A 57,671-nucleotide genomic window follows, 5' to 3' on the forward strand; every position below is an offset into this window, starting at 1 on the left:
ATGGACTTCGTCCACCCTTGACTTTGGAGCCTCTGCGGCCCCTGAGGCAGCGCTTTAGGGGCAGGCTCCGCCTGCCCCGCCTGGTCGCGCCACCCCACCGCCCCCGAACCAGCGGACCAAGAGACGGCCGGGCGGAACGCCGAGGGCTGACCAGGCAACGGTGGGGCTGCGAGTGCGGGCGTCCGGTGGAGCGGCGGAGGGCCGGGGGCGGTGTGGGCATGCCGGTTCGCCCGAGATCCGAGATGGATTCGGGCGAACCGATGGAGTGGGGTGGGGCGGGTTACGCGGCCCAGTTGGCGGTGGTGTCGGGTGGGCCGATCGTGCCCGGTGGCCCGCTACCCGTCCGGGATCTTGATCGGGCGCCCGGCGGTGGCAGCAACCGGTAGACGTACCGCCCGTCGGAATCTTTACTGATCCCGATCTGGTTCGGGCTGGTGTGTTTGAACCGGTTGTGCCACCCGCAGGTCAGCGCGAGCTGATCGATGTCGGTGGGTGAGTGTCCGAGGGCCCAGCCGTTGACGTGGTCGACCTCGCACAACGTCCCGGGGATCTCGCATTCCCGTACCGCGCAGGTCGGGTACAGCGTCTCCAGCACCTGCCGTTGGGCGGCGCTGGCGAACCGCTCCCGGTAGCCGAGATACAGCGGCGTGTGCCCTCGCCCGAGGATCAGCGGTGACACTCCTGCCGATAGGGCGATGCGGCGGGCCTGGGCGGCGGGGATCGGTGTCCCGTCGGTGAGACGAGCCGGGGCGTTGCCGCCGGTGAGGGTGTCCAGGTCGCAGATGACGGTGACCCTGGTGGCCTTGTGCCCGCCGGACAGGACGCTGGACAGGGCGGCGGCGGTGCGTTCGGCGACGTCGCGGGTGTCCCCGGGCCCGGCCGGCTTGGCCAAGGGCGCGAGCGTGCCGTCCCAGATGGCGGCGTCTTCGGCGTTCAACCATCCCTTGATGTACCGGCCACCATCCAGCGACCCGGTGCTAGTGATCCAGGATTTGGCGTAGCCGCGCTTGGCGTCCTCGCCGGGTGCGGTGTCGGTGCCGTCGCGTTCGGCGATCACGTCGCAGATGCGGCGGCCGAACACCCCCACCTTCGCCGCCGAGAAGCCTTGGTCGACCAATCCCAGCAGAGTGGTCTCGGCCTCGGCGCAGTCGGTGTCCTCCAAGCGGGCCACACTCTGCGCGACCGTGGCCGCATACCCGTAGGACAGGTCCCCGGTGGCGAGGCGTTCGGTGACTTGGGGGAGGCGGTGCCGCTGGCGGGCGAGGACCAGGCGTTCGGTGGTGCGGTTCTCCCGCATCCCCAACCGCGACCGCAACCACGCCCGCGTCGAGGGATATCCCCACCGTTTCTGTTCACCGGTGGCATCGACTCGGCGAATGAAACCGGCGAGTGCGCTTTCCTGAATATCAGCCGCAGCGGCCAAGGTCTCGGTGAGTTCCAGACACGCCGCCGCCGACTCCGGGGCTTCTCGCTGGGCGAGTTCAGCAGCGATCACCGAGACCGCGTCCACCAATTGCATGATAGACGCGGTCTCCAGGTCGACCGTCACTGATTGCATAGGTAAAGCATACCCTACGTGGCCGACAAAAGTCGGCTCGACGGACCCTTATTTCGATGCTCCGAGAAAAGGTATGGCTAGGTATACCCGCGGCATACTGATCATCCTCTACGGGGCCCCGGGAACGCCATTTTGTGGGGATTTGCGAGCACGCGTGCGGAAGGGGGTGGTGGGGTGGCGCGTCCGGGCGGGGCAGGCGGAGCCTGCCCCTAAAGCGCTGCCTTAGGGGCCGCAGAGGCTCGAAAGTCAAGGGTGGACGAAGTCCATCGCGAAGCGACGCCGAAGGCGCCCTTGACTTTTGAGAGGCGGCCCCGTACGCAGCGCCACCCCACCACCCGAACACCGTTCCGCCTCTCGCTCAATGCCCTTTGCCCAGCGACGCCCCTCTTCCCCGCCCCGAATGCCCGCCTGCGGTTGCCGGCCCGAAGACCGCCACCCCCTAAGGCATCAGGCCCAACGCACCACTGCCTACACTGGCAGCACATCAATAGCCGATCCACCAGTGTCCGGGACGCTGCCACGCTCCGCTGTGTGGGCTCACCGATGACGCAAGGAAGAGAACGCTCCACGACTCGGCACCTCTAACCCCAGAGCGCGGCGCGTCAGGGCTTTCGGACTACGGCACCATATCCAGGGACTTCGGCGACCCCTGGGTGCTCCGGGCGCCAGCGGGACATTGAGACGATTCCAGGCGGCAGGAGTTCCAAGCCGTCGAACAATTGCCCGATGGCATCCCGACTACGCGGCACCATTGGATTGGCCGACTTATCGTTCCAGTCCGCTTGGGCCTCGGCCTGTGCGGTGTGGCCCTTGTCGAAGTCGAGGGTTGCGTGGGTGATGGCCAGGTGGCTGCCGGAGGGGACTGCACCCAGCAGGCGGGTGAGAATGCGTCGGACCTCGTCGTCGTCATCGATGAAATGGACGACGCCCAGCAGCATGACGGCGACGGGACGGGTGAAGTCGATGGTCGCCGCGGCCCTTTCGAGAATGGCCTCGGGTTGCCGCAGGTCGCCGTGGACGTAGTCGCAGGCGCCTTCGGCGCTGCTTGTCAGCAGCCGCCCCGCGTGCACCAGGACGAGGGGGTCGTTGTCGACGTAGACGATGCGCGCGTCAGGTGCTGTCCGCTGCGCGACCTCGTGGGTGTTGTCCATGGTCGGGAGGCCTGCGCCGATGTCGAGGAACTGCCGGATTCCGGCCTCGCCGGCGAGGTGGCGGACGGCCCGGCGGAGGAAGGCGCGGTCCGCCCGGGCGATGTCGACGATCTGGGGGAACATGGCGCGGAACTGCTCGGCAGCCTGCCGGTCGACCTCGTAGTTGTCCTTTCCGCCGAGCAGGTGGTTCCACACCCGCGCCGAATGCGGAACCGAGGTGTCGATGGGGGGATTCTCGGTCACGGGCCATCTCCCGGAGCGCTGGTTTTCAGGCCAATTTAGCGTCCGGGTCGCCGACGCGAGCGTAGGCGTGGGGCCGGGCCAGGCCAGGCGCTGGTAGGCGGCGGGGGGTGACGGCGAGCAGCACCGCGAGGACCGCGTACGGCAGTGGGATGCCGACGACGCCGGTGACGGCGAAGGAGGTCGGCAGGCCGGCGGCGGCGACGGTCAGCGGCGCGGATGCGGCGACGACGAAGAACCCGGTCTCGGGGACGCCGATGCGGCGGCGTCCGGTGCCGGTGCGGTCCCGCCGGCAGAAGGTCGTTTGGCCCGCACGAATTCGCTCGACATGGGTCGTACGGGCTCAAACGACACCGGGCGAGGGTAGATTTCGCAGTCGGCCCGCACGGAGGCGCCGGGCCGCATCCGGGAGGACGCACGTGACCGGCCACCACACACTGCAAGAGACCGAGCAGGCGATCCAGCGACGGCTCGGCGACGCGCCGCTGCGGCACGACGCGATGATGGCGGTCTCCAACATCTACCGGGCCGCCGCCGCGATCCGGCAGCACTTCGAGGGCTCGGTGCTGCGCGGCGCGGACCTGACGTGGACCGCGTTCGTCGTGCTGTGGGTCGTGTGGATCTGGGACGAGATGGAGACCCGGCACGTCGCCGAAGAGGCCGGCATCTCCAAGGGCACGCTCACCGGCGTGGCCAAGACGCTGCAGGGGCGCGGCCTGATCGAGCGCGGCTCGCACGCGACGGACGGGCGGCTCGTCCTGCTGCGGCTGACCAGCAAGGGGCAGGACCTGATGCGGGGGCTGTTCCCGGCGTTCAACGCCGAGGAGGCGTTCGTGGTGGAGCGGCTCAGCGGCGACGAGAACCGGACGCTCGCGCAGACGCTGCGCTCCGTGGTCGAGCACCTGGAGGAGGCTGGCGACGAGCGGCGGGAGGCGCTGCGGGCCGAGTCGCCGTTCCCCCCGCGCCGCTCGGGACGCCGCCCGCGCTCCTGACCACCGGCCGCGGCCTGCCCGTGCTCGGCCACGACGCGGGCGAGGGCGGCGTGATGGGCAATCCCCGCCACCCGCTTGCGTTCGCCCGCGACATCGGCACGCTGGACCTACCTGTCGGAGGGGCGTCCAGCCGACGGTCAGTTGGAGCCGGGGCGAGTACGCGGCGCTCGGCGTCCCGTTCACCGAGTGGGGGACGATCCTCGACGAGCAGTTGGTGATCTGGGACCTGCTGTGTACTTCGAGCCCCGCGTCCACCGTCCGGACGGCCTGCGCATGTGGTTCGGCGGGCAGCACCTGCACGGACTTCTCGACAGCCTCGTCCGCCGGGCGGGACCGGCCGGCCTGGGGATAAATCGGCGGCTGCCGTTCGGTGTTCCCCGACGACTCGGTCTCCCCGCTGGAACCGGCGCTGGAGAGCATCCCGGCAGTTCGCCTAGGGGTTCACGACGTTCTGCGTCAAGCCGTCGCAGTTCACCGACGATCCGGACGGCGTGGGCGTGTTCTGCCGCCAGGTCGTCAGGCGCACCGGAGCGCTGCTCTCCTAAGGGAACGTCCGGGCCTACGCGCGGCGCAGGCCCGGCCCCCCGGATTCAGCGACGCGGCTTACGGGTCCTGCGGAACTATCAGGGGATCGCGTCCCTGGCCGCCGCCCTCGTCCCCACCGCCGACGGCGCCGTTGAGGCCGCCGAGCGGCACCCGGAGGGCACTGCCGCGTCCGAGCCGTCCCGGCAGGCCCTCTTCACCGCCCTGGTCCGGGACTCCGCCCGCCCCGGGCCGCCCAGCGGGTCTTTCCGCCCGGCTTGAACACTGACAGCACGACCGCGACCCACAGCAGCGCCGCATAGAGGACCATGCAGAGCACGAGCGCGAGCCCCAGCCCGCCGGGGTCTCCCGCAGGGTCGGCGGTGCGGGTCCGCAACTCCTCGATCCAGCCGCTCTCGATCATCGCGATCACCGGGATGACCAGCGCGATGACGAACTTGAGCAGCACCCACCAGTGCCTGAGCAGCCCCCACTGCGTGCCCAGCGAGACGACCAGGCCCGTGGCGATCGCCATGACCACGCTCGGGATCACGATCGCCAGGTCGAACACGTGCATCAGCTCGTACGCGCCGTGCCGGACGGCGTGGCCGTCCGCTGTCGCGCCCGCGACCGCGAGAGTGGTCATCCCCGCCGACAGCCCGAGCCAGCCGACGCTGACGCCGACGTGCAGTGACAGCCAGACGCGGCGCGCGCGGCGTTTCAGCGGCGGGAAACGAGGGCGCATCAGCGCGACGATCACCGCGGAGGCCGCCATGCCGGCCAGCGGCGCGACACCGTCCCCGAAGCTGACGACGAACTGCGCCGGGACGCACGCGAGATGCAACGCGATCAGCGGGCGCCGGGCCCCCGCCCGCGCCGCGATTCCGACGGCAACGGCGGCCACGGCGTATCCCGCCGCGCCGCAGGCCTTGATGACCGGATAGGACGTCTCGTCACTGGTGTGGACGAGTACCGCGGCGACGACGCAGAAGACGGCGAAGGCGGCCTGCGCGCTGCGCCTGACATCACGAGACGGAGCGGCTCCGGCGGCCGGGCCGGCCTTCACCGGCATTCCTGTGGACATGCGGCCAGAGTGGTCGCCCGCATCCGCCCGGCACATCGGCCGTTCCCCGCCTTCCCGCTCGGCGATCCGCCGGACGCCGCCTACAACTTTCTATGGATGCCCGCCGCCCGCGCGCCGGGTTAGCGTGCTCGCATGGACCGGCGAAGGGCGGCGGACGCGGCGCTCGCCGCCGCCGTCGCCGCGAGCACCGCGACCGGTGACCTGGGCGCCGGACGGTCGATCGGCGACCAGCGGATCGCCTTCCTGGACTGGGCCGCGCCGCTGTGGTTCTCGATCCCGGTCGGCGCGGCGGCCGGGGCCGCGGTGCTGTACCGGCGCCGTCCCGGGCCCCTGCTCGCGGTCGCGCTGGCGGCCTGGCTGACGCTCGGCGCGTTCGTCGTGGTCGTCGTCGCGCAGTACGCGTTCGCCGAACACGTCCGCGCGCGGCTCCGGACGGCGGCGGCCACGCTCGCCGCCGCGGTGGCGGTCGGCGCCCCGATCTGGCGCCTCGGCGGCCCGGACGCCGCCGTGCCGCTCACCGCCGCGATCTGCCTGGCCCCGGCGCTGCTCGGGCTGTACGTCGGCGCGCACCGCGAACTGATCGCGGGCATCCGGGAGCGCGCCGAACGGGCCGAACGCGAGCAGCACGAACGCGTCCTGCGGGCGCGCAGCGACGAGCGCGCGCAGATCGCCCAGGACATGCACGACGTCGTGACGCACCGGGTGTCGCTGATGGTGCTGCACGCCACCGCCCTGGAGGCGGCCGAGGGACGCGACGCGCTCGCGATCGGCCGGCGGATCGGCGCCATCGGGCGCGAGGCCCTGACCGAACTCCGCTCGCTCGTCCAGGTCCTGCGCGCGGACGGCGACGCGCCGCTGGCCCCGCAGCCGGGCCTCGCCGACCTCGCCGCCCTCGTGGAGGACTCCCGCCGGACCGGCATGCGGGTCGCGCTCACGATGGCGGAGGAGCCGGGCTCCCCCGCCCCGGCGCTCGCGGGGCACGCCGTCTACCGGGTCGTCCAGGAGGCGTTGACGAACGTCCGCAAGCACGCCGGAGACGCCGAGAGCAGCGTCGTCGTGCGGCGGACGCCGAAGGCCCTGTGCCTGTCGGTGACCAACGGCCCCGGCCGCGCCCCCGTCCCGGCGCTGCCGGGCGGCGGTCACGGCCTGCTCGGCATCGCCGAGCGGATCAGGCTGCTGGGCGGGAAGCTGGACGCCCGCGCGACGCCCGACGGCGGCTACCGCGTCACCGCGCGGGTGTCGCTGTGATCCGCGTCCTGATCGTCGACGACGAGTGGATGGTGCGCGCGATGCTCCGCACCATCATGGGGACGGCGCCGGACATCACCGTCGTCGGCGAGGCGGCCGACGGGCACGCGGCCGTCCGGGAGGCGGCGGCGCACCGTCCGGACGTCGTCCTCATGGACATCCGGATGCCCCGCGCCGACGGCCTGACCGCCACGCAGCGGCTGGCCGGAGCCCACCGTGTCGTGGTGCTGACCACGTTCGATCTGGACGAGTACGTGCACACGGCTCTGCGGTACGGCGCCGTCGGCTTCCTGTTGAAGGACGCGTCGGCGCCGGAGATGCTGGCCGCCGTCCGCAGCGCGGCGCGCGGCGACGCGATGCTCTCCCCCAAAGTGACCCGCCGGCTCCTCCGACGCTTCGCGGACGCGGGACGCTCGGAGGCCGAGGCCCGGTTGCGCCCCCTGACGCCCAGGGAGCGCGAGGTCCTCGCCGCGGTCGGCGGGGGGCTGTCCAACACCGACATCGCCGGCGCGCTCCACATGAGCGAGGCGACCGTGAAGACGCATGTGAGCCGCATTCTGGCGAAGCTGGCGCTCGCCAACCGGGTGCAGGCGGCGATCCTCGCCCACCGGGCCGGGCTCCTGGACCCGCCGGATCCCGCTGTGTGACGCTTCGCACGCCGGGCCTCTGTAAGGGTTCACACCGATGCGCAGCGTGGTCGTCTCATGACATGCTGTGGCCAAAGAGGGCGTCAGGGGGATCCCTCAGGACAGGAAAGCGATCGACATGCCGGACAACACCGAGCCCGGCCGCCCGGCCGCCCCGAACCCGGTCTCCGCCCGGAGGTGCCGGGCCGAACGGGCCGCCACGTGGGCCCTCGCCGCAATCGCCGCCGTGGCCGCGCTGGGGGCGCTGGCCGTGGTCCTCGCCTCGTCCATCCCGCGCCGCCGGGGCACCCGCCACCTGCCGCGCACGCGCGTCCGCCGCCGCCGGACGGGCGGTCAGGCGGTGGCGACGCGATCGAGGTAGGCGTCGAGGAGCGTACAGGCGGGGGCGGTCTCGACGGCATCGCGTGTGCTCAGACGACATGGGGTCAGCGGGACGGCCGGTACCGGGCCTGGCGGGTCGCGGCCGTGCCCGCGACCAGTCCGGACAGTTCCCGCTCGATCGCGGCGGCGGCGCGCCGGCAGAACTCCTCCGGCTCCTCGGCGGCGTCGGGACGCTCGTCGACCAGCGCGTCCACCAGGCCGTCGCGCAGCAGGTCGGCGGAGCGGACGCCCTGGGACGCGGCCATCTCGGCGGCGCGCGACGGCGTCCGGTGCACGATCACCGACGCGCCCTCGGGCGGCAGCGGCGCCAGCCACGCGTGCCGCGCCGCCAGCACCCGGTCGGCGGGCAGCAGCGCCAGCGCGGCGCCGCCCGTCCCCTCGCCCATCAGCAGGCACAGCGTCGGGGCCGGCAGGGTGACGAGGTCGGCGAGGCAGCGGGCGATCTCGCCGGCGAGCCCGCCCTCCTCCGCCTCGGCGGACAGCACCGCGCCCGGCGTGTCCACCACGGTGACCAGCGGGAGCCCGAGTTCGTCGGCCAGCCGCATGCCGCGCCGCGCCACCCGCAGGCCGGCGGGGCCGAGCGGATGCCCGTCGCGCTGGCTGCGCCGGTCCTGGCCGACGAGCACGCACGGCGCGCCGCCGAACCGGGCCAGCGCGAGCGTCAGCCCGCGCCCCGCCTCCCCCTGCTCGGTGCCCGACAGCGGCGTCACGTCGGCGGCGCCGTACCGGAGCAGTTCCCGGACGCCCGGACGGTCCGGACGGCGCGACCGCTCGATCGAGTCCCAGGCGTCGTCGCCGGCGGGCGCGGCGCCGGGCGCCGGCCCGCCCTCGCGGGGCGGGCGCGCGCACAGGACCGACAGCGCCCGTGACGCCACCTCCGCGAGGTCGTCCAGCCCTACGACCGCGTCCACGAGCCCCTTGGCCGCCAGGTTCTCGGCGACCTGGACGCCGGACGGGAACGGCTCCCCGTACAGGCCCTCGTAGACGCGCGGCCCCAGGAACCCGATGAGCGCGCCGGGTTCGGCGGCCGTCACATGGCCGAGGGACCCCCACGACGCGAACACCCCGCCCGTCGTCGGATGCCGCAGGTAGACCAGGTAGGGCAGGCCGGCCGCGCGGTGCGCCATGACGGCGGCGGTGATCCGGGCCATCTGGACGAACGCGGCGGTCCCCTCCTGCATCCGCGTCCCGCCCGAGGACGGCGCGGCGAGCAGCGGCAGGCCCTCGGCGGTGGCGCGCTCGACCGCCGCGACGATCCGGTCCGCGGTGGCCAGCCCGATCGAACCGGCGAGGAACCGGAACTCCGACACGACGAACGCGACACGCCGGCCGCGCAGCAGCCCCTCCCCGGTGATGACCGCCTCGTCGGTCCCGGCGCGGTCGCGGGCGGCGGCGAGATCGTCCGCGTACGGCGTCCCCGGCTCCGGCTGCCCGGAGGGCGGGACGTCCCAGGACGTCCAGCCGTCCTCGTCCAGCACGCGGCGCAGCAGTTCGCGCGCCCCGACCCGTTCCGACACGGGGCTCCTTCCGTCGGTCCCACCAGAATCATGACCGCGGACGCGGCCGGACGGGCATCCGGGGGTGGACACTGGAAGCGCCACAGCAAGGGAAGGGAAACGCCGTTGCCGTCCGAACGCGACGAGATCTGCTTCTCCTCGGCCCGTGACCTCGCCCGCCGCCTGCGCGACCGCGACCTGTCCGCGCGGGAGGTCGTGCAGGCCCATCTCGACCAGATCGAGCGCACGAACCCGCACGTCAACGCCATCGTCACGCGCACCGCCGAGCGGGCGATGGACGAGGCCCGCGCCGCCGACGAGCGGCTGGCGTCCGGTGCGGGCACCGGTCCGTTGCACGGGCTGCCCGTCGCGCACAAGGACACCCACGCCACCGCCGGGATCCGCACCACGTCCGGGTCGCCGATCTTCGCCGACCACGTACCGGACGCGGACGAGCTGGTCGTCGAGCGGATGCGGGCGGCCGGCGTCATCACGCTCGGCAAGACGAACGTGCCGGAGTTCGCCGCCGGATCGCACACCTTCAACCCGGTATTCGGCCTGACCCGCAACCCCTACGACCTCGCGCGGTCCGCGGGCGGCAGCAGCGGCGGCGCGGCGGCGGCGCTGGCGTGCGGGATGCATCCGCTCGCCGACGGCAGCGACATGGGCGGCTCGCTGCGCAATCCCGCGTCGTTCTGCAACGTGGTCGGGTTCCGCCCCTCCCCCGGCCGGGTTCCGTCGTGGCCGGTCCCGGCGGGCTGGTCGACGATGGGCGTCCAGGGCCCGATGGCCCGGTCGGTCGCGGACGCCGCGCTGCTGCTGTCGGTGCTCGCCGGACCCGACCCGCGCAGCCCCATCGCGCTGGAGACCCCGGGCACCGCCTTCGACGTCCCGCTCGAACGGGACATGGCGGGCGTGCGGCTCGCGTGGTCGCCCGACCTCGGCGGCACGGTCCCGGTCGACCCCGCCGTCACCGCCGTCCTCGAACCGGCCGTGAAGGCCTTCGCGGACCTCGGCTGCGCCGTCGAGGAGGCGTGCCCCGACCTGACCGGCGCCGACGAGGTGTTCCGGACGCTGCGCGCCTGGCACTGGGACATCGCGCTCGGCCCGCTGCTGGACGAGCGCCGCGCCGACGTCAAGGCGTCCCTCGCCCGCAACATCGAGGAGGGGCGCGCCCTCACCGCCGCCGACCTCGGCCGCGCGGAGGTGCTGCACACCGCGCTGTTCCACCGCGTGCGCGCGTTCTTCGAGCGCTACGACGCGCTGCTCCTGCCGGTCAGCCAGGTGCCGCCGTTCGACGCGGACCTGGAGTACCCGGACGAGGTCGCGGGGCAGGCCATGCCCGACTACCTCGAATGGATGCGGTCCTGCTTCCTGGTGTCGGCGACCGGGTCGCCCGCACTGTCGGTGCCCGCCGGGTTCACCTCCGGCGGGCTGCCCGTCGGCCTGCAGATCGTCGGCCCTCACCACGCCGACCTTGCCGTCCTGCGGATCGGGCACGCGTTCGAGCAGGCCACCGGGCACGCGCGCCGCCGCCCGCCCCTGGCCTGACCGGGCTGACGGAGCCGGACGGGGCTGACGGCGCCTGATCGGCCGCGCGGGCCGCTAGTCGTCCTCCGCCGGGATCCGCAGGACGAACCGGGCGCCGCCGTCGCCGTCGGCGGCCACGAGCGTCCCGCCGTGCGCGCGGGCGATGTCGCGGGAAATGGTCAGGCCGAGGCCGGTGCCGCCCTTGTCGCGGCGCCGCCCCTCGGCCAGCCGTTGGAACCGCCAGAAGATCCGCTCGCGGTCCTCCGGCGGGATGCCCGACCCGTCGTCGCGCACCTCCAGCACCGCGTCCGGACCGTCCCGCGCCGCGCTCACCCAGATCCGCGACCGGGCGTGCCGCTCGGCGTTGTCCAGCAGGTTCGTCAGCAGCCTGACCAGCTGCTCGGGGGTGGCGCGGACGGTGATGTCCGCCGCCGCGTCGATCTCCACCGGGACGCGCCGGTCCCGCCGCGACGCCTCCGCCCACACCAGCGCCGCGAAGTCGACCCGCTCCCGCTCGACGTGCACGCCCGCGCCCAGCTTGGCCAGGATCAGCAGGTCGGAGACGATGCCCTGCAGCCGGTCGGCGTCCGCGAGCGCCGCCCGCGCCACGGTCGGCCAGTCCTCGTCCTCCGGATGCTGCAGCGCCAGCTCCAGCTGCATCCGCAGGCCGGTCAGCGGGCTGCGCAGCTCGTGCGAGACGTCCCCGACGAAACCGCGCTGCCGGTCGAGGAGGGCCTCCAGCCGGTGCAGCGTCAGGTTCACCGACTGCGCCAGCTCCGACACCTCGTCGGCCGGGTCCGGGACGGACACCCGGCCGGGCTCGCCGCCGGTGATGTTCGCCAGCTCGTCGCTCATCACCCGCACCGGCCGCAGCGCCCGCCGCACCGCGCCCGCCACGATCCACGCGACCAGCGCGGTACCGGTCAGCACCGCGCCGATGAGCAGGCCGATGAAGGCGCCCTTGTTGCGGGTCAGCTCGGTCAGCGGCGCCGCCGCGTAGACGGTCCGGTACCCGAACGACGTCCGGATGCGCTCCTCGACGACGTAGACGTCGGCGTTGATGTGCTCGGAGCGGACGATGTGGTCCTCGGCGCGGCCCACGACGCCGGGGGGCGGCACCTTCAGCGGCCGCCGCCCGCGCAGCGCATCGCTGTAGGCGACCACGCGGCCGTGCTGGTCGACGACCTGCAGCAGCGAGAAGTCCGGATCCTGCACGCGCAGCAGGCCGCGCGGGTCGGTGTCGCGCACGAGCGAGGCCAGATCGCGGACGACGAGGCCGCCGCGCTGGTGCAGGCCGCCGTACACGGTGCGCTGGACGAGCGTGTAGAAGATGGCGACGCCCGCCACCAGGACGAGGCCGACCATCAGCGTCGCGGCGGCGGTGACCCGGGCCCGCACCGACCAGCAGGAGGGCGACAGCCTGACCCCGAGAACCCGCACCCCGGCGCTCTCCCCCTCCCCGTCGCGAGGCGCCCGGCGCGGCGCCGCGTCCCAGCGCCCGGGAGGAGTGCGCAGAACAGGTTGTTACCGAGCCGTTGCCCGGTGAAACCTCGCCCGCGAATGGCCGATGCCCGCGCCGGCGGCGCCTCCCACCCCTGGGGTGCCGCCCGCGCGGGCATCGCCTTCGGTGCCGCCAGCGCGCCCGCCGCCCGCGCGCCGAGGAGGATTCCGACGGGGATCGGGCTTGCTGTCGAACAGGTCCTACTCTGACCGTCCCCTGTGGACTGGACGCTACATCGACGTGACGATCACGTTTCCAGTTCTTCCTGGGGGAACGCGCCATAATCTTCCGACGAACGGGGATGGACGGACGCAGGAGACGCAAGGGAGTCGGGAAGACCGCCATGGACGGAGACATTCGGCCGCTGGAGCCCGCGGACCCGCGCACGGTCGGCGGGCACACGCTGCTGGGCCGGCTCGGCTCGGGCGGCATGGGCACCGTGTACCTCGGCACCGATCCCGCGTCCGGCGGGCGCGTCGCGGTGAAGACCATCCATCCGCACCTCGCCGTGGACGAGTCGTACCGGCGCCGGTTCCGGGACGAGGCGTACCTGGCGAGCCGGGTCGCGTCCTTCTGCACCGCGCGGGTCCTCGCGCACGGCGAGGACGACGGCCGCCCCTACCTCGTCACCGACTACGTCGGCGGGATCTCCCTGCACCAGCGGCTCAGCACGGGCGGGCCGCTGCCGCCCGCCGACCTGCACGGGGTGGCGGTCGGCGTCGCCTCGGCGCTGGCCGCGATCCACGCGGCGGGGCTGGTGCACCGCGACCTCAAGCCCGCCAACGTGATGCTGACGCTGTCCGGCTGCCGGGTCATCGACTTCGGCATCGCGCGCAGCCAGGACTCCGGCGGGCTCACCGCGGCGACCGGCAAGGTCCTCGGCACGCCCGGATGGATGGCGCCGGAGGTGCTGCGCGGCGGCCCGGCGACCCCGGCCGCCGACATCTTCGCGTGGGGCTGCCTGATCGCGCACGCCGGCACCGGCCGGATGCCGTTCGGCGGCGACCCGGAGGCGCTGCGCGTCACCGACGCCCCGCCCGACCTGTCCGGGCTGCCGGAGCCGCTGCTCCCGGCCGTGAGCTCCGCGCTGGCGCACGATCCGGCCGACCGGCCGAGCGCCCCGGACCTGCTGCTCACCCTCGTGGAGCAGCCGCAGGCGGGCAACTGGCCGGCGGCCGCTCCGGACGGGGCGCCCGCCCCGGTGCGGCCCGTGCCGTCCGGTCCGGCGCCGTCCGGTCCGGCGTCCGGTCCGGGCGGCGACGGCGGCGTGTCCACCGATACGCGGGCGTTCAACCCGATCGGCATCGCCGGCACGCTGTCGATCAACCGCACCCGGGTGCTCGCCGCCGCCGGGGCCGCCGCGGGGACCGTCCTGGTCGGCGCGGTCATCCTCGGGCTGGCGCAGGGGAAGGGGAATCCGCACCCGCACGCCTCGACGCCGGCGGCGACGCCCGCGGCGTCCGCCCACCCGACGAAGAAGGCACGGGCGGCGCCCCGCCCGTCCAAGCGGACGCCGGTGCGGGCGTCCGCGCCGAAGCCGGCCCCGAAGCACAAGGCCAAGCAGGCGAAGGGCAAGGGCAAGCACAAGCCGCACTGACACCGCCCCGGCGGCGCGCGGCCCGCGCCCGGGATCTACTTGCGCCAGATGAGGACGAGGGCGCAGTCGTCGTCGCGGGTGGCCGCCATCGTCTCCACCAGTTCCCGCGCGCCCTTGCCGAACCCCTGCGGGACGAGCCGCTCGGCCTCGCCGAGCAGCCGGTCGATCCCGGCGTCGAGGTCGCTGCCGGGCGACTCGACCAGGCCGTCGGTGTAGAGCATCAGCGCGTCGCCGGGCCGCAGCCTGCCGTGCTCGGGGACGCAGTGCAGGTCGGGCACCACGCCGAGGACGACGCCCTTGGCCGGGCTGACCTGCCAGGCGCCGCTGCTCGCGTCGAACTGGACGGCGGGCGGGTGCCCGGCCGACCCGACCGTGTAGTCGCCGGTGGCGAGGTCGACGACGACGTGCACCGCCGTGACGAATCCCTCGTCCCAGCGCTGCTTCTGGAGATAGACGTTACAAGCCGGGAGGAAACGGTCAGGTTGGAGCGATCCAAGCAATCCACCGAACGCCCCCGACAGCATCAGCGCCCGGGTGCCGGCGTCCGTCCCCTTCCCCGACACGTCGACCAGCGCGACCTCCAGCGTGTCGCCCTCCAGGGTCGACACCACGAAGTCGCCGCCGAAGGAGGAGCCGCCCGCCTGCAGCATCACCACCTGCGCGCCCCAGCCCTCCGGCAGCTCGGGCATCTCGCCCTGCCGCCGCAGCCGGTCGCGCAGCTCCAGCAGCATCGAGTCGCCGCGGAGCCCCTGCACGCCGAGCTGCTGGCGGGTCCGCGCGAGGGTCAGCGCGAGCACCGCCGTGATCGTCAGGGTCGCGACGATGCCGGGGCCGATCGCCGCGACATGCCGCCAGGCGTCGTAGCAGACCATCGCGACGACGACGCACAGCAGCGCGACGAGGCTGCGCACCCTCAGCAGCAGCCCGCCGCCCAGCACGATCAGCACCAGCGCGCCCGACGGCGCGAGCCCGCGGGTGTCGTCCGCCGTCGCGATCCCGATCGCGATCGCCGCCACGGCCAGCGCGGCGAAGACGTACCGCTCCCTGGTCAGCCGCCCCTGCCGCAGCGCCCGGTACAGGGCGACGAGCGGCGGGATCCTGCGCAGGAAGGCGCGGACCCGCGGCGGAAGCAGCTGCACCAGTCGTTGAAGCATCTCTCCGGCACTGTATCGAGCATTCGGGACGACCGGCGGGCATCTGGGCGACCGGTGACGCCTTGCAACGATCCAGTTCCCTCCGAGGTGGGTAGGACCGTTTTGGGTCGATGTTCGGAAACGCGAGGGAGGCGGCATATGGGGCAGCCGGGAATGCGCATCACCGTGGACGCGGCGATGCGGGCGCGGGACATCTCGCGCCCCTGGCCGGACGGCGGGCCGGACCCCTCGTCCGACGCCGCCCGGCGGCCCGGCGCGCAGGCCGGCGGCGCCGATCCGGGCGAGCGCGGCGATTCCCGGCGCGCCGAACCGGCCCGCCGCTCCCGGGCCGCCAAGAACGAGCGGCGCCGCCTCGGCAAGCGCGGCGGCGCCCGGAAGGTCCCGGAGAACGAGTTGTAGGTGTAGGCCGCGCCCCGGCGAGCGCACACCGGGGCGGCGGCCGGCGCGCCGGAAGGGCCGACAGGCGCGCCGGGACGGGAGCGCGTGTTCCTGGAGGTCAGCCCTCGCGGGGCAGCGTCAGCCCTCGTCGGGCAGCGGCGGCAGCTCACCGGTCCGCTCGTAGTCGCCCAGCATGGTGATCCGGCGGGTGTGCCGCTCCTCACCGGAGTACGGCGTGCCCAGGAACAGCTCCACGAACCGGGTCGCGGTGTCCGGGTCGTGCTGCCGCGCGCCCAGGCTGATCACGTTCGCGTCGTTGTGCTCGCGGGCCAGCGTCGCGGTGTCCTCGTTCCACACCAGCGCCGCCCGCACGCCCTTGACCTTGTTGGCCGCGATCGCCTCGCCGTTGCCGGAGCCGCCGATCACGATGCCCAGCGCGCCCGGCTCCGCCGCCGTCCGCTCGGCCGCCCGCAGCACGAACGGCGGGTAGTCGTCCACGGCGTCGTACGCGAACGCGCCGCAGTCGACGGGCTCGTGCCCGTTGGCCTTCAGCCAGGTGACCAGGTGCTCCTTCAGCTCGAAGCCGGCATGGTCGGTTCCCAGAAACACGCGCATGGGCCGATTCTCGCAGGCCCGCGCCCGGCGGTGCGCGCCCGGGTCATGAGGCCCTTTTCACACGGGCGGATCACATGGGCGGGGGCAGCGGGTCCGGGTCGCGGGGGTGGTCGGGCTTGCGGTCGACCCTCGTCCGATCGGCCAGGCGCAGGTCGTCCTCGTCCTCATCCTCGTCGGACTGGGCATCCTGGGCGTCCTCTCCCTCCGTGTCCTTGGTCGACGCCTCAGGGGACGGCGCGTCGTCGGGCACGGCGCCCTCCTCCGGCTCCGGGGCGTCCTGCCCGGCCACCGGCTCCACCGTCGTCTCGGACGCCTGCGGGGCGGCCTCGGGGGCCGGGGCGTCCTGCTCCGGCGCGGGGGCTCCCTGCTGCGGCGGGACGGGCACGCCGTCCCAGCCCGGCGACTGCGATGGGCGGGCCGGCGGCACGTAGGGGACGGCGGCCGGATGCTGCGGCGGCAGGCCCGGCTGGTCGTGCGCCGCCGGCAACGGCTGCTGCATGGGCTGCGCCATGGGCTGCTGCATGGCCTGCGGCATGCCCTGCTGCGGACCGCCGTAGGGCTGCTGCGCGTAAGGCGGCTGAGCGTAAGGCTGCTGCATGGGCGCGGCCTGCTGCGGAGCGTACGGCTGCGGCGCGCCGTAAGGCTGCTGCGGCGCGTACTGCCCGAACGGCTGCGGGGCGGCGGCCTGGCCTCGAGGACGGCTGAGCAGGAAGCCCGCGAGCGCGCCGACCCCCGCGAGCCATCCGTACAGCAGGCCGGAGGCCGCACCCGCCTGGAGCGACTCGAAGAAGTTGTGGCTCACGCTCTCGCTGGAGTACCGGAACGACCACTTCAGCAGCAGCCCGGACACGCCTCCGGCGATGCCGCCCGCGACGACCGCGGCCCACCATCCGGTGATCAGCGCGCCGAGCACGCCGCGCTCGGGGTCGATCGTCCGGGCGGCGGCCAGCACGAGGACCGCCACCACGGCGAAGAGCAGCAGCGTGGTGAAGTCGTCCGCCACGACGAAGCGCCAGTCCAGCCCGCGCGGCGGGGTGAAGCGCCAGGCGACGAAGAACAGGTGCGATACCAGCGGGCCGACGCCCTCGTCGAGCCTGAAGCGGCTCTTGCTGATCCCGTCGACGACCCATTGGTTGCCGACGAGCAGGGCCAGCACGGCGAGGGGCACCAGCGAGCCGCCCGACGTCATCAACATCCGCCGCATCGTCATGGCGGGCAGGGTAGTGCGCAACCTCGCCCGCCGGTAGGCCCGATGTCGCCCGCGCGTAGATCCCGCGTCACCCGGCGTAGGCGACGGGGAACCGGAACTCCGGGTCGACCTGCGCGGCGAGGTCCTCGCCGGTGGCCCGGTTGGCCCAGCTCCGCGCGTTCTTGAGGTGGAACTCGACGGCCTGCCGCTGGAACGCGTCCCAGTCCTTGGACCGGGCGTCGACCTCGGCGAGCATCCGGCCGAGCGCGGCCTCGTTGCCGTCCTCCAGCACCGCTCCGGAGCGCCCCTGCTCCATCGCCCGGACGGCGGCGGACTGGCCGAGCCAGACCAGCAGGTCGTCCCCGACGTGCTCGCGCAGGTAGTCGACGTCGTCCTCGGACTGCACCTTGTTGCCGACGACCCGGATGGCGACGTCGTAGTCGCGGGCGTACTCGACGTACTGGCGGTAGACGCCGACGCCCTTCCGGGTCGGCTCGGCGACCAGGAACATCAGGTCGAACCGGGTGAACAGCCCGGAGGCGAAGGTGTCGGCGCCCGCGGTCATGTCCACGACGACGTACTCGCCGGGACCGTCCAGCAGGTGGTTGAGGTACAGCTCGACCGCGCCGGTCTTGGAGTGGTAGCAGGCCACGCCGAGGTCGTCGTCCTCGAACGGGCCGGTGACCAGCAGCGTCGCCCCGTTCACCTCCTGCCCCAGCGCGTGCACCGGGTCGTCGCCGCGCAGCCGCAGCAGCCGCGACCCGGTGCCCGCCGGGGTCGTCTTCACCATGGTGGACGCGGAGCCGATGCGCGGGTTGTCGCCGCGCAGGTACTCCTTGATCTCGGCCAGGTGGGCGCCCAGGGCCGGGATCTTGGCGGCCCGGTCGTCGTCCATGCCGAGCGCCGCGCCGAGGTGCTGGTTGATGTCGGCGTCGATGGCGACCACCGGCAGCCCGCGCAGCGCGAGGTGCCGGACGAACAGCGACGAGAGGGTGGTCTTGCCGCTGCCGCCCTTGCCGACGAACGCAACCTTCACGAATGCCCCCTAAACGGATATGAAAACCGTTGCCATTTTCTCGGAGCACCGAGTCTGGCGGAGGGGCACCGGCGAGGCAACCGGAACGGCCGATCAGTCGAAGATCGGTTCCCGGGTGCGGGTGCGCTTGAGCTCGAAGAACCCGTCCGTCGAGGCCACCGCGACCACGCCGTCCCACAGCTTCGCGGCGGCCTCGCCGCGCGGGATCGGCGACACGACCGGGCCGAAGAACGCGCTGCCCTCGACCTCGATCACCGGCGTGCCGACCTCCTGGCCGACGCGGTCGATGCCGTCCTGGTGGGACGCGCGCACCGCCTCGTCGTAGGCGGTCGAGTCGGCGGCGTCCGCGAGCGCCGGGTCCAGGCCCGCCGCGGTCAGCGCCGCCTCGAAGTACTCGCGGCCGAACTGCTGCTTCTCGTGGTGGCGGCGCGTGCCCAGCTCGGTGTAGAGCCTGCCCAGCACGTCGGGGCCGTACTTCTGCTCGGCGGCGATGCACACGCGCACCGGCCCCCATGCCTGCGCGAGGCCCTTGCGGTACTCCTCCGGCACGTCCTTGTCCTCGTTGAGGACGGCCAGGCTCATCACATGCCAGCGCACCTCGATCGGGCGGAGCTTCTCCACCTCCAGGATCCAGCGCGAAGTGATCCACGCCCAGGGGCACAGCGGGTCGAACCAGAAGTCCACCGGTGTGGGAGTGTCCTGCGGCAACGTCGCCTCCTATGGCTGCTCTAGCGTCAGCGGTGAGATCTCAGCACGGACAACCCTGCCCCGGCCGCGCCGATTCCCGCCGGCCCCGGCCGGTTGGTAGACATGAGGTCAGCAAAGAATTAAGCCGACCAAGGAGTACATGTGGCAGGCAACCTCACGCGCGACGAGGCGCGGGAACGGGCCCGGCTGCTCACCGTCGAGTCGTACGCGGTCGAGCTGGACCTCACGACCGGCGCGGAGCGGTTCGGCTCGACCACCGTCATCCGGTTCGACAGCGCCGAGCCCGGCGCGTCGTCCTTCGTCGACCTGCACGGCGCGGTCGTGCGGGAGGCGACGCTGAACGGCGAGGCGCTGGACCCGGCGTCCTACGACGGGGAGAAGGGCCGCCTTCCGCTGCCGTCCCTGGCCGCGCGGAACGAGCTCCGCGTCGTCGCCGACTGCGCCTACTCCCGTTCCGGCGAGGGCCTGCACCGGTTCGTGGACCCGGTGGACGAGAGCGTCTACCTGTACACGCAGTTCGAGACGGCCGACGCGCACCGGATGTACACGTGCTTCGACCAGCCCGACCTCAAGGCGACGTTCGAGCTGACGGTGAAGGCCCCGCAGGACTGGCAGGTCGTCACCAACGAGACCCCCGAGACGGTGGAGGGCGGGACGTGGCACTTCCTGCCGACCCCGCAGATCTCCACCTACATCACCGCGCTCATCGCGGGGCCGTACCACGCCGTCCGCGACGAGTACCGCCGCGACGACGGCACCGTCATCCCGCTCGGCGTGTACTGCCGGGCGTCGCTGGCCGAGCACCTGGACGCCGAGGCCATCGTCGACGTGACGCGACAGGGGTTCGCCTACTTCGAGAAGGTGTTCGGACGGCCGTACCCGTTCAGCAAGTACGACCAGCTGTTCGTGCCGGAGTTCAACGCGGGCGCGATGGAGAACGCCGGGGCCGTCACGTTCCTGGAGGACTACGTCTTCCGGTCCCGGGTCACCGACGCCTCCTACGAGCGGCGCGCGGAGACGATCCTGCACGAGATGGCGCACATGTGGTTCGGTGACCTGGTCACCATGCGCTGGTGGGATGACCTGTGGCTGAACGAGTCGTTCGCCACCTACATGAGCGTGCTGTGCCAGTCCGAGGCCACCAAGTGGACGGGCTCGTGGACGACGTTCGCGAACCTGGAGAAGGCGTGGGCGTACCGGCAGGACCAGCTGCCGTCCACGCATCCGATCTCCGCCGACATCCCCGACATCCGGGCCGTCGAGGTGAACTTCGACGGGATCACCTACGCCAAGGGCGCGTCCGTCCTGAAGCAGCTGGTGGCCTACGTCGGCCGGGAGAACTTCCTGGAGGGCGTCCGCCGGTACTTCGACCGGCACGCGTGGGGCAACACCGTCCTGACCGACCTGCTGGACGCGCTGGAGGAGACCTCCGGCCGCGACCTGGCGTCCTGGTCGAAGGAGTGGCTGGAGACCGCGGGCGTCAACACGATGCGCCCCGAGTACGAGGTCGACGCCGACGGGAACTTCTCCTCGTTCGCCGTGCTGCAGGAGGCCAAGGCCGACTACCCGACGCTGCGCTCGCACCGCCTGGCGATCGGCCTGTACGACCTGACCGGCGACGGGCTCGTCCGGCGGGAGCGGGTCGAGCTGGACGTGGTGGGCGCGCGCACCGAGGTGCCGCAGCTCGTCGGGCAGAAGCGTCCCGACCTGGTGCTGGTCAACGACGACGACCTCACCTACGCGAAGGTGCGGCTCGACGAGCACTCGCTGAAGACGCTGGTGGAGCACATCGGCGACATCAAGGAGAGCCTGCCGCGGGCCCTGTGCTGGTCGGCGGCGTGGGACATGACGCGCGACGCCGAGATGGCGACGCGCGACTACGTCCGGCTCGTGGCGAAGGGCATCCGCGGCGTCACCGACATCTCGGTCACGCAGACGCTGCTGCGGCAGGCGCGGACGGCCGTCCAGCAGTACGCCGACCCGTCCTGGCGCAAGGAGGGCCTGGCGCTGCTCGCCGACACGGCCTTCGAGCTGGCCCGCGAAGCGGCGCCCGGCTCGGACCTGCAGCTCGCCTACACGCAGGCGTTCACGGGGTCGGCGGTCAGCGAGGAGCACCTGGCGTTCGTCCGGGCGCTGCTGGACGGCTCGCAGACGCTCGACGGGCTCACGGTCGACACCGACCTGCGGTGGGCGCTGCTGCGCCGGCTCGTCGTCACCGGCAAGGCCGGCGAGGACGAGATCGACGCCGAGCACGAGCGGGACCGGACGGCGGCGGGCGAGCGGCACGCCGCCGGCTGCAAGGCCGCGGTCCCGACCGCCGAGGCCAAGGCCGCCGCGTGGGACCGGATCATCGGCGGCACGCTGCCGAACGCCGTCTACCGGGCGACGTTCGGCGGGTTCGTGGAGCCGGACCAGGCCGACCTGCTCGTCCCGTACGTGGACAAGTACTTCGCCGAGGTCGGCCGGGTGTGGAAGGAGTGGACCAGCGACATGTCCCAGACGTTCGCGGAGGTCGCCTACCCCTTCCTGGTGATCGAGCAGTCCACGATCGACCGCACCGAGTCCTACATCGCCGCCGAGAAGCCGCCCGCGGCGCTCGCCCGGCTGCTGTCGGAGGGCCGTGACGGCGTCGCCCGCGCGCTGCGCGCCCGCGCGAAGGACGCCGCCGCCGGCTGAGTCCGGTAACCCTGCCGCAACCCCCGTGACCGTGCGATCGTTGCAGGGTCACGGGGGTTTTCGGGGAAAAGGGGATGGTCGGGTGGAGACGGCGCGGGACGTGCTGGCGGCGCTGGCGCGGCGGTACGCGTTCGGGGACCTGGAGGCGCTGATCGCCGCGGGGACGCTCGTCCCGGACGGGCGGGCCAAGGCGGTCGCGCCGCTGTGCGCGTTCGGGCAGCGCGTCCTGGACCTGGACGCCGAGGACTTCGGGATGCCGGAGGCCGTCGGGGAGGTCCCCCGCGACCTGCTCGACCGCGCCCGCGCCAGCCGGATGCCGCAGGCCCCCAAGGAGCGGCCGCGCGGCGCGCTGGCGAGCCTGCGGCCCGCCTACGCGCTGCTGCTGGAGGTCATCGCGATCCGCTGGCAGCGCCGCGACATGGCCGCGCTGGTCGCGGCCGTGCACATCGCCGGCGAGTACCTGCCGCTGCTGGCGTGGGAGCCCGTCCTCGGGCACGCCGGCGACCCCGCGCTGATCGGCGCGTCGGTGGCCGGCGAGGGCAGCCGGTTCGGCGTCCCCGTCGCGCCGGGCTCGGCCCGCGAGTGCGACCACACGCGTCCGGAGCGGTCGGCGTGCGAGCGGACGCTGCGGGTCGCCAAGGAGCCGCCGCCGGGCTGGCGCGCCTACCTCGACCGGCAGCACAGCCAGGTCGCCGCCGCCCTCGGCGACTGCGCGGCCCGCTGCCGCACCCCCTGCACGGTGATGACCCGGCTCGACGGCGCCGTCCGCGCCGGCCTCGTCGAACGCTGCAAGCTGGCCGCCGAGTTCACCGACGGCGCCCTGGTGAAGCTGCGGCACGCCGCCCCGGTCGGGCACGGCTTCGGCGTCCCCTCCCCCGAGGAGGTCGAGGCGGCGTGGGCGCGCGCCCGCAGGTCCCTGTCGCACCAGCCGCTCGGCAAGGCCGCGCTGGACGGCGCCGACGCCGACCCGTACCCGCTGCCCGGCCTGCCCGCCCTGTTCTCGGCGATCGCGTCGGCCCCGATCGCCCCCGACACGCTCCTGTACGACGTCACCCGGCGCATCAGCGCGAGCCTGCGCTGATCTCCTTCAGCACGGCGCGGACGCGCGGGTCGGTGACGAGGTCGTCGAGGAGGACGGGGCGGCCGTCGGCGCCGGCGAGGGGCACCCGCCAGTTCGGGTACTCGTCGGTGGTGCCGGGCTGGTTCTGGGTGCGGCGCTCGCCGGCCGCGTCGGCCAGCGAGACGCCGATGAGCCGGGCCGGGGTGCGGCCGAGGAAGGCGTGCAGCGCGGCGACGACCTGCTCGTCGTGGGCGGTGGAGCCGTCCGCGAGCGCGCGCATCACCTCGTCGGGCGGGACGGGCAGCAGCCCCTCGGAATGCAGCAGCGCCAGCCAGCCGGCCAGTTGCCGGCGGTGGTCGGCGGCCTCCTCGGCGGGCGGGCGGGTGAGCAGGCCGAGGCGGTCCCGCAGGGCGATGTGGTCGCCGTGCAGGAAACCGGTGATGGGCGGCATGTCGTGGGTGCCGACCGTGGCCAGCGACAGCTCCCGCCAGTGCTCCGCCGGCTTCGGGCGGCCCTCGGCGTCGCGTTCGAACCAGAGCAGCGAGGTGCCGAGGACGCCCCGGTCGGCGAGGTCGTCGCGGACCTCCGGTTCGACGGTGCCGAGGTCCTCCCCGACGACGAGCGCGCCGGCGCGGCGGGCCTCCCACACCAGGCAGCCGAGCATCGCCTCACGGTCGTAGCCGACGTAGGTGCCGTCGGCGGGCGACCCGCCCTCGGGGATCCACCACAGCCGCGACACCTGCATCGCGTGGTCGAGGCGGAGCCCGCCGCCGTGCTGGAGGGCGGCGGCCAGCATCTCCCGGTACGGGACGTAGGCGTTCGCCGCGAGCGTGGTCGGCCGCCAGGGCGGCTGGCCCCAGTCCTGGCCGCGCTGGTTGAACTCGTCCGGCGGCGCGCCGACGCTCATCCCGGACGCGAGCTCGTCCCGGTAGATCCAGGCGTCGGCGCTTCCCTGCGCCACCCCGACGGCCAGGTCGTGGACGATCCCGGCGGGCATCCCGGCGTCGCGGGCCGCCCGTTGCGCGGCGGCGAGCTGCTCGTCCAGGCGCCATTGCAGCCACGCGTGGAACCCGGCGCGGGCGTGGTGGCGGGGCTCGTCCAGGACGGCCCGCCCGTGCGCGTCCCGCAGCGGCGCGGGCCAGCGCCGCCAGTCGGTGGTGCCCTGCTCTTCGCTGATGGCGCACCAGGCGGTGAAGTCGCGGAGCGCCGCGCCGTTGCGCTTGCGGAAGGCCCGGTAACCGGGGTCGTCGCGGATGTCCGGCGCGGAGCGGTACATCGCCTCCAGCGCTTCGAGCTTCGCCGACCAGACGGCGTCCCGGTCCAGCGGGCCGCCGAGCGCGCGCAGCCGGTCCGCCATGGCCGCGTACCGTTCGCGGCCCTCGGCGGGCAGCGCCGCGTACTCCGGCATGTCCTCGATCCGCAGGTAGAGCGGGGCGGGGAAGCGGCGGCTCATCGGCGAGTACGGCGACGGGCTCACCGGCGGGACCGGCTCGGCGGCGTGCAGCGGGTTGACCACGACGAACCCGGCGCCGAGGTCGCGGCCGCTCCACGCCGCGAGGTCGGCCAGGTCGTGCAGGTCGCCGAGCCCCCACGAGCCGCGCGAGCGCAGCGAGTACAGCTGGACGGTCAGCCCCCACATGCGCGGCGGGCGCGGCAGGGCGGCCGGCGCCACCAGCAGCGCCGCGTGCTCCTCCCGGCTCCCCCGCCCGACGTGCAGGCGATGCCAGCCGTAAGGGACGTCCCCGTCGAACTCGCTCAGGGGGACGGGTTCACCGCGCATCTCACCGGCGGACGGCGCCGACAGGACGTCGGGCACGCCCGGCTCGATGCGCACGTCCAGGTCGCCGTCCGGGCCAAGGGTCCGGCGCAGCAGCGCGAGGATCCGGTCGGCGGCCCGGCCTCCGGCCTCGTCCCGGCGGACCACGACCGTCGGCGGAAGGGCCCGCGCGCGTTCCCGGTGGCGCTCCAGCTCCGCGCGGACGGCGGACGGGGACGAGGCGTCCACCCCGAGCGCGCCGAGGACGGCGACCAGGGTGGCGGGCGGGACGTCCACCTTCCGTCCCCGCCAGTCGGTGTACCGCGTCGCGACTCTGTGGTGTCCGGCCAGCCTGGTCAGTTCGTCGTCAGCCACGCCTGCACCCATGCCCCGGCGGCGCGCCGCCAAGCGCGGCGCGGACGGGCCTCACTGCTCCCAGATGGGCGGCCTGCGGCCGGTCCAGGGACGCGCCTCCTCCAGCTGCGCGGCGAGCGAGATCAGCGTCCCCTCCCCGCCGAGCCGTCCAGCCAGCATGATCCCGATCGGCAGGCCCGGTGTCTCCTGGGGGGACGACCCCCCAGACCCCCCGGCAACTGCCTTTGTCCAGTGCAGCGGTACGTTCACCGCGGGCTGGCCGGAGATGTTGTAGGCGGCGCAGAACGGCGTGAAGAGCATCTGGCGCCGGAAGTTCTCCTCCGGCTCCTGGTCGTGGAAGTACCCGACGGGGACGGGCGGCTGCGCGAGCGTCGGGTGCAGGATCGCGTCGAACCCGTCCATGACGGGGAACGCGGCGCGCACCGCGCCCTGCAGCGCGGCGTGCGCCTGGAACAGCTGCGGCCCGGTCGTGGCGTTCCCGCGTTCGCGGAGCCAGCGCGTCAGCGGCTGGAGCAGGTGCTCGCCGCCGTCCGGGACGGGCGTCATCGTGGCCATGACGCCCCAGAGCAGCTCGAAGTGCGGGACCATCTCGGGCCCGAACACCGGCGGCAGCTCCACGACCTCGTGCCCGAGCTCCTCCAGCAGCGCGGAGGCCTCCTCGTAGGCGGCGACGCAGTCGGGATGCACCTCGGCGCCGGGCACGGCGGGCCGCCGGCTGCGCGCGATGCGGAGCCGTCCCGGCGGGCGTCCCGCATACGACAGGAACGAGCCCTCGACGGGCGGGGCCGCGTAGAGGTCGCCCGGCATCGGCTTCGCCATCACGTCCAGCAGGAGGGCGGCGTCCTCCACGGACCGCGCGATCGGCCCGTTGGTGGACAGGCCGAACAGGTCGGGGACGATCGGCCCCTGGGAGATGCGGCCGCGGGTCGGCTTGATCCCGAACAGCCCGCACACGCTGGCCGGGATGCGGATGGAGCCGCCGCCGTCGCTGCCCTGGGCGACCGGGGCGAGCCCGGACGCGACGGCCGCGGCGGCGCCGCCGCTCGACCCGCCCGCCGACCTCGCCGTGTCCCACGGGGTGCGGGCGGGCGGCGCGACGCCGCTCTCGGTGTAGCAGGGAAGCCCGAATTCCGGGACGGCGGTCTTGCCTGGCAGCACCGATCCGGCCTCGCGCAGCAGCCGCGCGACGGTGTCATCCGTGAATGCCGTGAAGTCGGCGAAAACGGATGAACCGAAAGTCATCCGGACACCGTCCACCATGTTCAGGTCCTTGACCGGAACCGGCACCCCGTGCAGCGCCGGCAGGTCCGCCGGGTCCGCGGCGTCCCGGACCGCCTTCTCGGCCCGCGCCGCCTGCTCGCGCGCCGCCTCGGCGGTGACCGTCACGTAGGCCCCGACCTGCGGGTTCAGCCGTTCGATGCGGTCCAGGTAGTGGTCGGTCAGCTCGACCGGGGACAGGCGCCCGGAGCGGACGGCGTCAGCCGCCTCCCTAGCGCCGAGGTCATGGAGATGTGTCACGAACCGGAACGCTAGACCGCGCGGCGGCCGGGCATCAAAGAGGCAGAGACTCTCATGCCGGGAAAGAGGTGGTAAGTGACTCACGTACCCGCCCTGCGCGGAAGTCAATCACTCACCCCCGGCGACAAAACTATTAACCCTGCATGACTAGTCGTCGGCTCGCATGATGATTACTCTGCGCTCGGAGGATCATGCCCCCGATGGGAAAGGAATACGGAGCGTCACTTATGGCGATCATGGAGCGGGGCAACACACAGCAGGCACGGGGCCAGCCCCGTGAGCAGCCGGAACAGGAACAGGAGCGGCGCGATCAGCAGGCGCCGGCCGAGCGGACGCTCGCCGGCACGCTCGGCGACCCCCGGATCCGGCGGTGGATGTGGCGGATCGGCGTGGCCCTCGCGGTGCTCGTCGTCGTCACCATCGCGGCCGGCGGGCGGCTCGGGATCACCGCGGCGGTCCTCGCGGTGGTCGCGGACGTGGTCCGCCGATCCCGCCGGGACTCCAGCATCCCGGCCTGGCAGAAGTCCTCGGCCGCCGAACGGCGCACCGAGAAGCAGCTGAAGTCGCTCGAGCGCAACGGGTACCTCGTGCTGCACGCGCGGGCCGTCCCCCGCGACGACGAGGGCGTCAGCGACGGGCGGATCGACCACCTGGTGATCGGGCCGAGCGGCGTCTACGCCATCGACTCCGAGAAGTGGGACAAGCGCCTCCCGGTGCGCACCCTGTCCCACCGCAAGCTCTTCCACGGCCCCTTCAACAAGAAGGACCGCCTGGACGAGGCGCGCTGGGAGGCCGACCAGGCCAGCAGGATCATCGGCGGGCAGGTCGGCTTCGAGGTGCCGGTACAGCCGTCCGTCGCCATCTACGGGCCGTCCATCCCGTGGAAGGTCATGCGCGTCCGGGACGTCGACGTGTACGCGGGCAACCGGGCCCGCTCGTACCTGCGCCGCCGTCCCAAGATCCTCACCGACACCGACGTCCAGCGGATCTTCCAGGCGGCCGAGAAGGCACTGCCGCCCAAGTACGGCTGACCCGGCACGCCGGAGCACGCCGAGCGCGGATCCCGCAGCGCCGCCGGATCCCGCATCGGGGCGGCCCGCACACCCCCGGGCCGCCCGACGACTCGACGACGAGTCCCCACCGGGCCCCTCGCGGGCCCGGACCTTTCCGACCCGGCTTTCGCGAGCCGCGGCTCCCACCTTGTAGCATCGAGTGTCACAGGCCGGCCCGCGCGCGACCTCCGCTGAGCCGGCGGCAGCGCCGCGATCCGCCGCTGAGAGCTTCCCACCGCGCACCGCTCGCTCCCGCCCGCGCAACCCAGGCGCGGCGGCGCGGCCGGCGACACGGCACGACGGCACAGGTTGGAGAGGTCACAGGATGCCCCCGCTCAGGTCACGTACGGTCACCCATGGCAGGAACATGGCGGGCGCCCGCGCGCTCATGCGGGCCAGCGGCGTCGAACGCGAGGACTTCGGCAAGCCGATCGTCGCGGTGGCCAACAGCTTCACCCAGTTCGTGCCCGGCCACGTCCACCTGGACGAGGTCGGCAAGGTCGTCGCCGGCGCCGTCCGCGAGGCCGGCGGCGTGCCCCGCGAGTTCAACACGATCGCGGTGGACGACGGCATCGCCATGGGCCACGACGGCATGCTGTACTCGCTGCCGTCCCGCGAGGTGATCGCCGACGCCGTCGAGTACATGGTCAACGCGCACTGCGCCGACGCCCTGGTCTGCGTGTCCAACTGCGACAAGATCACCCCGGGGATGCTGCTGGCCGCCATGCGGCTGAACATCCCGACCGTGTTCGTCTCCGGCGGCCCGATGGAGGCCGGCAAGCCCGTCGAGGGCATCCTGGACGGCAACAAGCTCGACCTGATCGACTCCATCGTCGCCTCCGCCGACGACTCCGTCGGCGAGGACACGCTGCTCGCGGTGGAGGAGAGCGCCTGCCCGACCTGCGGGTCCTGCTCCGGCATGTTCACCGCCAACTCGATGAACTGCCTCACCGAGGCGATCGGGCTGGCGCTGCCCGGCAACGGCACCGTCCTCGCCACCCACACCGCCCGCCGCCGCCTCTACGAGGACGCCGGCCGCACCGTCGTGGAGATCGCCCACCGCTACTACGACGGCGACGACGAGTCCGTCCTGCCGCTGAACATCGCGACCCGGGAGGCGTTCGAGAACGCCATGACCCTGGACGTGGCGATGGGCGGCTCCACCAACACGATCCTGCACCTGCTGGCCGCCGCCTACGAGGGCGGCGTCGACTTCGGGCTCACCGACATCGACGCGCTGTCGCGCCGCGTCCCGTGCGTCTGCAAGCTCGCCCCGGCGAGCGCCAAGTACCACATCGAGGACTGCCACCGCGCCGGCGGCATCCCCGCCCTGCTCGGCGAGCTGCACCGCGCCGGGCTGCTGAACGACTCCGCCCACTCGGTCCACTCGGCGTCGATGACCGAGTTCGTCGGCAAGTGGGACGTCCGCTCCCCCGGCGCGCTGCCCGAGGCCGTGGAGCTGTTCCACGCCGCGCCCGGCGGCGTCCGCAGCACCTCCGCGTTCTCGCAGAGCGCCCGCTGGGAGGAGCTGGACCTCGACCGCGAGAACGGCTGCATCCGCTCCGTCGAGCACGCCTACACCACCGACGGCGGCCTGGCGGTGCTGCGCGGCAACATCGCCCCGGAGGGCGCGATCGTGAAGACCGCCGGGGTGGACGAGGAGCTGTGGACCTTCACCGGCCCCGCCGTCGTCTTCGAGTCGCAGGACCAGGCCGTCGAGGGCATCCTCGGCGGCAAGGTCAAGGCCGGCGACGTCGTCGTGATCCGCTACGAGGGCCCCAAGGGCGGCCCCGGCATGCAGGAGATGCTCTACCCGACGAGCTTCCTGAAGGGCCGCGGGCTCGGCAAGGCCTGCGCGCTGATCACCGACGGGCGGTTCTCCGGCGGCACGTCCGGGCTGTCCATCGGGCACGCCTCCCCCGAGGCCGCCGGCGGCGGGATCATCGCCCTCGTCGAGGACGGCGACCGCGTCGTGATCGACATCCCGAACCGCGTGCTGGAGCTGGACGTCCCGGCCGACGAGCTGGAGATCCGCCGCGAGAAGCTGCTCGCCGACCTCGGCGGCTACCGCCCCCGCGACCGCGACCGCAAGGTCAGCGCCGCGCTGCGCGCCTACGCCGCGATGGCCACCTCCGCCTCGACCGGCGCCGCCCGCGACGTCTCCCAGGTGGAGAACCTGAACGGCTGAGCGGCCGGCCACGACGCCGCCGCGCCGGCCGCCGGGCCGCGCGGCGGCACGGCAGGGCCGGCCGTCAGGAGCAGCAGCCTCCGCCGCAGCACCCCCCGCCGGCGGACGGCGGGGGCTTCGGGGCCCCGCCGCGGGCGGTGCCGGTGACGGCGACCGTCGACAGCAGCTTCACCGTGTCGTCGTGGCCGTCCGGGCAGACCGCCGGGTCGGAGGCGTTGATCATCGGGCGGGAGACCTCGAACGTCGACCCGCACGCGCGGCAGCGGTAGTCATAGCGTGGCACAGGGACAGGATACGGCCCGTCCGCGCTATGCGGCGGGTTCGGAGACGTAGGGCGCCCACTGGGGGTCGCCGTCGTGGACGATCCCGATGAGCCGCCAGTGCGCGCCGCGCGGGACGCCGGGCGTCATCCCGAGCGTCCAGCCGAGCTCGGACAGCAGCCGGTCGGCCTTGCGGTGGTTGCAGGTCATGCAGGACGCGACGCAGTTCTCCCAGACGTGCTTGCCGCCGCGGCTGCGCGGGTGGACGTGGTCGATCGTCTCGGCGCGGCGTCCGCAGTAGACGCAGCGGAAGTTGTCGCGGCGCATGAGCGCGGCGCGGGTCAGCGGGACCCGGGTCCGGAACGGGATGCGGACGTAGCGGCGCAGCCGGATCACCGACGGCACCTCGATCTCCATGGTCGCCGAGTGCAGGGAGGCCCCCGAGATGTCGTGGTGGACGATCTCGGCCTTCTCCCGGAGCACGAGGCAGACCGCCCGCCGCAGCGGGAGCGTGGTGAGTGGTTCGTACGTCGCGTTCAGGAGAAGGACCTGTCTCATCAGACGGCCTCCGCCGGCGTGCCGGGGTTCGCCTCGGCGGACGCGGCTGACCGCGCCTCGCACCGAGGCCCGAATATTGTCTCCGGCACCTGCGCACTCGCCATGAGGACCTCCCCAGAGGCGAACCGACCTGGAATCAGTGTGGCGGCTGGGGCAGCCCGACCGCTACCCCGAATATCCCCATCGCGGGGCCGGATCGAACGCGAAAGAGCCCGCGTTGCGCCGCCGGCGCGGGGATCGGCCGACCTGACCGGACGGACCGGCCGGAGCGGTGAATACAGTGCATCCCATGACCGGAACGCCTTATCCGCCCGCGCGGCGCCAGGACATCGTCGAGGAGATCCACGGGCACCGGGTCGCCGACCCGTACCGCTGGCTGGAGGACGCGGGCAGCGCGGAGACCCGGGACTGGCTCGCCGCGCAGGACGAGCTGTTCCACAAGATCACCGACGCGTTCCCGGGCCGGGACCGGCTGCGCCGCCGGCTCGGCGAGCTGCTCGGCGCGGGCAGCGTCGGCGCGCCGGTCTGGCGCGGCGGGCGCCGGTTCTTCAGCCGGCGGACCGCCGAGCAGGAGCATCCGGTGCTGTACACGGTGGATCCGGACGGCTCCGAGCGGGCGCTGGTCGACCCGATGGCGCTGGACCCGGGCGGCACGACGACGCTGGACGGCTGGCAGCCCGACAAGGAGGGCCGGCTGCTGGCGTACAAGATCTCGACGGGCGGCGACGAGGAGTCGCTGCTGTTCGTGATCGACGTCGCCACCGGGGAGCGGGTCGAGGGGCCGATCGACCGGACCCGCTCGTCCGACATCGCCTGGCTGCCCGGCGGGGAGGCGTTCTACTACACGCGGCGGCTGCCCGCGCGGGCCGTCCCGGAGGGCGAGGAGCAGTACCACCGGCGCGTCTACCTGCACCGGGTCGGCACCGAGCCGGAGACCGACGACGTGCTCGTCTTCGGCGAGGGCATGGACAAGACCAACTACTACGGGGTGGGCGTCAGCCGCGACGGGCGGTGGCTGACGGTCTCCGCCTCGCAGGGCACCGCGCCGCGCAACGACCTGTGGATCGCCGACCTGTCCGCCTCGCCGCCCGACCGGCCCGAGATGCGGCCGGTGCAGGTGGGGGTGGACGCCGAGACGTGGCTGCACGTGGGCCGGGACGGCCGCGCCTACGTGTTCACCGACCGGGACGCGCCCCGGTCGCGGCTGTGCGTCACCGATCCCGCCGACCCGTCGCCCGGGACGTGGCGCGACCTGATCCCGCAGGACCCCGAGGCGGTCCTGACCGACTACGCCGTCCTGGACGACCTCGAAGCGCCGGTGCTCCTCGCCGGGTGGACGCGGCACGCGATCAGCGAGATCACCGTGCACGACCTGGCCTCCGGGGAGCGGCTCGGCACCGTCCCGACGCCGGGGCTCGGCTCGATCGGCGGGATCGTCGAGCGGCCCGAGGGCGGCCACGAGGCCTGGTTCGGCTACACCGACAACGTGACCCCGTCGTCGGTGATGCACTACGACGCGCGCACCGGCGAGACGAGCCTGTGGGCGTCCGCGCCGGGCACCGTCGACGTCCCCGAGATCGAGACGCGGCAGGTGACGTACCCGTCCAAGGACGGCACCGAGGTGCGGATGCTGGTGGTGTCGCGGCCCGGCGCGTCCGGCCCGCGTCCTGCGGTCCTCTACGGCTACGGCGGCTTCAACATCTCGCTGACGCCGTCGTACTCGGCGAGCATCCTGGCGTGGGTCGAGGCCGGCGGGGTGTACGCCGTCGCGAACCTGCGCGGCGGGTCCGAGGAGGGCGAGGAGTGGCACCGCGCGGGGATGCGCGAGCGCAAGCAGAACGTGTTCGACGACTTCCACGCCGCCGCCGAGCGGCTGATCGCCGACGGGCTGACCACGCCGTCGCGGCTGGCGATCTACGGCGGGTCGAACGGCGGGCTGCTGGTCGGGGCCGCCCTCACCCAGCGCCCCGAGCTGTACCGGGCGGTCGTCTGCTCGGCGCCGCTGCTGGACATGGTCCGCTACGAGCGGTTCGGGCTCGGCCAGACCTGGAACGACGAGTACGGGACGGCCGACGACCCGGTGGAGTTCGGCTGGCTGATCGGCTACTCGCCGTACCACCACGTCCATCCCGGGACGGCGTATCCGGCGACGCTGTTCACCACGTTCGGCAGCGACACCCGCGTCGACCCGCTGCACGCCCGCAAGCTGTGCGCCGCGCTCCAGCACGCGACCGCCTCGGACGCGCCGGTCCTGCTGCGCAACGAGTCGGAGGTCGGGCACGCGGCCCGGTCGGTCAGCCGGTCGGTGGACCTGATGGCCGACACGCTCACCTTCATGGCCGCGCAGACGGGCCTGGACCTGGCCTGACGGGGCCGGGCTCCCGCCTCGTGAGCGGGGTCACCAGCGGCGGGGCTGGTGCGGCGAAATTGACGGCTGATCTAATAAGGGCGTGAACGTGTCGATGGCGCAGACCCCGTCCGCCGCGCGGCGGGTCCTCGACCTGCTGCGCGACCCGCCCGCCGACCCGGACCTGTCGGCCGGGTACCTCGACCTGCTCGGCCCCGCCGAGGAGCGCGCGCCGTCGCTCGCCCAGTCGGTGATGGAGTCGACGTTCCTGCCGCGGATCTACGAGAAGGTCTGGCGGCCCGTGGGCTTCAACCTGGCCAAGGGCTGGCCGATCGGGCCCGACACCGCCGCCGAGCAGGCGACGGCGCGCGACTGGCTGGGCCTCGGGCAGCCGGGCGGCACCGGCCGTCCCGCCGCGACCGTGCTGGACGTGGCCTGCGGGCCGGGCAACGTGACCCGCGCGCTGGCCGAGGGCGTCGGCGAGGACGGGCTCGTCGTCGGGCTGGACGCCTCCCCCACCATGCTGGCCCGCGCCGAGGCCGACACCCCGCCCACCGACGGCATCTGCTACGTCCGCGGCAACGCCGTCGACCTGCCGTTCCGCGACGCCGCGTTCGACGCCGTCTGCTGCTTCGGGGCGCTGTACCTGTTCGACGACCCGTGGACGGCCCTGGACGGCATGACCCGCGTGCTGCGCCCGGGCGGACGCCTGATCATCCTCACGTCGCGGCGGCTGACGCCGCTGCACGCCTCCAAGGTGGGCGGCGAGCTGATCCGCCGCGCCACCGGCTACACGGTGTTCGGCGACCGGGAGGTCACCGGGGCACTGGCCGACCGCGGGTTCACCAGCGTCCGCCGGCGCCGCTACCCGCTGATGCAACTGGTGGCCGGCACCCGCCCGAACACCTAGAACAGACGAACACCTAGAACAGACGCACGCCGCGAAGCGGCCGGGGGTGTGGGGGGCGTCCCCCCGCCGGGGGGCGTGGGGGGCCCGCCCCCCACAATGAACCGCCCAACCCCGAGCCGCGGGCGTCGCGCCGCGCCGCGCCGCCGGCGCGCGTCCCGCGGCTCGGGTGTCCTCAGCGCAGCGCCTTCTCGATGTAGATGTTGACGATGCCCCCGATCAGCTCGCGGCGCGTCTCCCGCCAGCCGAACTTGCGGTAGAGGGCGAGCGCCGGGGCCTGCAGCTCGGTCGTGTCGCCGCGCAGGATCCGGTACCCGTACTCGACGGCGCGTTCCTCCAGCGCGGAGACGACCGCGGTGCCGTAGCCGCGCCGCTGGACGGACGGCCGCACCCGCAGCCGCACCATCTCCACCACGTCGAGCACCGGTGCGCCCGGCGCGTAGCCGCCGAACGCGCGGGCCGAGCCCCCGGGGACGAGGTCGGCGCGGCGCAGGCCGCCCATGGCGACGATCCGCCCGTCCACCTCGCCGACGAGGAACTCGCCGTCGTTGCGCAGATAGATGTCCTCCATCCGGAAGAAGTCGTGGTCGTAGTAGACGCCGTCGCCGGGACGCAGCCCGACCTGCGCCAGGCCCTCGCGGTGCAGGGCGAGGACGGTGGCGTGGTCGGTGGCCCGGTACCGGCGCAACCGCAGGTCACCGAAGCTCCATACGGGGGGATCGGCCTGCAGCCGCGCGAGGGCGCGGCCGCCGGGACCGGCGGTGCCCGGGGCGGGCGAGGGCGGCGCCGCGGGTTCCGCGCCGGGCGCCGGCGGATCCTGCCAGGAGGCGCTGTCGGGCGTTCCCATGCCCGGTCAGACCTGCTCGGTCGGGGGGACGGAGCTCTGCTCCTTGGTGGGACTGGTCACCCAGGGCCCGGCGAGCGCCTCCCGGAACTCCCGCAGCCCCGCGATCTCGCCGTGCTTGGCCTGCACCGCGGCGCCGATCTGGCGGGCCCGGTGCACCAGGATGTCGGACCGGTGGTCGGGCGGCAGGTCCAGGATCGCCTCCTGGCCGCCCGTCAGCGCCGCGTCCGGATTGCCGGAGTGCAGCTTGCACATCGCCCGGTCGAGGCGCACAAGGGTCAGGTCGACGCGGTCGGTCGGCGCGTACAGCGTCAGCGCGTGGCTCAGCACCTCGTCGCCGTGCTTGTGGTCGCCGAGGTTGGTGAACGTGTCGCCCTCATAGAAGGCCATCTGCCGGTCGGTGAAGCCGAACACCAGGTCGCCGGTGTCGGTCTTGGACAACTGGTCGAACACCGAGCGCCCGCGCACGAGCGCCCGGCGGGCGCTGGGCGCGGCGTCGCCCCGGCCGCGCATCGCCAGCATGCCGAGCGCGCGGGCCTCCACCGCGGGCGCCATGGCGGCGGCCACCCCGGGGGTGCGGCCGGCCAGGTCCTGGGCCTTGCGCGCCAGGTGCAGCGCCTCGCGGGGGTCGCCGTAGTACATCGGCACGAGCGACTCGCGGACGGTCACCCAGGCGCGCAGCTGCCGGTCGCCGGTCTCGTCGGCCGCGGTGCGCGCGGTCCGGAAGAACGAGCGGGCCAGCCGGTGGTCGCCCAGATTGATCATGATCAGCCCGGACAGCCCGGACAGCTGCGCCGCGATCCGGCACAGCCGCTCCTGCAGCTCGACCGGCTGCCGCTTGTCGCACATGCGCCGCACCTCGCTGAAGTCCAGCAGCACGTCGCACAGCATCCGCAGCGACGGCGTCGCCTGGTACTGCTGGCCGTAGCCGTAGGTGGTCTCCTCCCATTGGTCGAGCATGGTCGGCGAGACGGTCGCACCCACCAGCGTGTCGTCCATCTTGCGTCGAATGCCGTCGACCGCACCCAGGAACTGACCGTCGAGCGCCACGCCCGCTCCGGCCAGAAGTTGCAGAAGGGTCCTACGAAGCACGATGTCCTCCTCTCCCACATCAATGGACAGGGGGCCGTCGGCGCGGTCGGGGCCCCGTAGGTCGTTGACGTCCACCCAGTGGCGGTCGTCCGCCCTGGGGATGATCGACCCGACGAGCGGTACGTCGGGCTGCTGTGCCGCGTGCCGCTCGGGGCGGCGCGGCTGGGGCACCGTGGCGGCCCCCGGGCGGGCGCCGTGCCCGCGCCCGCATATGCAGGGGCTCTTGTAGTCGAGCTCATCGGGCTCGACCCGGTACACGGCGCACAGGTAGTGCAGATACTCGGGACCGGGTCTTTTGTACCCGCTCTCGTAGGCCGACAGCAGCGTCTCCCCGAGCCGGGGCGGCGGCTTGCCGTCGACCTCGTACAGGGCCTTGACCTGGGCCACGATGTCGGACAGCGCGACACCGTGGGCCAGGCGGTGGGCCTTGACCCGGCTGGTGCCGAACAGGGGACCGCACTGCTCGTGGATCTCGTGCGCGATCTCCTGCGGGCCCCGCCCCCGGGCCAGAGCGTGCGCACGGATCCTGCGAGCCACGTCCGTTTCTTTCCGAGGGGGGTCCGACATCGATTCCGGCCTCCTCACCGTCGGGCCGGGGCGGCGCCCCTCGGGGGAAGGGCGGTCGTCCGGGCCACGGCGACCGGTCAATAACTGGCCACGACAGATAATCTCTCGCGCACGCAGCGTAACCCTGACGACGGGGCGGGCCAAGCGATTCCCGGGAAAGACCAGGGCTCCGGATGCGTCCTCACCTCCCCGGGTAGAGATTCTTCCTCCGCCGGGTGTGAGGCTTCCTCTGAGGTGGGGGAATCCGGTACTTCGCGGGACGGCGCCGCCCTTGACCCGGCACCGTGAGAGTTGCAATTCTCACCATGAGCAACGGAACGGATCCAGAGAGTTGATCATTTGCCGGCCCTCCCGGCGGCCGCGCGGTCACCCGCCGCGCACACCGGGGGCCGGCGACGAGGGATCGGCGATGCAGACGATGGCGACGCACACGACGGCGCAGGGACCGACGGCGCGGTGGATCGGCGCGGCGGCCGCCGGCACGGCCGGCGAGACGACCGACGGCACGACCGGAAGAAGGGAAGCGCAGGCGGCCGGTGACAGACGCGTCGGCCACCTCCGCGAGCTGGAGCGGGAGCTGGACGCGCGGGGCCTGGTCGCGCGCGTCGTCCGGACCCGCTCGGGCCCGGCGTTCCTGCGGGTGGTGAACCCGGCCGCCGCGAGCCTGGCCGAGGACGTCACGTGCGCCCCCGCCCCCGAGACCCACGACCACTACTTCTGGTGGTCCTGGGGCGAGCGCATGCACCGCGTCGACGACGTGGACGGCGCGGCCCTGAAGCTCGCGCACGTCCTGCAGCCCCTGGACGAGCGGCTCGACCCGCGGCCCACCCGGAGCAGGCGGCCGGCCGGCCGCCCCTAGAGCCGGGCGTGCCCCGCGGGGCCGTGGCCGGAACGGCGCGGCAGCCGCGGACCCCGCGGGGCACGCTCGCTGGAACAGCCCCTCCCCGGCCTTGTCAAGACACGTCGCCGGCGTAGTACGAACCGGTCGTTACCGTCCCCTACGATCGGGCTCGTACCCGCCGCAGGTCCACGGCGAGGTGTCGCGACGCCCACAAAGGCCGGGGAGGGTCTGCCCGACATGTTGGTCGATGCTCAGTCGCTGCTGCCCTGGGCACAGAACGGCACGCCCGAGGCGGCGTGCCGCGACCAGACGCCGAGCACCGGCTGCCGGCTGGTCTGGAACGTCTCGCACAGCAACGACTTCACGAGCTTCTACGCGACGTGGCTCGACAAGCCGCTCGGCACCGTCCTGTCGATCGTCATCACCTTCGTGGTCGCGCTGATCGTGAAGAACATGGCGCACCGGATGATCATCAAGGTGACGGTGCGGATGGCCGAGGGCACCATGTCCGAGAAGGTCAAGGAGCGGTCCCGGACGGTGTTCGAGGGCAGCCCCACCCTGCTGAACCGGCGGCGGGCGCAGCGCGCCCAGACGCTCGGCTCGGTGCTGCGCTCCATCGCGTCCATCGTGATCATGGGCACGGCCGTGTTCAGCATCCTCGGCTCGCTCGGGCTGAACCTCGCGCCGATCCTGGCCAGCGCCAGCGTGATCGGCGTGGCGGTCGGCTTCGGCGCGCAGAACATCGTCAAGGACTTCCTCGCCGGGATGTTCATGCTGCTGGAGGACCAGTACGGCGTCGGCGACTACATCGACGTCGGCTCCGCCAAGGGGACGGTCGAGGCGGTCACCCTGCGGGTCACCCGAATGCGCGACGTCGACGGCGTCGTCTGGTACGTGCCGAACGGCGAGATCAAGAAGGTCGGCAACGAGTCGCAGAACTGGGGCCGGGCCGTCCTGGACATCCCGGTCGACATCCGCGAGGACACCGAGAAGGTCAAGGAGATCCTGCAGGCCACCGCGGACGAGCTGGCCGCCGCGTCCGGCTGGGAGGACGTGATCCTGGAGGAGCCGTCGGTGTGGGGCGTGCAGGCCCTCGCCGGGGACGCGCTCGTGATCCGGGTGGTGCTGAAGACCGCGCCCGGCAAGCAGGGCAACGTGGCCCGGGAGCTGCGCGAACGGGTGAAGAACGCGTTCGACGAGGCGGGCGTCTCGGTCGCCACCCCGGCCACGGCCTGATCCCGCGGCGAACGGGCCGTTCCGTGCGGCTGATCACTCGGCGGCCGATCGCATAGGGTGGGCAGCGCCATGACTGAACAGGTGACCTTCTACGAGGCGGTCGGCGGCGAGGAGACCTTCCGCCGGCTCGTGCACCGCTTCTACCAGGGTGTCGCTGAAGACCCCGACCTTCGCGCCCTCTACCCCGAGGAGGATCTCGGTCCCGCCGAGGAGAGACTCCGGCTGTTCCTCGTCCAGTACTGGGGCGGCCCGAACACCTACAGCCAGCGGCGCGGGCATCCCCGGCTGCGGATGCGGCACGTCCCGTTCGTCATCGGCGAGGCCGAGCGCGAGGCGTGGCTGAAGCACATGCGCGTGGCGGTGGACGAGCTGGAGCTGCCCGAGCAGCTGGAGAAGATGCTCTGGGACTACTTCACGATGGCGGCGCGAAGCATGGTGAACGCCCCCTCGTAAGCGGGTAGATCGCTGGGTATGACGCGAACCCCCTGGTGGCGCAATGCCGTCGTGTACGAGGTCTACGTCCGCAGCTTCGCCGACTCCGACGGGAACGGCGAAGGCGATCTCCAGGGGATCCGGTCGCGGCTGCCGTACCTGCGCGACCTCGGCGTCGACGCGCTCTGGCTGACGCCCTTCTACACCTCGCCGCTCGCGGACGGCGGCTACGACGTGGCCGACTACCGCGACGTCGACCCCCGCTTCGGGACGCTGGCCGACTTCGACGCGCTGGTGGCGGACGCGCACGCGCACGGCCTCCGGCTGATCGTGGACATCGTGCCGAACCACTCGTCCGACCGGCACCCGTGGTTCCAGGAGGCGCTCGCGTCACCGCCCGGCTCGCCGGAGCGGGACCGCTATATTTTCCGCGCCGGACGGCCAGGTGAGACTCCCGACGAGGTGGGCCCGCCGAACGACTGGCCGTCCGCGTTCGGCGGACCGGCGTGGACGCGGGTGCCGGACGGCGAGTGGTACCTGCACCTGTACGCGGCCGAGCAGCCGGACTTCAACTGGCGCGACCCGGAGGTGCGGCGCGAGTTCGAGGACATCCTGCGGTTCTGGCTGGACCGCGGCGTGGACGGCTTCCGCATCGACGTCGCCGCCGGGCTGGTGAAGGACGCCTCGCTCGGCGACCTGAACGGCCGGGCCCGGCGCGTCGCGAACGGGCCGATCTACAGCCGTCCCGAGGTCCACGAGATCTACCGGGGGTGGCGGCGCATCCTCGACGAGTACGGCGACGACCGGATGGCCATCGGGGAGGTGTGGACGGACGGCCCCGAGGACCTCGCGCTCTACCTGCGCCCCGACGAGCTGCACCAGGTGTTCCAGTTCGACCTCCAGCTCGCGCCGTGGTCGGCGCCGGCCTTCCGCGACGTGATCGAGGCCGCGCTGAAGGCCGTCGCGCCCACCGGCGCGGCCCCCACCTGGGTGCTGTCCAGCCACGACTCCGTCCGCCACCTCACCCGGTACGTGCGCCCGGGGGGCGTGCCGGGAACCGAGCACGCCCGCGCCAAGGCCGCCCTGCTGATGCTGCTGGCCCTGCCGGGTTCGGCGTACCTGTACCAGGGCGAGGAACTGGGGCTGCCGGAGGTGACGGACCTTCCGGACGACGCCCGCCAGGACCCGATCTGGAAGCGCAGCGGCGGCGCCCAGCCGGGCCGCGACGGCTGCCGGGTGCCGCTCCCCTGGTCCGGCACGGCGGAACCCTTCGGCTTCGCGCCGGACGGCGTCCGTCCCTGGCTGCCGATGCCCGCGCGGTGGGCGTCGCTGACGGCGGAGGCGCAGGCGGCCGAGCCGTCCTCGATGCTGGCTTTCTACCGCCGCGCGCTGGCGCTGCGCCGGGACCTGCTGGACGACCTGCCGGAGGAGCTGGAGTGGCTCGACTCCCCCGAGCCTGCCGTCTTCTTCAGGCGCGGGCCGCTCACCTGCGCGCTCAACTGCAGCGAGAACCCCGTCCGCCTCCCGCCGGGCCGCCCCGTCCTGACGAGCATGCCGATGTACGGCGACCTCCTCCCCGGCAACGCCGCGGCCTGGTTGCAATCCCGGCCCGAGGGCCTCGCCTAGCGGCTCGCCCCTTGACCGGTCTTGGGCGAGCGCTCAGGCCTCAACCACCGTTCACGGGCAGGCACGCGGAGCGAGCGCCAGCGAGTGGAGCGGGCCTGCCCGCCGACCGACAGGCCGTTTCGCGCGGAGCGCTAGCGGAGCGGGAAACGGCCTGTCGTTCGTTGACGGGGGTTCCAGGGGGTCGCCCCCCTGGGTTACAGGGCGCCCCCCTGGGTTACAGGGGCGGGCGCTGGAGTTCCAGCGGGTCGTCGGCGGTGGGGCCGGTGGTGAGGGTCTTGGCCTGGCCCTGGACGCCGGCCCAGCGCAGCACGTCGTTCTTCGCCGCGGCCTGCTGCGCGGCGGGGAGCGCGCCGATGAGCCGGCCGCTGTGGTTCATGCCGGGGGCGACGTGGACGGAGGAGTCGCGGCTGCCGCGGCCGAGGCGGAAGGGCTCGGCGCCCCACGGGTCGTTCTGGCCGTAGAGGAACAGCATGTGGTCGGCATGGGACCGGACCCAGCCGTCGACGTCGCGCATCGCCTTACCGCCGTCGAAGCGCATGGGGATGTCGCGGGGGACGTAGGTGCGCGGCTGGTAGCTGCTCTCGTACCGCAGCAGCGGGCGCAGGCTCTTGAACTTCGGCGACGGCCAGCCGAGCTGCGTGCCCGCCTGGTAGTAGTACGGGATGTAGGGGGCGAGTCCCTGGTCGGTGTAGAACGACAGCCCGGAGACGTCGTCGAGCGTCTTGTAGAGGGCGTCGTCGGAGGCGTTCACCGGGGGCAGGGAGGCGCAGTCCGACTGCAGGTGGTACTGCCAGAAACCCCACTCGTAGTCCATGACGGAGTTCTCGAACGCGCGGTCCGGGGTGCGCAGGATCTTGAACGTCCAGCCGTTCTCGGTGGCGGCGGCCTCGAACCGCTTCAGCATGGCGGGGCGGCGCTTGAGGAACTCGCGGGCGAGCGACTTCACGTGGGCGCGGCATTCGGGGTCGGTGCCCACGGTCTGGAAGAACTTGTCGTAGGCGGTGTCGTCGTTGTTGTCGACGTCGTTGGGCGCCACGTAGACGACGCTGCCGTCGACGTCGCGGGGGTAGAAGCGCTTGTGGTAGACGGCGGTCATGCCGCCCTTGCTGGCGCCCGTCGAGATCCACTTGCCGTTGTAGATCGTCTTGAGCGCGCCGATGATCCGGTGCTCGTCGGTGGCGGCCTGCCAGATGGTGTCCTTCTTCCAGTTCGCGGGCTCGGGCCGGGACGGGGTGAAGTACCGGTACTCGACCGAGATCTGGTTGCCATCCACGAGCGCGGTCGGCTCGGCGGTGAACATGGTCTCGGGGGTGTCGTAGCCGCTGGTGTAGAGGACCATGGGCCGGTCCGCCGACTTGTGCTGGAGCATGATCCGCTGCTCGAACCACTTCCCGTGCGGGTCGCGGTGGTCGACGGGCTGCCGGTACTCCAGCCAGAACCAGCGGTAGCCGGGGATCGTGGAGGTCTTCTCCGTGACCTGCATGCCGGGGATCGCCTTGAGCCGGGCGAGGATGTCGTCCGACTGCGCCGCCCTGGCCGCCGTCGCGGGGGCCGCCGCCTGCGCCGCGGTGGCGCCGGTTCCGGCCATTCCCGCCGCCAGCAGCAGGGCGATCGCTCCTCGTGAGATGCGCCGCATTTCATCCCTTCCACGTGGGTTCGCCACATTTCGCGCAGCGACCTTAGAGGGATATGCGCGGCGAAAACGGATACCTGTTGCGCTTGTTACTTATCCGTGACGGCACGGTCATCACCGGGCCAGCCGGGTGCGCAGTGGCAGGGAAGGGGACGTGCAGGTCAGCCGGGGGCGGACGCGGGCCGCCGGGGGTCTCGGGGCGGCCAGGGCGTCAGTCCGTGGGGACGACGTAGCGCCCGATGAACTCGCGCTCCTCCGGCGTGAAGCGGCGCAGCCGGTTGGCCTCCACGTCGAACGCGACGAGCGTCGAGGTGGCGGTCGCGTACACGTTCTCGTCGTCGCGCACCTCGTAGGCCAGCTTGAACGACGCGGCGCGCGCCTCGGTCACCCACGTCTCGACCCGGATCGGGTAGACGGTCGGCAGCAGCGGCAGCCGGTAGTCGATCTCGTGCCGCGAGATCACCATGCCGCGGACCGGCTGCTCCCCCTTGCGCACCGGGTCGCCGTGGAACATCTCCAGGCGCGCGTCCTCCAGGTAGCCGAGGAACTTGACGTTGTTCACATGGCCCTGGGAGTCGATGTCCCCGAACCGGATGAAGAACTCGTAGACGTGCCGGTACTCGGCCGCGGGCAGGTCGGTCTGCTGCATGTCCTCGCCTGGGGTCGGGGGCCTGGAACCGGCGGCGGGGGAACTCCGCCGGTCGGCCCGATGGTACCGGCCGGCGGCCGCGCGGCCCGCGACCGCCCCGTCAGCGGGCGGCGTCCCTCACCAGGCACGGACGCTTCGGGTCGAACGTCCAGCCCGGGACGAGGTGCCGCATCGCCGCCGCGTCGTCGCGGTCGCCGAGCCCGTGCTCGCGGTACAGCCGGTTCGCCGCCTCGAGGCGCTCCTCGTCGATCTCCACGCCGAGGCCGGGCGCGTCCGGCAGCGCGACCGCGCCGCCCTCGATCCGCAGCGGGTCGCGGGTGAGGCGCTGCCCGTCCTGCCAGATCCAGTGCGTGTCGATCGCCGTGATCTCGCCCGGCGCGGCCGCGGCGACCTGCGTGAACATCGCCAGCGACACGTCGAAGTGGTTGTTGGAGTGCGAGCCCCAGGTCAGCCCCCACGCCTGGCAGAGCTGCGCGACCCGCACCGAGCCGCGCATCGTCCAGAAGTGCGGGTCGGCGAGCGGGATGTCGACCGCGTCCAGCCGGATCGCGTGCCTCAGCTCCCGCCAGTCCGTGGCGATCATGTTGGTGGCGGTCGGCAGCCCGGTCGCCCGGCGGAACTCCGCCATCGTCTCGCGTCCGGAATAGCCGTGCTCGGGGCCGCACGGGTCCTCGGCGTAGGCCAGCACGCCGGCGAGGTCGCGGCCGATGCGGACGGCGTCCTCCAGCGACCACGCGCCGTTCGGGTCGAGGTTGATCCGCGCGGACGGGAACCGCTCGGCCAGCGCCCGCACCGCCTCGGCCTCCTCGTCGGGGCGCAGCACCCCGCCCTTCAGCTTGAAGTCGGCGAACCCGTACCGGTCCCGCGCCGCCTCCGCCTGGCGGACGACCGCCTCCGGCGTCATCGCCTCCTCGTCGCGGACGCGCAGCCAGCCGTCCGCGCCGTCCTCCGGCTCCCGGTAGGGCAGGTCCGTCCGGCGCCGGTCCCCGACATAGAACAGGTAGCCGAGCATCGGGACGCGCGTGCGCTGGACGCCGTCGCCGAGCAGCGCCGCGACCGGCACGCCGAGGTGCCGGCCCATCAGGTCGAGCAGGCACGACTCGATCGCGGTCAGCGCGTGGACGGCGATCCGCGTGTCGTGCGTCAGCGGGCCGCGCCCGCCCGCGTCCAGATGCCCGAACGCGGCCCGCACACCGTTCAGGACCTCGTCGGACCGGCCGATCCGGCGGCCGACGACCAGCTCCCGGGCGTCCTCCAGCGTCCGCCGGATGCCCTCGCCGCCGGGGACCTCGCCGACCCCGGTGGCGCCCGACTCGTCGGTGAGCAGGAGCAGGTTCCGGGTGAAGAACGGCGCGTGCGCGCCGCCCAGGTTGAGCAGCATGCTGTCGTGCCCGGCGACCGGCACCACCCGCATCTCCGTGATCTTGGGCGTGCTCATCGTCGTCCCGGCCTCCCCGCTCCACCCGTCCACCCCACCTCACGGACGATAGGAGCCGGCGGTGATACCCGTCCAACACTGTTTACGCATTGTCCGATGCCGTGGCGACATCAATCGGACTAAGGACCCGCCGGCATCGTCCGGCGCGACGGAAGGGCGGACGGAAAGCAGAACGGCCGCACGGGCACCGGAAGGGTGCGCGTGCGGCCGTTCGCCGTCGTGCGGCGGGTCAGTCGCGGGTGAGCTTGCGGTGCGTGACCCGGTGCGGGCGGGCGGCGTCGGCGCCCAGCCGCTCGATCTTGTTCTTCTCGTAGTCGGCGAAGTTGCCCTCGAACCAGAACCAGTTCGAGCCCTCTTCCCACGCCAGGATGTGCGTGGCGATGCGGTCCAGGAACCACCGGTCGTGCGAGGTGATCACGGCGCAGCCGGGGAACTCCAGCAGCGCGTTCTCCAGGCTGGACAGCGTCTCGGTGTCCAGGTCGTTGGTCGGCTCGTCCAGCAGCAGGACGTTGCCGCCGAGCTTCAGCGTCAGCGCCAGGTTCAGCCGGTTGCGCTCACCGCCGGACAGGACGCCCGTCGGCTTCTGCTGGTCGGGGCCCTTGAAGCCGAACGCCGCCACGTACGCGCGGGACGGCATCTCGACCTGCCCGACGTTGATGTGGTCGAGGCCGTCGGAGACGGCCTGCCACACGGTCTTCTTCGGGTCGAGGCCGCCGCGGCCCTGGTCCACGTAGGAGATCTTGACGGTCTCGCCGAGCCGCAGCTCGCCGGTGTCCGGCTGCTCCTCCCCGACGATCATGCGGAACAGGGTGGTCTTGCCGACGCCGTTCGGGCCGATGACGCCGACGATGCCGTTCGGCGGCAGGTTGAACGACAGATCCTCCATCAGGGCGCGGTCGGCGAAGCCCTTGCCCAGCTTGTCCGCGACGATCACCGTGTTGCCCAGCCGCGGGCCCGGCGGGATCTGGATCTCCTCGAAGTCCAGCTTGCGGGTCTTGGCCGCCTCGGCCGCCATCTCCTCGTAGCGCTCCAGCCGCGCCTTGCTCTTCGTCTGCCGCGCCTTCGGGTTCGAGCGGACCCACTCCAGCTCGTCCTGGAGGCGCTTCTTGCGCTTGGCGTCCTTGTTGCCCTCGACCTTCAGCCGGTCGGCCTTCTTCTCCAGGTACGTGGAGTAGTTGCCCTCGTAGGGGAAGCAGCGGCCGCGGTCGAGCTCCAGGATCCACGTCGCGACGTTGTCCAGGAAGTACCGGTCGTGGGTGACGGCCAGGACGGTGCCCTCGTACTTGGCGAGGAACTGCTCCAGCCACTGCACGCTCTCGGCGTCCAGGTGGTTGGTGGGCTCGTCCAGCAGCAGCAGGTCGGGCGACTCCAGCAGCAGCTTGCACAGCGCGACCCGGCGGCGCTCGCCACCCGACAGCTTGGAGACCTCGGCGTCGCCCGGCGGGCAGCGCAGGGCGTCCATCGCCTGCTCCAGCTGGCTGTCGAGGTCCCAGGCGTTGCGATGGTCGAGCTGCTCCTGCAGCTTGCCCATCTCCTCCATCAGCTCGTCGGAGTAGTCCGTCGCCATCTTCTCGGCGATCTCGTTGAACCGGTCGAGCAACGCCTTGGTCTCGGCGACGCCCTCCTGCACGTTTCCGAGGACGGTCTTCTCCTCGTTCAGCGGCGGCTCCTGCTGGAGCATGCCGACGGTGAAGCCCGGCATGAGGCGCGCGTCGCCGTTGGACGGCTGTTCCAGACCGGCCATCATGCGCAGCAGCGTCGACTTACCGGTGCCGTTCGGCCCCAGAACGCCGATCTTGGCGCCTGGAAGGAAATGCAGGGTGACGTCGTCCAGGACGACCTTGTCGCCATGTGCCTTGCGCACACGCTGCATTGTGTAGATGTACTCGGCCATATCCTCAAGACTAGGGGACCCACGGCACCATTTCGTCGCTGCGCGGCAAGCGTCACCGGACGGTGCCGGCCGGACACCACCGAGCGGCCGCCGCTCGGACGGCGCCGGCCGGGCGGCGCCGGCCGGGGCCGGTCAGGCGTCGCCGGGGCGGGAGGCGTCGACGGCCGGGAGGCAGACGCGGTCGCGGCCGGACTCCTTGGCCCGGTAAAGGGCGAGGTCGGCCGCCGCCAGCAGCTCGATGAGGTCCTCGCCGTGGGTGCGGAACAGCGCGACGCCGACGGAGACCGTCACCGTGACCGTGCCCTCCTCGGCGGGCACCGCGAGGCGGCGGACGCGGCCGCGCAGGCGCTCGGCCACCCGGCACGCCTCCACGGTGTCGGCGCCGGGCAGCAGCACCACGAACTCCTCGCCGCCGAACCGGCCCACCACGTCGTAGTCGCGGAGCTGGTGGCACAGCGTGCTGGCGACCCCCACCAGCACCTGGTCGCCGATCAGGTGCCCGTGGGTGTCGTTCACCCGCTTGAAGTGGTCGATGTCGATCAGCAGCAGGGCGAGGGCGTCCTGGGTGCGCTGGGCCCGGGACAGCTCGGTGTCGGCCTCCCGCTGCCAGGCCGCCGCGTTCAGCAGGCCCGTCTTGGCGTCGGTGCGCGCCGCGGCCTGCAACTGCTGGTGCATGAGGCTGCGCTGCAGCAGCATCACGGGCGGGAGCGCCAGCAGCAGCAGCCCGAGGGTCAGCGCGCTGGTGATCGCCACGAGGGTGCCCACGCAGAGCTCGACCAGGTCCAGCAGGAGGCTCTCGCGCGTCCACAGCACGTCCCGCCAGCGGCTCTCGGGGTTGGCCGCGTGCGCGGCCACCGCGACCAGCGCCGTGTTCACGATGGTGAACAGCGCCGCGCAGCCGACCGCCGCCGGGATGCCGGGATACGCCTGCACCACCCAGTGCGGGGCGCCCGTCAGCGGCTCGGGGACCACCACGTGGAACACCAGTGACGCGCAGGCTCCGGCGATGCCGTGCGCCGCGGCGACGAGCCCTCGCCGGTAGACGAGGGTCCGGCGCACCCGGAACTGCAGGAGCGCCTGCAGCGGTACGGGGATCAGCAGCGCGTACAGCGGCGGCAGCAGCAGCGCGACGGGCAGCCACCACGCCGACAGCAGGTCCCGCGCCACCCCGGCCGGCATGCCGAGCCGGCGGGACGCCTCGATGCAGACGGCGCCGCACGCCAGCAGCGCCGCGAACGTCGCCAGGTCGTGGACCCGGAAGGGGGTGCGGAACAGCAGGGCGATGATCAGGCCGAGATGGACGGCGACCACCGCCGGCACATAGACCACGAGCAGGGACGGACGCCCCAGTAGCGATCGGCGGCGGGGCACGCGGGTGATTTCCCCGCCCCGGTCCTCGGCGGACGACTGCACTGCCGTCATCCTTCCCCCTTACACGCATCACGTTGTGTAACACGATAGTTGCAACGTGTGCGGAACGGGCGTGAAACCGGTACCTTCGATAGGGCACATGCTGGTGACCATTCTGGGCACCATGCATGGGAGGCCGCAGATCCGCGGACCTCGGCACATCCTGAGGGGGGCAACATCATGCGCGGCGTTTCCTGGATCTAGGCGGGCCCGCGGGACCCCGACAGTGCGGGGGCGCAGACCGGCAGCGACACCACCTGCCGGCCACGCCCCCGACCGCTCACATCGCGATCCCCCCGCAGCGGACGCCCAAGCGCCCGCCCCCCGCTCACGCCCGCCCCCAGCGCCCCACCACCCCACCGCCCCACCGCGGTCGAACGCTATTGCTCATCACGGGTCTTTCGGCTCGGGGGCAGGACGACGACGTCGAGGGCGCGGAGCCGGTCGGGGTCGGTGTCGACGGCGATGCGGGTGATCCGGCCGCCTTGAACGGTGAAGGCGATGACGGCTTTGACCACTCCGTGGTGGGTCCATACGGCCGCGGGCTCGCCGTCGGCGAGGGCGAGGCGGGCGGCCTGGGCTCGGCCTGCGAAGAAGGACGCCACGGCTTCGGCACCGCGGAACTCGCCGACGGCCACCGCGTCGGGATCGAGGAGATCGAGCAGGGCGTGGAAATCGCCGCCGCGCGCCGCCGCGAGGAACGCGGCGACGATTTCCTGTTTCGCTGAACGCGCAGTGCCGGACGCCTCGGCGGCGCCCTGCACGCGGCGCCGCGCCCGGCTGGCGAGCTGCCGGGTCGCCGCCGGCGACCGGTCGATGATGGAGCCGATCTCCCCGAACGGCACCGCGAAGACGTCGTGCAGGACGAGCGCGAGCCGCTCGGCGGGCGCCAGCGTGTCCAGCACCACCATCAGCGCGACGCCCACCGAGTCGGCCAGCAGCGCCTCGTCCTCGGGACCGGCCTGGCCGACCGGGTGGACGCGCGCCCGAGCCGTCCCCGGCTCGGGGGGCAGCGCCCCGATCGCGTCCTCGGGCCTGCTCCGGCGCGCCTCCATCATGTTCAGGCACACCCGCGCGACGACGGTCGTCAGCCACCCGCCCGGGTTCTCCACCTGACCGGTGTCGGCGCGGCTGACGCGGGCCCACGCCTCCTGCACCGCGTCCTCGGCCTCGCTCCGCGACCCCAGCATCCGGTACGCCACCGCCTGCAAGTGCTTCTGGTGCTCGGCGAACCGCGCGCTCAGCCAGTCCTGCTCGGCCATCTGTCACACTCCCGCGAAATCTCCTGTCATACGAAGTGACCGGCGCGATCGCGTCGATGTGACATCCGGGCCCGGCTGTCCTCCCCGCCGCATCCGGCGGGCCACCTGCACATGAAGGAGACAAGGCATGAAGGCTCATGTGAGCTCCATCCTGCTCGGCGTCCGGGACATGGACCGGGCCAAGCGGTTCTACGCCGAGGGCCTGGGCTGCGAGATCGACAAGGACACCCGCCACTTCGTCTCGTTCCGCGTGGGGGAGGGATCCCTGCGGCTCGCCCTCTACGAGTGGGACGCCGCGGCGAAGGACGCCGGCGTCTCCCCCGAGGGATCCGGATTCCGAGGGGCCTCCTTCCACCTGAACCCCGACTCGCGCGAGGCCGTGGACGAGACGATGCGCAAGGCCGTCGAGGCAGGCGGCAGCGTGGTCAGGAAAGCGGCCCCCGCCCGGTGGGGCGGCTACTTCGGCTACTTCGCCGATCCCGACGGGTACCTGTGGAAGGTCACCACCTCCGCCTCCTGACCGCCTGACCGTCACGCGGGCCCCGGTCGGCGCGGCCGAGGCCCGCGTCACGCGGGCCGCGTCACGCGGCGGGGGCCCGCGTGTCCATGGCGCCGAGGGCCGTCATGCCTGCCGGGTCATGCGGCTTGGGGGGTGGGTTCGGCGGGGGTCTCCTCGGTGTCCGGTGGGGCGGTCAGGGCCCACTGGTCGGCGGCGTCGCGGGCGGTCTGGCGGTCCTCGTCGCTGAGCGCGCCGCCGCGCTGGACGGGGCGGAAGTCGGCCGTGCCGCGGCCGAGGTCGTGGCCGACGGTGCTGGCCTCGATCTCGGCGGAGAACCGCCACTGGCCGTCGCGCTCGTACTGCCGGACGCGGAGCCGCCCCGTGACCAGGACGGGCGTCCCCCGCCGGAAGTCGGAGGCGTTGACGTTGTCGGCGAGGCCGCGCCAGCAGTTGACGGTCAGGAACATGGTGTCGAGGTCCTGCCAGGAGCCGGTCTCCCGGTCGTAGCGGCGGGGCGTGCAGCCGACGCGCAGCGACAGGAACGGCGTGCCGTTGCCGGTGACGGTGTAGTACGGCTCGGCGGCGGTCCAGCCGATGACGGTGACGTGCGCTTCGTTCACGGGTCCTCCGTTGGTTCGCGTGCTTGTGGAACCAACGGTGCCCGAGCCGTCACCATGGGCGACAGCTCCGTGGAAAATGTGGATAACTACGCGGGCGGGCGGCCCAGCGCGACGTCCACGTCGTGCCGGAAGCCCGCGTAGACGCGCAGGTCGGCGGCCACGGGCTCGATGACCTTGTCGCGCGCGACCCGCTCGATGCCCTCCCGCATGTGCTCCTCCATCTTGTCGCCGTGCTTGGCGGAGGAGAGCGCGACGAGGTTGCGGCAGGCGGACGAGGTGAGCCAGCCCATGCCGAGCGTGCAGACGACGAGGACGGCGACGTACGGGATGAGGCCCGCCTGGCCGATGAGGCCGCCCGGGTCGTCCCCGCCGACCTTGAGCACGCCGTAGGCGACCAGGACGCCGATCCAGACGACGCTGAGCGCGGCGACCAGGACCAGGAAGTACTGCCAGGTCTTGACCAGCCACCACCAGCGCGGCACCTGGTTGAACGTCGGCAGCGCCTCCTTGAGGGACTCCCCCAGCGCCTCGGGGATGCCGGCGGCCTGCGAGCGCGCCGCCGCGCGGACGGACCGGGCCCAGTGCACGGGCAGCTCGCCGGTGATGCCGTCGGTGACCCCGGCGAGCGCGTTGTCCACGTCGCCCTGCTGGGCGCCGATGGGGCCGGTGAAGGCGTTGCGGAGCTCCTCGCGCAGCTCGGTGAGGCGCATCCGGCGCAGCGGGTCCGAGCGCAGCCGGGTGATCAGCGCGCTGACGGGCCAGCCGACGAAGTCGGCGGCGCGCAGCTCGTAGGCGCTCTCCATCGCCTCGGCCACGGCGGGCGCGCCCGCGGCGTCGGTGAGGGCCTGGACGAGCTCGTTGCGGCGGTCGTCGTCCACGGTGACGGGCGGTTCGGCGGCGAAGCGGTGCTCGGCGAAGCGCTCGGCGATCCGGTCGACGTCGGCGGCGAGGCGCTCGCTGCGGGCGCGGCGCGCGGCGACGGTGTCGACCAGGACGTCGCGGAAGCCGTGCACGCCGTCGTCGGCGACGGCGGAGGTGGTGATGATCCGCGGCTCGGAGAGGCCCTCGGCCTCCAGCAGCCGGCGCAGGTCGGCGACGCAGTCGTCGATCTCGTCGGGGGCCAGCCGGTCGACCTGGTTGAGGACGATGAGGGTGACGCCGGCGTACCGGGCGAAGGGGACGATGTAGTTGCGGTGCAGCGCGGCGTCGGCGTACTTCTGCGGGTCGACGACCCAGACGAGCAGGTCGGCGATGGTGACGAACCGGTCGACCTCGGCGCGGTGCAGGGCCTGGATGGAGTCGTGGTCGGGCAGGTCCAGCAGGACGAGGCCCTGCAGGGAGCTGTCGGCGCGTTCCAGGTCGAGGGCGCTGGCGCGGGCGTAGCGGTGCCGCTTGTCGACGTCGAGCCAGTCGAGCAGCGGCCCGGCGCCGTCCAGGCCCCACACGCAGGCGTGCGCCTTGGACGTCATCGGGCGGCGCATCCCGGTGGGCGACAGCTCCAGCCCGCAGATCGCGTTGAACAGCGAGGACTTGCCGCTGCCGGTGCCGCCGGCGAGGGTGACGACGGTGTGCTCGCCGGACAGCCGCAGCCGCTGGCCGGCCCGGTCGAGCAGCGCGCCGGCGTCGTCGAGGAGCGGCCGGTCCAGCCGTCCGGTGCCGGCCTGGACCAGCCGGTCCAGGCCGTTGAGGCGGTCGGTGAGGGTGGGGGCGGCGGGCTCGGCGGGCGGCGGTCCGGCCTGCGCGGCCGGGTGCTCGCCGGAGGCGTCCCGCGGAGGGACCGGGATGCCGCCGGGGCTCGTCGGCGAGCCGGCGGGCAGGGCCGAGGTGGTCATCGGGCGACCTCGAGGTTGTAGGTGGCCTGGTAGAGCTGGACGGGGACGGTCTCGTCGGGGATGCCGGCGCCGTCGAGCACCTGCCCGAACCGGATCGCCTCCTCGTCGAACAGCATCCCGATGCGGCTGCGCAGGTCGGCGCGGGCCTTGGCGCCCATGCCGCGCAGCGACTCGGCGCCGAACAGCGCCTTGAGCAGCCGCTGCGGCACGGCGCTGGTGCCGCCCTCGACGGCGACGTCGGAGGTGCCGTAGCCGAGCAGGCCGATCATCAGGACGAGCGAGACCGCCTCGGTGTCGAACGAGACGAGCTTGGCGACCGAGCGCTTGGTCACGCCCTCGGTGCGGATCAGCTCCTGGACGTGGTCCTGCCAGGCGCTGACGGCGCGGGTCACGCGGCGCGCCAGCTCCGGGGAGACGTGCCCGATCTCGTCGCCGCGCCCGGCCAGCACCTTCCCGCCGGCCGGGTGGGCGCGCCAGCGGACGACGACCTGCTCGGCGCCGTGCTCGGCGGACGACATGATCAGCGATTCGAGGCCGCTGCGCAGCGCGGCCTTCAGCGCGCGCACACGGGCGGGGCTGCGGTGGCGGCGGCTGGTGCCCCGGCCGCGGCGCGCGCGCTGGACGTGCAGTGCGCGCAGCAGGTCGCCGGTGCCGGCGAAGTCCTGCCAGCGGGCGAGGACCTCGCCGCGCAGCAGCGAGCCGTTGCGGGTGGCCTCGTCGAGCTCGGCGAGGGCGGTGCCGTAGGCGGCCTCGACCTGCTGGGCGAGCTCGGCGCGCTGCTCGACCTGCGCCTCGACCTGCCGGGCCAGCTCGGGGACGCGGGTGCGGAAGCTGTCCAGGACGGCGGCGAGGGTGTCGCTGATGACGATCTCGCGGTCCTCGACGTCGTCGGCGACGCCGACCAGCCAGGCGCGGATGTCCTCGACGGCCTCCTCGGGCAGCCGGCTCTCCTCGATCCGGGTCTCGGGGATCGTGAAGCGGCGGGCGTCGCCGACCTCGTGCCCGTCGAGCATCTCGGCGAAGTGCTCGACGACGTCGGAGGCGCCCTGCCCGACCGATCCGGGGCGCCCGCCGGGGCCGTCGCCCTGCGGGACGCGGGAGAGCACGACCCCGATGGTCGCGCCGTTCTCCTTGGCGCGCTGGAGCATCTGCCACACCTGCGCGTCGGCGTAGCGGGCGGCGGTGGTGACGCACAGCCACAGGTCGGCGGCGGCCATCAGCTTGGTGGCGAACTCGTAGTGGTCCTCGAAGACCGAGTCGAAGTCGGGGCTGTCGAGCAGCGCCAGGCCGGGCGGGAGGGCCTCGCTGGCGATGACGACCAGCTGGTCGCCCGCGATGGCGTCGGGGGCCGGGCCGCGGACGCGTCCCATCCCGGGCAGCATCGGCCCCTCCATGAACCACTGCACGTGGTCGGGGTGGCAGACGAGGATCGGGCTGCTGGTGGTGGGGCGGAGCACGCCGGTCGCGCTCACGCGGGACCCGACCAGCGTGTTGACCAGGGTGGACTTGCCCGCGCCGGTGGACCCGCCGAGCACCACCAGCAGCGGCGCGCCGGCCGCCTGCAGGCGGGGCAGGACGTAGTCCTCCAGCTGGTTGCGCAGCTCGTCGCGGGCCTCGCGGGCCTCCTGCACGCCGGGCACGTCCAGCAGGAAGTCGAAGGCGCCGAGCTGGTCGCGCAGCGCGGTCAGCGCCCTGACCAGCTCGCCCTGCCGGACGGTCGCCGCGCCGGACCGGGCGGGCGCGCCGGACCGGGCGGGCGGGGCGGCGCGGGCCGCCGGCGCCGCCGTGCGCCCGGGCGCCTCGTCGCCGGCGGCCGGCTCGGCGCCGGACGCGGCCTGGTCCGGCTTTTCGGGCATGGTGCTCCCGGTCGCGGGCTTCGCGGAGTCCTCGCCTCCGCGTCCGGTGCCCGCCTCCTCGTCGTGGACCGCGCTTCGCTCTGCGGGGGGTGTCACGGATCCCGTCCCAAGTCGGCTCGAATCGTGTCGATCTCTCGCGCCACGTCGACGACGTCGCCCACGACCACGATCGCCGGGGGCCGGACTCCGCCGGCGGCCATCTCGCCGGCCACGGTGCCCAGCGTCGCGGTCAGCGTCCGCTGGCCCGGGAGGGTGCCGTCCTGGATGACGGCGACCGGCGTGTCGGACGAACGACCATAGCGCACGAGGGCCGGCGCGATGACCGCCATGCGCTCCACCGCCATCAGCAGGACGAGCGTCCCGTGGGCGCGGCCCAGCGCCTCCCAGTCGACGGTCGATTCCGGGTGGCCCGGCGGCACGTGCGCGGAGACGACGTGGAACTCCTGCGCGACGCCGCGGTGGGTGACCGGGATGCCCGCGGCGGACGGAACCGCCACCGAGCTGCTGATCCCGGGGACCACCGTGACCGGGACGCCGTGCCGGGCGCAGTGCAGCGCCTCCTCGCCGCCCCGGCCGAACACGAACGGGTCGCCGCCCTTGAGCCGGACGACGAACTTCCCCTGCCTGGCGTGCTCGACGAGGTAGTCGTTGATCTTGTCCTGGGTGACGGTCCGGCCGTAGGGGATCTTGGCCGCGTCGATCACCTCGACGTCGGCGGCCAGCTCGTCCAGCAGCCCGCCGGGCGCGAGCCGGTCGGTGACCACGACGTCGGCCATCGCCAGCAGCTGCCGGCCGCGGACGGTGATCAGGCCCGGGTCGCCGGGGCCGCCGCCGACGAGCGCGACGCCGGACGGCTTCTGCCGGGACCGCCGCGACTCCAGGCCGCCGTCGCGCAGCCCGTCCACCACGGCGTCGCGGATGCCCGCGGCGCGCCGCGGGTCGCCGCCGAGCAGCACCCCGACGGTGGCGTCGCCGGCCTGCCCGCTCGCGGGCGTCCAGGCCGGGGACGACTCGGCGTCGTCGGCGCGCACCGACCAGATCCGTGCGGCCTCGGCCTCGGCGACGACGTCCCCGTTGACCTTGGCGTCGTCGGTGACGGCCTGCACCAGCCAGGCTCCCGCGCAGTCGCCGCGCCGGTACGGGCGGGCGTGCCAGGCGATCCGGCCGGCCTCGGCGAGGCCCTGCAGCGAGGCGGTCACCTCGGGCGACACGAGGACGACCTCGGCGCCCGCGTCCAGCAGGGCGGGGACGCGGCGCTGCGCGACCCGGCCGCCGCCGACGACGAGGACGCGTCGCCCTCGAAGGCGCAGACCTAGCAGGTACGGGGGCACGTGGTGATTCTTTCGGACGCCGGTGACGGACAAGTGTCTTTGTGGAACAAAGGTACTCGGGTTGGCGAGTTCATGGAGAGGGGCTCCGGCCGTTCGATAGCCGAGCGTGACTCATTCCGAGACCAGCTCGTTACGGGGCGCGGCCTCCTTCTCGGTGACCCCGGCCGAGTCGAACGTGGCGACCTCGTGCAGCACCCGGACCGCGCCCTGGACCAGCGGCAACGCCAGCAGCGCGCCGGTCCCCTCGCCCAGCCGCAGCTCCAGGTCGACCAGCGGGCGCAGCCCGAGGTGATCGACCGCCGCGGAGTGGCCGGGCTCGGCGGAGCGGTGCCCGGCGACGCAGCCGGCGAGGGCGTCGGGGCTCATCGCGGCGGCGGCGAGGGCCGCCGAGCCGGCGATCACCCCGTCCAGCACGACCGGGACGCGCAGCGCCGCCGCGCCGAGGACGAACCCGGCGATCCCGGCGTGCTCCAGCCCGCCGACGGCCGCCAGGACGTCCAGCGGGTCGCGGGCGGCGGCGCCGTCGAGGAGGCCGTGCCGGGCGAGGGCCGTCCGGACGACCTCGACCTTGCGGGCGTGGGTGGCGTCGTCGATGCCGGTCCCCCGGCCGGTGACGCGCTCGGGCGGCAGGCCGGTGAACGCGGCGATCAGCGCGGCCGACGCGGTGGTGTTGGCGATGCCCATGTCGCCGGTGATCAGGCAGCGGGCGCCCTGGTCCGCCAGCTCGCGGGCCACCTCGATGCCGGTCGCGACGGCGCGGCGCGCCTCGTCCATGGTCATCGCGGGGCCGGCCGTCATGTCGGCGGTGCCGGCGGCGATCTTGCGGGCGAGCAGGCCGGGCGCGGGGTCCAGCGGGGCGGCGACGCCGATGTCCACGACGGTGACCCTGGCGCCGACCTGCTTGGCGAACGCGTTGACGACCGCTCCGCCGGCGACGAAGTTCGCCACCATCTGCGCGGTGACCTCTTGTGGCCATGGCGTCACGCCCTGTGCGTGCACGCCGTGGTCGGCGGCGAAGACGGCGACGGCGGCGGGCTCGGGCAGCGGCGGCGGGCACCGCCCGGCCAGCCCGGCGAGCTGGACCGAGACGTCCTCCAGCACGCCGAGCGACCCCGGCGGCTTGGTGAGCCGGCCCTGCAGGGCGCGGGCGTCGTCCATCGCGGCCCGGTCGGGCGGCGCGATGGCGGCCAGCGTCTCCCCGATCAGGTCGCCGGCGGCCCCGGTCACTTCATCGGCCACGGTCGTCTCCCTCAGATTCCCAGCTCGCCGAGCACGTCCAGCAGAGCGTCGTTGGACGGGCGGTCCCGCACGGAGATGCGGAGCCAGTCGCTTCCCAGGCCGGGGAAGGTGTCCCCGCGCCGGACCGCGTAGCCGCGCTGCCGCAGCAGCGCCCGGATGCCGAGGGCGTCCGGCACGCACAGGCACAGGAACGACGCGCGCGCCTCGGGCACCACGTACAGGCCGCGGGCGGTCAGCTCCGCGGCGAGCCGGTCGCGTTCGGCGGCGAGTCCGGCCGCCCACGCCTCCGCCTCGGCGATCGCCTGCGGCTCGCAGCACGCCTCGACGGCCACCAGCGCCGGCGTGGACACCGCCCACAGCGGCTGCGCCTCCGCCAGCCGCTCCACCAGGTGCCGGTCGGCGAGCAGGTATCCGGCGCGCAGCCCGGCGAGCCCCCACGTCTTGGTCAGCGACCGGATCACCGCGATCCCGGCGGGCAGCCGGGTCGCGAGGGTCTCCGGTTCGCCGGGGACGCAGTCCATGAACGCCTCGTCCACGACGACCGTCCGGCCGGGCCGGGCCAGCGCGGTGATCGCGGCGGCGGGGTGCAGCACCGAGGTCGGGTTGGTGGGGTTCCCGACGACGACGAGGTCGGCGTCGTCCGGCACGACGGCGGGGTCGAGGGTGAAGTCCTTGCCGAGGACCGCCCGCTCCACGGTGTGCCCGGCGGCCCGCAGCGCCGCCTCCGGCTCGGTGAACTGCGGATGCACCACGACCGCCTTGCGGGGCTTCAGGACGCGGGCCAGCAGCACGAACGCCTCGGCGGCGCCGGCGGTGAGCAGCACCTCCCCGGCGGCCCGGCCGTGCCGCCGCGCGACGGCCCGCCGGGCCGGCCGCGGGTCGGGGTATCCGGCCAGGTCGGCGACGGACGCGCGGAGCCGGTCGGCCAGCCAGGCGGGCGGCGTGCCGGTGCGCACGTTGACGGCGAAGTCGGCGAGCCCGTCGCCGACCTCGGCGTCCCCGTGGTGGCGCAGGTCGACCTCGTCGGCGTCGCCGTCCGGGCCGACCGCCGCCGGCCAGTGCCCGATCACGGCGCCCCCCGTCCGGCGGCCGCCCCGTGGCCCGCTGCGGGGCCCGCCTCGAAGTAGAGCAGCGCGTTGACCGCCGCCGCGGCCACCGCGGACCCGCCCTTCTCCGACACGTTGCTGAGCTGCGGCAGCCCGCTGGCCCGCAGCGCCTCCTTGGCCTCGGCGGCGCCCACGAACCCGACGGGCATGCCGATGACCAGCGCGGGACGCACGCCGCGCGCGATGATCTCGAAGATCGCCTCCGGCGCGGAGCCGACCACCCAGACCGCGCCGGGCCCGACCTCGGAGTACGACAGCCGGATCGCGGCGGCCGACCGGGTGATCCCGGCGGCCCGCGCCATCCGCCCGGCGGCCGGGTCGTCGGCGTGGCAGACCGCCTCGCGGGCGCTGATCCCGGCGGCCGTCATCCGCTCGTCGGTGACGATCGGCGCGCCGGAGCGCAGCGCGGACCAGCCCTGCGTGAGGAAGTCCTCCCTGGTGACCAGGTCCACCGCGTACTCCAGGTCGGCGGTGGCGTGGATCACCCGTTCGGCGACGGCCCGCCACAGCGGCGGCATCGGCGACAGGTCGACGCGGGAG

47 protein-coding genes (1 of these 47 running past the window's edge) are annotated in these 57,671 nt (G+C 73.4%); 18 read left to right on the top strand and 29 right to left on the bottom strand.

All coding sequences use genetic code 11. From position 1 onward, the window contains the following. Positions 1 to 280: 280 nt before the first annotated feature. Together ACA514_RS43785 and ACA514_RS43790 are read right to left on the bottom strand one after the other, a co-directional pair. Positions 281 to 1,558: a DUF222 domain-containing protein gene (locus tag ACA514_RS43785; RefSeq protein WP_375047392.1), complete on the bottom strand. Its 1,278-nt coding sequence runs from the start codon at positions 1,556 to 1,558 to the stop codon at positions 281 to 283. A 602-nt stretch (positions 1,559 to 2,160) separates the two neighbouring features. After that, positions 2,161 to 2,952, bottom strand: coding sequence for an SAM-dependent methyltransferase (locus tag ACA514_RS43790; protein WP_375047393.1), 792 nt, complete (start codon positions 2,950 to 2,952; stop codon positions 2,161 to 2,163). A gap of 416 nt (positions 2,953 to 3,368) precedes the next feature. Between ACA514_RS43790 and ACA514_RS43795 the strand changes: the two genes are divergently transcribed. Then, the gene (locus ACA514_RS43795; protein ID WP_375047394.1) at positions 3,369 to 3,941 is read left to right on the top strand and encodes a MarR family winged helix-turn-helix transcriptional regulator; all 573 of its coding nucleotides are present in this window, start codon (positions 3,369 to 3,371) and stop codon (positions 3,939 to 3,941) included. 739 nt (positions 3,942 to 4,680) lie between these two features. Here the strand turns inward: ACA514_RS43795 and ACA514_RS43800 are convergent. Further along, on the bottom strand, positions 4,681 to 5,547 hold the full coding sequence (locus ACA514_RS43800; protein WP_375047395.1) for a hypothetical protein: 867 nt from the start codon (positions 5,545 to 5,547) through the stop codon (positions 4,681 to 4,683). Between the two features lie 132 nt (positions 5,548 to 5,679). On the opposite strand from ACA514_RS43800, the gene ACA514_RS43805 reads away from it, so the two are divergent. The 3 genes from ACA514_RS43805 to ACA514_RS43815 all read left to right on the top strand — a co-directional run bounded on the left by ACA514_RS43805 (position 5,680) and on the right by ACA514_RS43815 (position 7,803). Continuing rightward, positions 5,680 to 6,795: a sensor histidine kinase gene (locus ACA514_RS43805; RefSeq protein ID WP_375047396.1), complete on the top strand. Its 1,116-nt coding sequence runs from the start codon at positions 5,680 to 5,682 to the stop codon at positions 6,793 to 6,795. Next, a complete protein-coding gene (locus ACA514_RS43810) occupies positions 6,792 to 7,442 on the top strand; it encodes a response regulator (protein WP_375047397.1) in 651 nt (216 codons plus the stop codon). Before ACA514_RS43805 ends, ACA514_RS43810 begins: the two co-directional genes overlap by 4 nt. Before the next feature lie 118 nt (positions 7,443 to 7,560). Beyond that, positions 7,561 to 7,803, top strand: coding sequence for a hypothetical protein (locus ACA514_RS43815; RefSeq protein WP_375047398.1), 243 nt, complete (start codon positions 7,561 to 7,563; stop codon positions 7,801 to 7,803). A gap of 64 nt (positions 7,804 to 7,867) precedes the next feature. On the opposite strand, the gene ACA514_RS43820 is transcribed toward ACA514_RS43815, so the two are convergent. Beyond that, entirely contained in the window at positions 7,868 to 9,340 is a 1,473-nt protein-coding gene (locus tag ACA514_RS43820; RefSeq protein ID WP_375047399.1) for a carboxyl transferase domain-containing protein, read from the bottom strand. 105 nt (positions 9,341 to 9,445) lie between these two features. Here ACA514_RS43820 and ACA514_RS43825 point away from each other — a divergent pair, with 105 nt between their 5' ends. Further along, positions 9,446 to 10,870, top strand: coding sequence for an amidase (locus tag ACA514_RS43825; RefSeq protein ID WP_375047400.1), 1,425 nt, complete (start codon positions 9,446 to 9,448; stop codon positions 10,868 to 10,870). A 54-nt stretch (positions 10,871 to 10,924) separates the two neighbouring features. Here the strand turns inward: ACA514_RS43825 and ACA514_RS43830 are convergent, their stop codons facing one another. Continuing rightward, positions 10,925 to 12,289 (bottom strand): ATP-binding protein, encoded by a 1,365-nt coding sequence (locus tag ACA514_RS43830; RefSeq protein WP_375047401.1) that lies wholly within the window; start codon positions 12,287 to 12,289, stop codon positions 10,925 to 10,927. 404 nt (positions 12,290 to 12,693) lie between these two features. Between ACA514_RS43830 and ACA514_RS43835 the strand changes: the two genes are divergently transcribed. Beyond that, entirely contained in the window at positions 12,694 to 13,947 is a 1,254-nt protein-coding gene (locus ACA514_RS43835; RefSeq protein ID WP_375047402.1) for a serine/threonine-protein kinase, read from the top strand. Positions 13,948 to 13,982: 35 nt separating this feature from the next. Here ACA514_RS43835 and ACA514_RS43840 read toward each other — a convergent pair whose 3' ends face one another. Beyond that, the gene (locus ACA514_RS43840; protein ID WP_375047403.1) at positions 13,983 to 15,101 is read right to left on the bottom strand and encodes a PP2C family protein-serine/threonine phosphatase; all 1,119 of its coding nucleotides are present in this window, start codon (positions 15,099 to 15,101) and stop codon (positions 13,983 to 13,985) included. Positions 15,102 to 15,239: 138 nt separating this feature from the next. Here ACA514_RS43840 and ACA514_RS43845 point away from each other — a divergent pair, with 138 nt between their 5' ends. Then, complete coding sequence (locus ACA514_RS43845; protein WP_375047404.1) at positions 15,240 to 15,500, top strand: hypothetical protein; 261 nt, start codon at positions 15,240 to 15,242, stop codon at positions 15,498 to 15,500. A 117-nt stretch (positions 15,501 to 15,617) separates the two neighbouring features. On the opposite strand, the gene ACA514_RS43850 is transcribed toward ACA514_RS43845, so the two are convergent. From ACA514_RS43850 to ACA514_RS43865, 4 genes are all read right to left on the bottom strand, one after another. Beyond that, complete coding sequence (locus ACA514_RS43850) at positions 15,618 to 16,094, bottom strand: ribose-5-phosphate isomerase (protein WP_375047405.1); 477 nt, start codon at positions 16,092 to 16,094, stop codon at positions 15,618 to 15,620. 70 nt (positions 16,095 to 16,164) lie between these two features. Next, a complete protein-coding gene (locus tag ACA514_RS43855) occupies positions 16,165 to 17,304 on the bottom strand; it encodes a hypothetical protein (protein WP_375047406.1) in 1,140 nt (379 codons plus the stop codon). 67 nt (positions 17,305 to 17,371) lie between these two features. Further along, positions 17,372 to 18,319 carry an ATP-binding protein gene (locus tag ACA514_RS43860; RefSeq protein WP_375047407.1) on the bottom strand — a complete coding sequence of 316 codons (948 nt, stop codon included), beginning with the start codon at positions 18,317 to 18,319 and terminating at the stop codon, positions 17,372 to 17,374. Positions 18,320 to 18,412: 93 nt separating this feature from the next. Further along, entirely contained in the window at positions 18,413 to 19,027 is a 615-nt protein-coding gene (locus ACA514_RS43865; RefSeq protein ID WP_375047408.1) for a DsbA family protein, read from the bottom strand. 141 nt (positions 19,028 to 19,168) lie between these two features. Here ACA514_RS43865 and pepN point away from each other — a divergent pair, with 141 nt between their 5' ends. Together pepN and ACA514_RS43875 are read left to right on the top strand one after the other, a co-directional pair. Continuing rightward, the gene (gene pepN, locus ACA514_RS43870) at positions 19,169 to 21,703 is read left to right on the top strand and encodes an aminopeptidase N (RefSeq protein ID WP_375047409.1); all 2,535 of its coding nucleotides are present in this window, start codon (positions 19,169 to 19,171) and stop codon (positions 21,701 to 21,703) included. 82 nt (positions 21,704 to 21,785) lie between these two features. Beyond that, positions 21,786 to 22,784: a hypothetical protein gene (locus ACA514_RS43875; RefSeq protein ID WP_375047410.1), complete on the top strand. Its 999-nt coding sequence runs from the start codon at positions 21,786 to 21,788 to the stop codon at positions 22,782 to 22,784. Here the strand turns inward: ACA514_RS43875 and malQ are convergent. Together malQ and ACA514_RS43885 are read right to left on the bottom strand one after the other, a co-directional pair. Next, positions 22,765 to 24,894 carry a 4-alpha-glucanotransferase gene (gene malQ, locus ACA514_RS43880; RefSeq protein ID WP_375047411.1) on the bottom strand — a complete coding sequence of 710 codons (2,130 nt, stop codon included), beginning with the start codon at positions 24,892 to 24,894 and terminating at the stop codon, positions 22,765 to 22,767. The genes ACA514_RS43875 and malQ overlap by 20 nt on opposite strands. A gap of 51 nt (positions 24,895 to 24,945) precedes the next feature. Next, positions 24,946 to 26,412, bottom strand: coding sequence for an amidase (locus ACA514_RS43885; protein ID WP_375047412.1), 1,467 nt, complete (start codon positions 26,410 to 26,412; stop codon positions 24,946 to 24,948). Between the two features lie 227 nt (positions 26,413 to 26,639). Between ACA514_RS43885 and ACA514_RS43890 the strand changes: the two genes are divergently transcribed. Further along, positions 26,640 to 27,443: a nuclease-related domain-containing protein gene (locus ACA514_RS43890; protein WP_375047413.1), complete on the top strand. Its 804-nt coding sequence runs from the start codon at positions 26,640 to 26,642 to the stop codon at positions 27,441 to 27,443. Between the two features lie 346 nt (positions 27,444 to 27,789). After that, the gene (gene ilvD, locus ACA514_RS43895; RefSeq protein ID WP_375047414.1) at positions 27,790 to 29,652 is read left to right on the top strand and encodes a dihydroxy-acid dehydratase; all 1,863 of its coding nucleotides are present in this window, start codon (positions 27,790 to 27,792) and stop codon (positions 29,650 to 29,652) included. 64 nt (positions 29,653 to 29,716) lie between these two features. Here the strand turns inward: ilvD and ACA514_RS43900 are convergent, their stop codons facing one another. Then, on the bottom strand, positions 29,717 to 29,935 hold the full coding sequence (locus tag ACA514_RS43900) for a zinc ribbon domain-containing protein (protein ID WP_344270954.1): 219 nt from the start codon (positions 29,933 to 29,935) through the stop codon (positions 29,717 to 29,719). 25 nt (positions 29,936 to 29,960) lie between these two features. After that, a complete protein-coding gene (locus ACA514_RS43905; RefSeq protein WP_375047415.1) occupies positions 29,961 to 30,470 on the bottom strand; it encodes an HNH endonuclease in 510 nt (169 codons plus the stop codon). Positions 30,471 to 30,759: 289 nt separating this feature from the next. On the opposite strand from ACA514_RS43905, the gene ACA514_RS43910 reads away from it, so the two are divergent. Both ACA514_RS43910 and ACA514_RS43915 read left to right on the top strand, forming a co-directional pair. After that, a complete protein-coding gene (locus tag ACA514_RS43910; RefSeq protein WP_375047416.1) occupies positions 30,760 to 32,838 on the top strand; it encodes a prolyl oligopeptidase family protein in 2,079 nt (692 codons plus the stop codon). An 82-nt stretch (positions 32,839 to 32,920) separates the two neighbouring features. After that, positions 32,921 to 33,727: a class I SAM-dependent methyltransferase gene (locus tag ACA514_RS43915; RefSeq protein ID WP_375047417.1), complete on the top strand. Its 807-nt coding sequence runs from the start codon at positions 32,921 to 32,923 to the stop codon at positions 33,725 to 33,727. Positions 33,728 to 33,899: 172 nt separating this feature from the next. Here ACA514_RS43915 and ACA514_RS43920 read toward each other — a convergent pair whose 3' ends face one another. Together ACA514_RS43920 and ACA514_RS43925 are read right to left on the bottom strand one after the other, a co-directional pair. Further along, positions 33,900 to 34,571 (bottom strand): GNAT family N-acetyltransferase, encoded by a 672-nt coding sequence (locus tag ACA514_RS43920; RefSeq protein ID WP_375047418.1) that lies wholly within the window; start codon positions 34,569 to 34,571, stop codon positions 33,900 to 33,902. A 6-nt stretch (positions 34,572 to 34,577) separates the two neighbouring features. After that, positions 34,578 to 36,227 carry an XRE family transcriptional regulator gene (locus ACA514_RS43925; RefSeq protein WP_375047419.1) on the bottom strand — a complete coding sequence of 550 codons (1,650 nt, stop codon included), beginning with the start codon at positions 36,225 to 36,227 and terminating at the stop codon, positions 34,578 to 34,580. A 409-nt stretch (positions 36,228 to 36,636) separates the two neighbouring features. On the opposite strand from ACA514_RS43925, the gene ACA514_RS43930 reads away from it, so the two are divergent. The 4 genes from ACA514_RS43930 (at position 36,637) to ACA514_RS43945 (ending at position 40,362) form a co-directional block, all read left to right on the top strand. After that, positions 36,637 to 37,086 (top strand): hypothetical protein, encoded by a 450-nt coding sequence (locus ACA514_RS43930; protein WP_375047420.1) that lies wholly within the window; start codon positions 36,637 to 36,639, stop codon positions 37,084 to 37,086. 219 nt (positions 37,087 to 37,305) lie between these two features. Next, entirely contained in the window at positions 37,306 to 38,304 is a 999-nt protein-coding gene (locus tag ACA514_RS43935; RefSeq protein ID WP_375047421.1) for a mechanosensitive ion channel family protein, read from the top strand. A 69-nt stretch (positions 38,305 to 38,373) separates the two neighbouring features. Then, the gene (locus tag ACA514_RS43940; protein WP_375047422.1) at positions 38,374 to 38,757 is read left to right on the top strand and encodes a globin; all 384 of its coding nucleotides are present in this window, start codon (positions 38,374 to 38,376) and stop codon (positions 38,755 to 38,757) included. A gap of 18 nt (positions 38,758 to 38,775) precedes the next feature. Next, a complete protein-coding gene (locus tag ACA514_RS43945; protein WP_375047423.1) occupies positions 38,776 to 40,362 on the top strand; it encodes a glycoside hydrolase family 13 protein in 1,587 nt (528 codons plus the stop codon). Positions 40,363 to 40,576: 214 nt separating this feature from the next. On the opposite strand, the gene ACA514_RS43950 is transcribed toward ACA514_RS43945, so the two are convergent. The 6 genes from ACA514_RS43950 to ACA514_RS43975 all read right to left on the bottom strand — a co-directional run bounded on the left by ACA514_RS43950 (position 40,577) and on the right by ACA514_RS43975 (position 48,648). Beyond that, entirely contained in the window at positions 40,577 to 41,998 is a 1,422-nt protein-coding gene (locus ACA514_RS43950; RefSeq protein WP_375047424.1) for a S28 family serine protease, read from the bottom strand. A gap of 208 nt (positions 41,999 to 42,206) precedes the next feature. Then, positions 42,207 to 42,644 (bottom strand): acyl-CoA thioesterase, encoded by a 438-nt coding sequence (locus ACA514_RS43955; protein ID WP_375047425.1) that lies wholly within the window; start codon positions 42,642 to 42,644, stop codon positions 42,207 to 42,209. A 100-nt stretch (positions 42,645 to 42,744) separates the two neighbouring features. Continuing rightward, positions 42,745 to 44,115, bottom strand: a complete 1,371-nt coding sequence (locus tag ACA514_RS43960; RefSeq protein ID WP_375047426.1) for an enolase C-terminal domain-like protein — start codon at positions 44,113 to 44,115, stop codon at positions 42,745 to 42,747. Between the two features lie 196 nt (positions 44,116 to 44,311). Continuing rightward, positions 44,312 to 45,976, bottom strand: a complete 1,665-nt coding sequence (gene ettA / locus ACA514_RS43965) for an energy-dependent translational throttle protein EttA (protein ID WP_375047427.1) — start codon at positions 45,974 to 45,976, stop codon at positions 44,312 to 44,314. A gap of 132 nt (positions 45,977 to 46,108) precedes the next feature. After that, positions 46,109 to 47,398, bottom strand: coding sequence for a GGDEF domain-containing protein (locus ACA514_RS43970; protein WP_375047428.1), 1,290 nt, complete (start codon positions 47,396 to 47,398; stop codon positions 46,109 to 46,111). Positions 47,399 to 47,766: 368 nt separating this feature from the next. Next, positions 47,767 to 48,648, bottom strand: coding sequence for a sigma factor (locus ACA514_RS43975; protein WP_375047429.1), 882 nt, complete (start codon positions 48,646 to 48,648; stop codon positions 47,767 to 47,769). A 127-nt stretch (positions 48,649 to 48,775) separates the two neighbouring features. Between ACA514_RS43975 and ACA514_RS43980 the strand changes: the two genes are divergently transcribed. Beyond that, positions 48,776 to 49,168 carry a VOC family protein gene (locus tag ACA514_RS43980; protein ID WP_375047430.1) on the top strand — a complete coding sequence of 131 codons (393 nt, stop codon included), beginning with the start codon at positions 48,776 to 48,778 and terminating at the stop codon, positions 49,166 to 49,168. A gap of 116 nt (positions 49,169 to 49,284) precedes the next feature. Here the strand turns inward: ACA514_RS43980 and ACA514_RS43985 are convergent, their stop codons facing one another. The 7 genes from ACA514_RS43985 to ACA514_RS44015 form a co-directional block, all read right to left on the bottom strand. Next, a complete protein-coding gene (locus ACA514_RS43985; RefSeq protein WP_375047431.1) occupies positions 49,285 to 49,767 on the bottom strand; it encodes a single-stranded DNA-binding protein in 483 nt (160 codons plus the stop codon). A gap of 86 nt (positions 49,768 to 49,853) precedes the next feature. Continuing rightward, entirely contained in the window at positions 49,854 to 51,599 is a 1,746-nt protein-coding gene (locus tag ACA514_RS43990; RefSeq protein ID WP_375047432.1) for a GTPase family protein, read from the bottom strand. Next, a complete protein-coding gene (locus ACA514_RS43995) occupies positions 51,596 to 53,551 on the bottom strand; it encodes an AAA family ATPase (RefSeq protein ID WP_375047433.1) in 1,956 nt (651 codons plus the stop codon). Before ACA514_RS43995 ends, ACA514_RS43990 begins: the two co-directional genes overlap by 4 nt. Further along, on the bottom strand, positions 53,548 to 54,786 hold the full coding sequence (cobA, locus tag ACA514_RS44000) for a uroporphyrinogen-III C-methyltransferase (RefSeq protein WP_375047434.1): 1,239 nt from the start codon (positions 54,784 to 54,786) through the stop codon (positions 53,548 to 53,550). Before cobA ends, ACA514_RS43995 begins: the two co-directional genes overlap by 4 nt. Positions 54,787 to 54,897: 111 nt before the next feature. Then, positions 54,898 to 56,025 carry a nicotinate-nucleotide--dimethylbenzimidazole phosphoribosyltransferase gene (cobT, locus tag ACA514_RS44005; protein ID WP_375047435.1) on the bottom strand — a complete coding sequence of 376 codons (1,128 nt, stop codon included), beginning with the start codon at positions 56,023 to 56,025 and terminating at the stop codon, positions 54,898 to 54,900. 11 nt (positions 56,026 to 56,036) lie between these two features. After that, complete coding sequence (cobC, locus tag ACA514_RS44010) at positions 56,037 to 57,095, bottom strand: Rv2231c family pyridoxal phosphate-dependent protein CobC (protein ID WP_375047436.1); 1,059 nt, start codon at positions 57,093 to 57,095, stop codon at positions 56,037 to 56,039. Next, positions 57,092 to 57,671 carry the 3' portion of a precorrin-8X methylmutase gene (locus ACA514_RS44015; RefSeq protein ID WP_375047437.1) on the bottom strand. The gene runs 53 nt beyond the window's last position, so the window shows 580 of its 633 coding nt (coding positions 54–633); the start codon falls outside the window, past its right edge; the stop codon is at positions 57,092 to 57,094. The genes cobC and ACA514_RS44015 overlap by 4 nt, the downstream gene beginning before the upstream one ends.

It is taken from the genome of Actinomadura sp. NTSP31 (genome assembly GCF_041951385.1).
GTDB lineage: Bacteria > Actinomycetota > Actinomycetes > Streptosporangiales > Streptosporangiaceae > Spirillospora > Spirillospora napierensis.

Coding starts and splice junctions, on each gene's coding strand:
- ACA514_RS43980 (WP_375047430.1), top strand. CDS start 48,776: ATGAAGGCTCATGTGAGCTCCATCCTGCTCGGCGTCCGGGACATGGAC.
- ACA514_RS43800 (WP_375047395.1), bottom strand. CDS start 5,547: ATGTCCACAGGAATGCCGGTGAAGGCCGGCCCGGCCGCCGGAGCCGCT.
- ACA514_RS43910 (WP_375047416.1), top strand. CDS start 30,760: ATGACCGGAACGCCTTATCCGCCCGCGCGGCGCCAGGACATCGTCGAG.
- ACA514_RS43935 (WP_375047421.1), top strand. CDS start 37,306: ATGTTGGTCGATGCTCAGTCGCTGCTGCCCTGGGCACAGAACGGCACG.
- ACA514_RS43840 (WP_375047403.1), bottom strand. CDS start 15,101: ATGCTTCAACGACTGGTGCAGCTGCTTCCGCCGCGGGTCCGCGCCTTC.
- ACA514_RS43955 (WP_375047425.1), bottom strand. CDS start 42,644: ATGCAGCAGACCGACCTGCCCGCGGCCGAGTACCGGCACGTCTACGAG.
- ACA514_RS43930 (WP_375047420.1), top strand. CDS start 36,637: ATGCAGACGATGGCGACGCACACGACGGCGCAGGGACCGACGGCGCGG.
- ACA514_RS43805 (WP_375047396.1), top strand. CDS start 5,680: ATGGACCGGCGAAGGGCGGCGGACGCGGCGCTCGCCGCCGCCGTCGCC.
- ACA514_RS43970 (WP_375047428.1), bottom strand. CDS start 47,398: ATGACGGCAGTGCAGTCGTCCGCCGAGGACCGGGGCGGGGAAATCACC.
- ACA514_RS43950 (WP_375047424.1), bottom strand. CDS start 41,998: ATGCGGCGCATCTCACGAGGAGCGATCGCCCTGCTGCTGGCGGCGGGA.
- ACA514_RS43940 (WP_375047422.1), top strand. CDS start 38,374: ATGACTGAACAGGTGACCTTCTACGAGGCGGTCGGCGGCGAGGAGACC.
- ACA514_RS43990 (WP_375047432.1), bottom strand. CDS start 51,599: ATGACCACCTCGGCCCTGCCCGCCGGCTCGCCGACGAGCCCCGGCGGC.
- ACA514_RS43835 (WP_375047402.1), top strand. CDS start 12,694: ATGGACGGAGACATTCGGCCGCTGGAGCCCGCGGACCCGCGCACGGTC.
- ACA514_RS43850 (WP_375047405.1), bottom strand. CDS start 16,094: ATGCGCGTGTTTCTGGGAACCGACCATGCCGGCTTCGAGCTGAAGGAG.
- ACA514_RS43975 (WP_375047429.1), bottom strand. CDS start 48,648: ATGGCCGAGCAGGACTGGCTGAGCGCGCGGTTCGCCGAGCACCAGAAG.
- ACA514_RS43920 (WP_375047418.1), bottom strand. CDS start 34,571: ATGGGAACGCCCGACAGCGCCTCCTGGCAGGATCCGCCGGCGCCCGGC.
- ACA514_RS43905 (WP_375047415.1), bottom strand. CDS start 30,470: ATGAGACAGGTCCTTCTCCTGAACGCGACGTACGAACCACTCACCACG.
- ACA514_RS43855 (WP_375047406.1), bottom strand. CDS start 17,304: ATGACGATGCGGCGGATGTTGATGACGTCGGGCGGCTCGCTGGTGCCC.
- ACA514_RS43925 (WP_375047419.1), bottom strand. CDS start 36,227: ATGTCGGACCCCCCTCGGAAAGAAACGGACGTGGCTCGCAGGATCCGT.
- ettA (WP_375047427.1), bottom strand. CDS start 45,976: ATGGCCGAGTACATCTACACAATGCAGCGTGTGCGCAAGGCACATGGC.
- ACA514_RS43785 (WP_375047392.1), bottom strand. CDS start 1,558: ATGCAATCAGTGACGGTCGACCTGGAGACCGCGTCTATCATGCAATTG.
- ACA514_RS43945 (WP_375047423.1), top strand. CDS start 38,776: ATGACGCGAACCCCCTGGTGGCGCAATGCCGTCGTGTACGAGGTCTAC.
- ACA514_RS43815 (WP_375047398.1), top strand. CDS start 7,561: ATGCCGGACAACACCGAGCCCGGCCGCCCGGCCGCCCCGAACCCGGTC.
- ACA514_RS43845 (WP_375047404.1), top strand. CDS start 15,240: ATGGGGCAGCCGGGAATGCGCATCACCGTGGACGCGGCGATGCGGGCG.
- ACA514_RS43890 (WP_375047413.1), top strand. CDS start 26,640: ATGGCGATCATGGAGCGGGGCAACACACAGCAGGCACGGGGCCAGCCC.
- ilvD (WP_375047414.1), top strand. CDS start 27,790: ATGCCCCCGCTCAGGTCACGTACGGTCACCCATGGCAGGAACATGGCG.